The organism is Natronospira elongata, from assembly GCF_034931365.1.
Lineage (GTDB): Bacteria > Pseudomonadota > Gammaproteobacteria > Natronospirales > Natronospiraceae > Natronospira > Natronospira elongata.
The window spans coordinates 1-50,000 of record NZ_JAYGII010000007.1 but is presented as its reverse complement, the minus strand read 5'-3'; the positions used below and the strand labels follow the sequence as shown (position 1 = coordinate 50,000).

Annotated in this window: 56 protein-coding genes, 5 tRNA genes and 2 rRNA genes (1 of these 63 running past the window's edge); 56 read left to right on the top strand and 7 right to left on the bottom strand. The window is 60.2% G+C overall.

Annotation, left to right across the window (positions count from 1 at the left end; translation table 11 throughout):
- The 6 genes from VCB98_RS05250 to VCB98_RS05225 form a co-directional block, all read left to right on the top strand.
- Nucleotides 1-2,540 (top strand): 23S ribosomal RNA (locus VCB98_RS05250) (it extends 344 nt beyond the left edge of the window).
- A gap of 115 nt (nt 2,541-2,655) precedes the next feature.
- Nucleotides 2,656-2,771: ribosomal RNA gene (gene rrf, locus VCB98_RS05245) — 5S ribosomal RNA — on the top strand.
- A gap of 412 nt (nt 2,772-3,183) precedes the next feature.
- Complete coding sequence (gene ctlX, locus VCB98_RS05240; RefSeq protein ID WP_346050851.1) at nt 3,184-4,131, top strand: citrulline utilization hydrolase CtlX; 948 nt, start codon at nt 3,184-3,186, stop codon at nt 4,129-4,131.
- 11 nt (nt 4,132-4,142) lie between these two features.
- A complete protein-coding gene (locus VCB98_RS05235; RefSeq protein ID WP_346050850.1) occupies nt 4,143-4,613 on the top strand; it encodes a PaaI family thioesterase in 471 nt (156 codons plus the stop codon).
- Nucleotides 4,614-4,804: 191 nt separating this feature from the next.
- A complete protein-coding gene (locus tag VCB98_RS05230; protein ID WP_346050849.1) occupies nt 4,805-6,679 on the top strand; it encodes a S8 family serine peptidase in 1,875 nt (624 codons plus the stop codon).
- Nucleotides 6,680-6,869: 190 nt separating this feature from the next.
- Nucleotides 6,870-7,703 carry a dimethylarginine dimethylaminohydrolase family protein gene (locus VCB98_RS05225; protein ID WP_346050848.1) on the top strand — a complete coding sequence of 278 codons (834 nt, stop codon included), beginning with the start codon at nt 6,870-6,872 and terminating at the stop codon, nt 7,701-7,703.
- 55 nt (nt 7,704-7,758) lie between these two features.
- Here VCB98_RS05225 and VCB98_RS05220 read toward each other — a convergent pair whose 3' ends face one another.
- From VCB98_RS05220 to VCB98_RS05190, 7 genes are all read right to left on the bottom strand, one after another.
- On the bottom strand, nt 7,759-8,643 hold the full coding sequence (locus tag VCB98_RS05220; protein WP_346050847.1) for a diacylglycerol/lipid kinase family protein: 885 nt from the start codon (nt 8,641-8,643) through the stop codon (nt 7,759-7,761).
- Between the two features lie 148 nt (nt 8,644-8,791).
- A complete protein-coding gene (gene thpD / locus VCB98_RS05215; protein WP_346050846.1) occupies nt 8,792-9,727 on the bottom strand; it encodes an ectoine hydroxylase in 936 nt (311 codons plus the stop codon).
- 101 nt (nt 9,728-9,828) lie between these two features.
- On the bottom strand, nt 9,829-10,221 hold the full coding sequence (locus VCB98_RS05210; RefSeq protein ID WP_346050845.1) for an ectoine synthase: 393 nt from the start codon (nt 10,219-10,221) through the stop codon (nt 9,829-9,831).
- Nucleotides 10,222-10,465: 244 nt separating this feature from the next.
- Nucleotides 10,466-11,746, bottom strand: a complete 1,281-nt coding sequence (ectB, locus tag VCB98_RS05205) for a diaminobutyrate--2-oxoglutarate transaminase (RefSeq protein WP_346050844.1) — start codon at nt 11,744-11,746, stop codon at nt 10,466-10,468.
- Nucleotides 11,747-11,791: 45 nt separating this feature from the next.
- Nucleotides 11,792-12,340 (bottom strand): diaminobutyrate acetyltransferase, encoded by a 549-nt coding sequence (ectA, locus tag VCB98_RS05200; protein WP_346050843.1) that lies wholly within the window; start codon nt 12,338-12,340, stop codon nt 11,792-11,794.
- Nucleotides 12,337-13,551 (bottom strand): aspartate kinase, encoded by a 1,215-nt coding sequence (locus VCB98_RS05195; protein ID WP_346050842.1) that lies wholly within the window; start codon nt 13,549-13,551, stop codon nt 12,337-12,339. The genes ectA and VCB98_RS05195 overlap by 4 nt, the downstream gene beginning before the upstream one ends.
- 114 nt (nt 13,552-13,665) lie before the next feature.
- On the bottom strand, nt 13,666-14,265 hold the full coding sequence (locus tag VCB98_RS05190) for a MarR family winged helix-turn-helix transcriptional regulator (RefSeq protein ID WP_346050841.1): 600 nt from the start codon (nt 14,263-14,265) through the stop codon (nt 13,666-13,668).
- 151 nt (nt 14,266-14,416) lie between these two features.
- On the opposite strand from VCB98_RS05190, the gene plsY reads away from it, so the two are divergent.
- The 50 genes from plsY to rplQ all read left to right on the top strand — a co-directional run bounded on the left by plsY (nt 14,417) and on the right by rplQ (nt 49,902).
- Complete coding sequence (plsY, locus tag VCB98_RS05185) at nt 14,417-15,076, top strand: glycerol-3-phosphate 1-O-acyltransferase PlsY (protein WP_346050840.1); 660 nt, start codon at nt 14,417-14,419, stop codon at nt 15,074-15,076.
- Nucleotides 15,073-16,083, top strand: coding sequence for a biotin--[acetyl-CoA-carboxylase] ligase (locus VCB98_RS05180; protein WP_346050839.1), 1,011 nt, complete (start codon nt 15,073-15,075; stop codon nt 16,081-16,083). The genes plsY and VCB98_RS05180 overlap by 4 nt, the downstream gene beginning before the upstream one ends.
- Nucleotide 16,084: 1 nt before the next feature.
- Nucleotides 16,085-16,813, top strand: a complete 729-nt coding sequence (locus tag VCB98_RS05175) for a type III pantothenate kinase (protein ID WP_346050838.1) — start codon at nt 16,085-16,087, stop codon at nt 16,811-16,813.
- Nucleotides 16,801-17,481, top strand: a complete 681-nt coding sequence (locus VCB98_RS05170; protein WP_346050837.1) for a hypothetical protein — start codon at nt 16,801-16,803, stop codon at nt 17,479-17,481. The genes VCB98_RS05175 and VCB98_RS05170 overlap by 13 nt, the downstream gene beginning before the upstream one ends.
- A gap of 40 nt (nt 17,482-17,521) precedes the next feature.
- Nucleotides 17,522-17,597, top strand: a tRNA-Thr gene (locus VCB98_RS05165).
- Between the two features lie 55 nt (nt 17,598-17,652).
- A tRNA-Tyr gene (locus VCB98_RS05160) sits at nt 17,653-17,737 on the top strand.
- 89 nt (nt 17,738-17,826) lie between these two features.
- Nucleotides 17,827-17,900: transfer RNA gene (locus VCB98_RS05155), tRNA-Gly, on the top strand.
- A 29-nt stretch (nt 17,901-17,929) separates the two neighbouring features.
- Nucleotides 17,930-18,004: transfer RNA gene (locus tag VCB98_RS05150), tRNA-Thr, on the top strand.
- A gap of 133 nt (nt 18,005-18,137) precedes the next feature.
- The gene (gene tuf, locus VCB98_RS05145; protein WP_346050825.1) at nt 18,138-19,328 is read left to right on the top strand and encodes an elongation factor Tu; all 1,191 of its coding nucleotides are present in this window, start codon (nt 18,138-18,140) and stop codon (nt 19,326-19,328) included.
- Between the two features lie 41 nt (nt 19,329-19,369).
- A tRNA-Trp gene (locus tag VCB98_RS05140) sits at nt 19,370-19,445 on the top strand.
- Nucleotides 19,446-19,514: 69 nt separating this feature from the next.
- The gene (gene secE / locus VCB98_RS05135) at nt 19,515-19,892 is read left to right on the top strand and encodes a preprotein translocase subunit SecE (protein WP_346050836.1); all 378 of its coding nucleotides are present in this window, start codon (nt 19,515-19,517) and stop codon (nt 19,890-19,892) included.
- A gap of 3 nt (nt 19,893-19,895) precedes the next feature.
- Nucleotides 19,896-20,429, top strand: a complete 534-nt coding sequence (gene nusG / locus VCB98_RS05130) for a transcription termination/antitermination protein NusG (RefSeq protein ID WP_346050835.1) — start codon at nt 19,896-19,898, stop codon at nt 20,427-20,429.
- Between the two features lie 124 nt (nt 20,430-20,553).
- The gene (gene rplK / locus VCB98_RS05125; protein ID WP_346050834.1) at nt 20,554-20,985 is read left to right on the top strand and encodes a 50S ribosomal protein L11; all 432 of its coding nucleotides are present in this window, start codon (nt 20,554-20,556) and stop codon (nt 20,983-20,985) included.
- 1 nt (nt 20,986) lies between these two features.
- Entirely contained in the window at nt 20,987-21,676 is a 690-nt protein-coding gene (gene rplA / locus VCB98_RS05120) for a 50S ribosomal protein L1 (RefSeq protein WP_346050833.1), read from the top strand.
- A 245-nt stretch (nt 21,677-21,921) separates the two neighbouring features.
- Entirely contained in the window at nt 21,922-22,455 is a 534-nt protein-coding gene (rplJ, locus tag VCB98_RS05115) for a 50S ribosomal protein L10 (protein ID WP_346050832.1), read from the top strand.
- Between the two features lie 73 nt (nt 22,456-22,528).
- A complete protein-coding gene (rplL, locus tag VCB98_RS05110) occupies nt 22,529-22,909 on the top strand; it encodes a 50S ribosomal protein L7/L12 (protein ID WP_346050831.1) in 381 nt (126 codons plus the stop codon).
- 222 nt (nt 22,910-23,131) lie between these two features.
- Nucleotides 23,132-27,277, top strand: a complete 4,146-nt coding sequence (rpoB, locus tag VCB98_RS05105; protein WP_346050830.1) for a DNA-directed RNA polymerase subunit beta — start codon at nt 23,132-23,134, stop codon at nt 27,275-27,277.
- Between the two features lie 64 nt (nt 27,278-27,341).
- Nucleotides 27,342-31,562 carry a DNA-directed RNA polymerase subunit beta' gene (gene rpoC / locus VCB98_RS05100; RefSeq protein WP_346050829.1) on the top strand — a complete coding sequence of 1,407 codons (4,221 nt, stop codon included), beginning with the start codon at nt 27,342-27,344 and terminating at the stop codon, nt 31,560-31,562.
- 221 nt (nt 31,563-31,783) lie between these two features.
- Complete coding sequence (gene rpsL, locus VCB98_RS05095; protein WP_346050828.1) at nt 31,784-32,158, top strand: 30S ribosomal protein S12; 375 nt, start codon at nt 31,784-31,786, stop codon at nt 32,156-32,158.
- Between the two features lie 34 nt (nt 32,159-32,192).
- Nucleotides 32,193-32,663 carry a 30S ribosomal protein S7 gene (gene rpsG, locus VCB98_RS05090; protein ID WP_346050827.1) on the top strand — a complete coding sequence of 157 codons (471 nt, stop codon included), beginning with the start codon at nt 32,193-32,195 and terminating at the stop codon, nt 32,661-32,663.
- Nucleotides 32,664-32,739: 76 nt separating this feature from the next.
- The gene (fusA, locus tag VCB98_RS05085) at nt 32,740-34,794 is read left to right on the top strand and encodes an elongation factor G (RefSeq protein WP_445353991.1); all 2,055 of its coding nucleotides are present in this window, start codon (nt 32,740-32,742) and stop codon (nt 34,792-34,794) included.
- A gap of 40 nt (nt 34,795-34,834) precedes the next feature.
- Nucleotides 34,835-36,025 carry an elongation factor Tu gene (gene tuf / locus VCB98_RS05080; protein ID WP_346050825.1) on the top strand — a complete coding sequence of 397 codons (1,191 nt, stop codon included), beginning with the start codon at nt 34,835-34,837 and terminating at the stop codon, nt 36,023-36,025.
- A 61-nt stretch (nt 36,026-36,086) separates the two neighbouring features.
- On the top strand, nt 36,087-36,398 hold the full coding sequence (gene rpsJ / locus VCB98_RS05075) for a 30S ribosomal protein S10 (RefSeq protein ID WP_346050824.1): 312 nt from the start codon (nt 36,087-36,089) through the stop codon (nt 36,396-36,398).
- A 204-nt stretch (nt 36,399-36,602) separates the two neighbouring features.
- Nucleotides 36,603-37,247: a 50S ribosomal protein L3 gene (gene rplC / locus VCB98_RS05070; RefSeq protein ID WP_346050823.1), complete on the top strand. Its 645-nt coding sequence runs from the start codon at nt 36,603-36,605 to the stop codon at nt 37,245-37,247.
- 9 nt (nt 37,248-37,256) lie between these two features.
- Entirely contained in the window at nt 37,257-37,868 is a 612-nt protein-coding gene (gene rplD, locus VCB98_RS05065) for a 50S ribosomal protein L4 (protein ID WP_346050822.1), read from the top strand.
- Entirely contained in the window at nt 37,865-38,161 is a 297-nt protein-coding gene (gene rplW, locus VCB98_RS05060) for a 50S ribosomal protein L23 (protein ID WP_346050821.1), read from the top strand. Before rplD ends, rplW begins: the two co-directional genes overlap by 4 nt.
- A 35-nt stretch (nt 38,162-38,196) precedes the next feature.
- Nucleotides 38,197-39,027 (top strand): 50S ribosomal protein L2, encoded by an 831-nt coding sequence (rplB, locus tag VCB98_RS05055; RefSeq protein WP_346050820.1) that lies wholly within the window; start codon nt 38,197-38,199, stop codon nt 39,025-39,027.
- A 21-nt stretch (nt 39,028-39,048) separates the two neighbouring features.
- Nucleotides 39,049-39,321, top strand: a complete 273-nt coding sequence (gene rpsS, locus VCB98_RS05050) for a 30S ribosomal protein S19 (protein WP_346050819.1) — start codon at nt 39,049-39,051, stop codon at nt 39,319-39,321.
- A gap of 14 nt (nt 39,322-39,335) precedes the next feature.
- Entirely contained in the window at nt 39,336-39,668 is a 333-nt protein-coding gene (gene rplV / locus VCB98_RS05045) for a 50S ribosomal protein L22 (protein WP_346050818.1), read from the top strand.
- 12 nt (nt 39,669-39,680) lie between these two features.
- A complete protein-coding gene (rpsC, locus tag VCB98_RS05040) occupies nt 39,681-40,355 on the top strand; it encodes a 30S ribosomal protein S3 (RefSeq protein ID WP_346050817.1) in 675 nt (224 codons plus the stop codon).
- Nucleotides 40,356-40,366: 11 nt separating this feature from the next.
- Complete coding sequence (gene rplP / locus VCB98_RS05035; RefSeq protein ID WP_346050816.1) at nt 40,367-40,780, top strand: 50S ribosomal protein L16; 414 nt, start codon at nt 40,367-40,369, stop codon at nt 40,778-40,780.
- Nucleotides 40,781-40,978, top strand: a complete 198-nt coding sequence (rpmC, locus tag VCB98_RS05030) for a 50S ribosomal protein L29 (RefSeq protein ID WP_346050815.1) — start codon at nt 40,781-40,783, stop codon at nt 40,976-40,978.
- Entirely contained in the window at nt 40,978-41,244 is a 267-nt protein-coding gene (gene rpsQ / locus VCB98_RS05025; protein WP_346050814.1) for a 30S ribosomal protein S17, read from the top strand. The genes rpmC and rpsQ overlap by 1 nt, the downstream gene beginning before the upstream one ends.
- Nucleotides 41,245-41,309: 65 nt before the next feature.
- Nucleotides 41,310-41,678, top strand: coding sequence for a 50S ribosomal protein L14 (gene rplN, locus VCB98_RS05020; RefSeq protein WP_346050813.1), 369 nt, complete (start codon nt 41,310-41,312; stop codon nt 41,676-41,678).
- Between the two features lie 19 nt (nt 41,679-41,697).
- Nucleotides 41,698-42,015 carry a 50S ribosomal protein L24 gene (gene rplX, locus VCB98_RS05015; protein ID WP_346050812.1) on the top strand — a complete coding sequence of 106 codons (318 nt, stop codon included), beginning with the start codon at nt 41,698-41,700 and terminating at the stop codon, nt 42,013-42,015.
- 10 nt (nt 42,016-42,025) lie between these two features.
- Nucleotides 42,026-42,568 carry a 50S ribosomal protein L5 gene (gene rplE, locus VCB98_RS05010; protein WP_346050811.1) on the top strand — a complete coding sequence of 181 codons (543 nt, stop codon included), beginning with the start codon at nt 42,026-42,028 and terminating at the stop codon, nt 42,566-42,568.
- Nucleotides 42,569-42,583: 15 nt separating this feature from the next.
- A complete protein-coding gene (gene rpsN / locus VCB98_RS05005) occupies nt 42,584-42,889 on the top strand; it encodes a 30S ribosomal protein S14 (RefSeq protein WP_346050810.1) in 306 nt (101 codons plus the stop codon).
- Between the two features lie 24 nt (nt 42,890-42,913).
- Complete coding sequence (gene rpsH / locus VCB98_RS05000) at nt 42,914-43,312, top strand: 30S ribosomal protein S8 (RefSeq protein ID WP_346050809.1); 399 nt, start codon at nt 42,914-42,916, stop codon at nt 43,310-43,312.
- Between the two features lie 19 nt (nt 43,313-43,331).
- A complete protein-coding gene (gene rplF, locus VCB98_RS04995; RefSeq protein WP_346050808.1) occupies nt 43,332-43,868 on the top strand; it encodes a 50S ribosomal protein L6 in 537 nt (178 codons plus the stop codon).
- A 13-nt stretch (nt 43,869-43,881) separates the two neighbouring features.
- On the top strand, nt 43,882-44,235 hold the full coding sequence (gene rplR, locus VCB98_RS04990; RefSeq protein ID WP_346050807.1) for a 50S ribosomal protein L18: 354 nt from the start codon (nt 43,882-43,884) through the stop codon (nt 44,233-44,235).
- Between the two features lie 13 nt (nt 44,236-44,248).
- Nucleotides 44,249-44,752, top strand: a complete 504-nt coding sequence (gene rpsE / locus VCB98_RS04985; protein ID WP_346050806.1) for a 30S ribosomal protein S5 — start codon at nt 44,249-44,251, stop codon at nt 44,750-44,752.
- Between the two features lie 5 nt (nt 44,753-44,757).
- Nucleotides 44,758-44,952: a 50S ribosomal protein L30 gene (rpmD, locus tag VCB98_RS04980; RefSeq protein WP_346050805.1), complete on the top strand. Its 195-nt coding sequence runs from the start codon at nt 44,758-44,760 to the stop codon at nt 44,950-44,952.
- Between the two features lie 2 nt (nt 44,953-44,954).
- Entirely contained in the window at nt 44,955-45,392 is a 438-nt protein-coding gene (gene rplO, locus VCB98_RS04975) for a 50S ribosomal protein L15 (RefSeq protein WP_346050804.1), read from the top strand.
- Between the two features lie 3 nt (nt 45,393-45,395).
- Entirely contained in the window at nt 45,396-46,733 is a 1,338-nt protein-coding gene (gene secY, locus VCB98_RS04970; RefSeq protein ID WP_346050803.1) for a preprotein translocase subunit SecY, read from the top strand.
- A gap of 55 nt (nt 46,734-46,788) precedes the next feature.
- Nucleotides 46,789-46,905, top strand: coding sequence for a 50S ribosomal protein L36 (rpmJ, locus tag VCB98_RS04965; protein ID WP_306729018.1), 117 nt, complete (start codon nt 46,789-46,791; stop codon nt 46,903-46,905).
- Between the two features lie 84 nt (nt 46,906-46,989).
- Nucleotides 46,990-47,346 carry a 30S ribosomal protein S13 gene (gene rpsM / locus VCB98_RS04960; protein WP_346050802.1) on the top strand — a complete coding sequence of 119 codons (357 nt, stop codon included), beginning with the start codon at nt 46,990-46,992 and terminating at the stop codon, nt 47,344-47,346.
- 30 nt (nt 47,347-47,376) lie between these two features.
- A complete protein-coding gene (gene rpsK / locus VCB98_RS04955; protein ID WP_346050801.1) occupies nt 47,377-47,766 on the top strand; it encodes a 30S ribosomal protein S11 in 390 nt (129 codons plus the stop codon).
- A gap of 71 nt (nt 47,767-47,837) precedes the next feature.
- Nucleotides 47,838-48,458, top strand: coding sequence for a 30S ribosomal protein S4 (gene rpsD, locus VCB98_RS04950; protein ID WP_346050800.1), 621 nt, complete (start codon nt 47,838-47,840; stop codon nt 48,456-48,458).
- 17 nt (nt 48,459-48,475) lie between these two features.
- Nucleotides 48,476-49,471 carry a DNA-directed RNA polymerase subunit alpha gene (locus tag VCB98_RS04945; RefSeq protein ID WP_346050799.1) on the top strand — a complete coding sequence of 332 codons (996 nt, stop codon included), beginning with the start codon at nt 48,476-48,478 and terminating at the stop codon, nt 49,469-49,471.
- 38 nt (nt 49,472-49,509) lie between these two features.
- Nucleotides 49,510-49,902: a 50S ribosomal protein L17 gene (gene rplQ, locus VCB98_RS04940; protein ID WP_346050798.1), complete on the top strand. Its 393-nt coding sequence runs from the start codon at nt 49,510-49,512 to the stop codon at nt 49,900-49,902.
- The last annotated feature ends 98 nt before the right edge of the window (nt 49,903-50,000 follow it).

The following is a 50,000-nucleotide window of genomic DNA, read 5'->3' as shown; positions in this document are numbered from 1 at the left end:
TTCAACGTGAAATCGAGTAGGGCGGGACACGTGTTATCCTGTCTGAATATGGGGGGCCCACCCTCCAAGGCTAAATACTCCCTACCGACCGATAGTGAACCAGTACCGTGAGGGAAAGGCGAAAAGAACCCCGGAGAGGGGAGTGAAATAGAACCTGAAACCGTATGCGTACAAGCAGTCGGAGCCCGCAAGGGTGACGGCGTACCTTTTGTATAATGGGTCAGCGAGTTACTTTCAGTGGCGAGGTTAACCGTATAGGGAAGCCGAAGGGAAACCGAGTCTTAACTGGGCGTCCAGTCGCTGGGAGTAGACCCGAAACCGAGCGATCTACCCATGGCCAGTGTGAAGGTGGGGTAACACCCACTGGAGGCGCGAACCCACTAACGTTGAAAAGTTAGGGGATGAGCTGTGGGTAGCAGTGAAAAGCTAAACGAGCTCGGAGATAGCTGGTTCTCCCCGAAAACTATTTAGGTAGTGCCTCGTGTCTCACTCTCGGGGGTAGAGCACTGTTTCGGCTAGGGGGCCATCCCGGCTTACCAAACCGATGCAAACTCCGAATACCGAGAAGTGCAATCACGGGAGACAGACTGCGGGTGCTAAGGTCCGTAGTCGAGAGGGAAACAGCCCAGACCATCAGCTAAGGTCCCTAAATCATGGCTCAGTGGGAAACGATGTGGGAAGGCACAGACAGCCAGGAGGTTGGCTTAGAAGCAGCCACCCTTTAAAGAAAGCGTAATAGCTCACTGGTCGAGTCGGCCTGCGCGGAAGATTCAACGGGGCTAAGCCATGTACCGAAGCTATGGGCGCACTTTGTGCGCGGTAGGGGAGCGTTCCGTACGCCGCTGAAGGGAGACCCGCGAGGGCTCCTGGAGGTATCGGAAGAGAGAATGCTGACATGAGTAACGATAAAGCGGGTGAAAAGCCCGCTCGCCGAAAGCCCAAGGTTTCCTGCGCAACGCTAATCGGCGCAGGGTGAGCCGGTCCCTAAGGTGAGGCCGAAAGGCGTAGCCGATGGAAAACAGGTTAATATTCCTGTGCCACATATTACTGCGATGGGGGGACGAAGGAGGCTAAGTCATCCGGGTGTTGGACGTCCCGGTTCAAGCGTGTAGGGAGTGTGAATAGGCAAATCCGTTCACACAATCCTGAGACGTGATGTCGAGGTCCTGAGTGGACCGAAGTGACTGATGCCATGCTTCCAGGAAAAGCCTCTAAGCACCAGGTAATATGTGACCGTACCGTAAACCGACACAGGTAGGCGAGGAGAGAATCCTAAGGCGCTTGAGAGAACTCGGGTGAAGGAACTCGGCAAAATGGTACCGTAACTTCGGGAGAAGGTACGCCTCTAGTAGGTGAAGATCCTCGCGATCGGAGCCGAGGGAGGCCGCAGTGACCAGGGGGCTGCGACTGTTTACTAAAAACACAGTACTCTGCAAACACGCAAGTGGACGTATAGGGTATGACGCCTGCCCGGTGCCGGAAGGTTAATTGATGGGGTTAGGCTTCGGCCGAAGCTCCTGATCGAAGCCCCGGTAAACGGCGGCCGTAACTATAACGGTCCTAAGGTAGCGAAATTCCTTGTCGGGTAAGTTCCGACCTGCACGAATGGCGTAACGATGGCCCCACTGTCTCCACCCGAGACTCAGTGAAATTGAAATCGCAGTGAAGATGCTGCGTTCCCGTGGCAAGACGGAAAGACCCCGTGAACCTTTACTACAGCTTTACACTGAATTTTGAACATGCTTGTGTAGGATAGGTGGGAGGCTTTGAAGCGGCGACGCCAGTTGTCGTGGAGCCAACCTTGAAATACCACCCTGGCATGTTTGAGGTTCTAACCCAGGCCCGTTATCCGGGTCGGGGACAGTGTATGGTGGGTAGTTTGACTGGGGCGGTCTCCTCCCAAAGAGTAACGGAGGAGCACGAAGGTACCCTCAGCGCGGTCGGAAATCGCGCAATGAGTGCAAAGGCATAAGGGTGCTTAACTGCGAGACAGACACGTCGAGCAGGTGCGAAAGCAGGTCTTAGTGATCCGGTGGTTCTAAGTGGAAGGGCCATCGCTCAACGGATAAAAGGTACTCCGGGGATAACAGGCTGATTCCTCCCAAGAGTCCACATCGACGGAGGAGTTTGGCACCTCGATGTCGGCTCATCACATCCTGGGGCTGAAGCAGGTCCCAAGGGTATGGCTGTTCGCCATTTAAAGTGGTACGCGAGCTGGGTTTAGAACGTCGTGAGACAGTTCGGTCCCTATCTGCCATGGGCGTTGGAGATTTGAGGGAAGCTGCTCCTAGTACGAGAGGACCGGAGTGGACGCACCTCTGGTGTTCCGGTTGTCACGCCAGTGGCACTGCCGGGTAGCTATGTGCGGACGGGATAACCGCTGAAAGCATCTAAGCGGGAAGCCCCTCCCAAGATGAGATCTCCCTGGACCCTTGAGGTCCCTGAAGGGCCGTTGGAGACTACAACGTTGATAGGCTGGGTGTGGAAGGTCAGTAATGGCTGAAGCTAACCAGTACTAATTGCCCGTGAGGCTTGACCATATAACACTCAAGCAACTTGAGTGTGCGACTAAGGCTGTATTGCTGCATCGCGCCAAGACGATCTTTCGAATTCCCAAGCCCTGTCCTCAGGACAGGCTTGCCGTGAGCCAGTTCGCCTGGCGGCCATAGCGAGTGTGAACCACCCGATCCCATGCCGAACTCGGAAGTGAAACCGCTCAGCGCCGATGGTAGTGTGGGGTTTCCCCATGCGAGAGTAGGTCACCGCCAGGCTTTATATCCCAACCCCAAGGTCGATTCCGGCCTTGGGGTTTTTTTGTTTCGCATGGGGAAACCCCACGCCTTTTCATGGACGACCCTGAGCTCAGCCGTGCCCGGTAGCCGTCCCTGGCCCGCAGTCCGGCCCGGCCGTCCTGGCCGGGCGCTCACGTCGGCTGCGAAATGCCACCGGCATTTCGGTCCTTGTTCGCCCCCATGCTCGTGTAGGTCACCGCCAGGCTTTATATCCCAACCCCAAGGTCGATTTCGGCCTTGGGCTTTTTTATTTGGCATGGGGAAACCCCACCCCTTATCAACTCACCAAGCATTCCTAGGCGTTTCCCGGACTCAAGACGTTCTGCCCGCTTAGCGTAGGCTTCACTATGGGGTAGAATCTGTGCTGAAATCACAACTTTCGGAAAGGCCCATGTCCATTCAGCAGCAATGCACCGATTCGGTGATCATGATCCGTCCGGTCAGCTTCACTTCCAACCCCGAGACGGCGGTCAGCAATACCTTCCAGGCTAATATCGATGCCTCGGAGGAAGAGGCCGTTCGGAATCAGGCGCAGGTCGAGTTCGACGGGCTCGTTGCCGCGCTGGAAAGAGCCGGTGTCGAGGTTACCGTGTTTGACGACACGCCGGATCCGGTCACACCCGATGCCCTGTTTCCAAACAATTGGCTCAGTACCCATGCCGATGGTGACGTCGTTCTGTATCCCATGGAAGCGCCGAGCAGGCGGGCCGAGCGTCGCGACGACGTCATCGACTCTCTGGAAACTAAGCACGGTCGACAGATCCAGGCACGGCATGACCTTAGCCCCAGTGAAGGGAAGGATCGTTTTCTGGAAGGTACCGGCAGCTTGGTGCTGGATAGGGTAAATCGCATTGCCTATGCCTGCCTGTCCAACCGAACCCACCCCGCCTTGTTTCATGACTGGTGTGAGCGCTTCGATTTCCAGCCGGAAGCCTTTACCGCCATGAGTCACGGCAAGGAGATCTACCACACCAATGTCATGATGTGTGTGGGCCAAAGTTTCGCGGTCGTCTGTGAGGAGTCTATCGTTGACGAACAGGAGCGCTTGCGGGTGCGGGGACGTCTGGAGCGCACCGGCCACGAGGTCGTTGCCATTAGTCTTGCTCAGATGAACGCCTTTGCCGGCAACATGCTTCAGCTGCGCAGCAAGGATGGAAAGGCCCTGCTCGCAATGTCTTCCCAGGCCAAGAACAGCCTGACTGACGACCAATTGGAACGTCTCGAGCAGCACGTCACAATCGTTAGTGCCGATATTTCGACCATCGAGAAATATGCCGGCGGCAGTGTCCGCTGCATGCTCGCGGAGAATTTTCTGCCGCGCAGTTCTGCGGATCAGTAATGAGGTCAACAATGCAAGCAACGGATCTTTGCCTACAGGAACGCTACGCTCCACACAATGCTTGTTATGGCTGCGGACCCGCCAATGACAAGGGCCTCCATGTTCGATCCTTTCCAGACGGGGACCAGGTAGTCGCGGAGTGGACGCCGGAAGCGCACCATGAGGCGTTCCCGGGCGTGCTCAATGGCGGAATCATCGGTTCCATTCTGGATTGCCATTGCAACTGGACGGCCGCCTGGCATCTGATGACCCAACGGGGCGAAGACCATCCGCCCTGTACCGTCACCATGGATTATCAGATCCGCTTAAAGCGCCCGACTCCAACCGACGGGCCCTTGAGGCTGGTCGCGCGCGTTGTCGAGACCGACGGTGATGTGGTCACTGTGGAAGGCCAGCTCTATGCTGGCGACAAGCTTTGCGATACCTGCCACGGCCGGTTCATGGCTGTGAAGCCTGGTCACCCCGCCTATCACCGCTGGTGAGTCGCCTCCCAATTTACGCTGTGTAAGCCGCCAGCCGTTGGTCGGAATCCTTCTGAATTCTCTCCTGCTCAGAGGAAAGTGTGAACTGGTTCACGGTTTTTCACCTAAAAGCCGACTAGATTCTTTCAATCGCCCGTATGTGGCGTACTTATCGGGGGGGTCCGATATACGCTTTGAGCGGGAGGTTTTCCGTGTCTCTTATTCGCAACAGCAGTGCTGGTGCCCTGGCTGCGGCCGTCCTGACGGGTGCCATGAGTGTTTCAGCCGTGGCGGACAGCAAGGAGCGGGTCTGGGTTGTCTTTGATCAAGGCCATAAGGGTAGCGTGCAACGTGCGCTGAATGCCCAGGGCGGTGAAGTCCATTACCAATTTGACGAACTGAATGCCTTCGCCGTCAGTCTGCCCACCCAGGCCATCAACGGCCTGCGCAATAACCCTCACGTGGCCTATGTAGAGAAGGATCCTCGCCGTGAGCTGATGTCCAGTCAGGTCAGCCCCTATGGCATCGGTATGGTCCAGGCCGATCAGGTCTCCGACGGTGCTGCCAGCGAAATGACCGTCTGTGTCATCGACTCCGGCTACGACCTCAATCATGAAGACCTACCTTCGGGTGGCAATGTTACCGGCACAAATGACTCCGGCACCGGTAATTGGTACCAGGACGGATCCGGTCACGGCACCCATGTGGCCGGTACTATTGCCGCCCTGAACAACGATGTGGGCGTGGTGGGCGTCCTGCCTTCCGGCAATCCGAATCTCCATATCGTCAAGGTCTTCAATGACAGCGGTTCCTGGGGTTATTCCTCGGATCTGGTTCACGCCCTGAACGTCTGTGAAGACGCTGGTTCAAATGTTGTAAACATGAGTCTGGGCGGCAGCTTCTCAAGTAACTCCGAGGCTAACGCCTTTGCCGCCGCCCATGATCGTGGTGTGCTGTCCATCGCCGCTGCGGGCAACGATGGCAACACCCGCAAGAGCTATCCGGCTTCCTACGATGCCGTGGTCTCGGTGGCCGCCATCGACGAGAACATGGAGCTCGCCAGCTTCTCCCAGCGCAATGATCAGGTCGAACTGTCCGCGCCGGGTGTGGCAGTCCGTTCCACCGTCCCCATGGGTTCCGGCAATGAGGAAACCTTCACCCTTTCCGGTGATGCTTTTTCCGCTGTCGCGATGGATGGTTCGCCCGACGCCCAGGGCCAGGGTGAATTGATGGATTGTGGCTTGGGCACCTCTACCTGTGATGCCCAGGGCCAGGTCTGTCTCATCGAGCGTGGCCAGATCAGTTTTGCCGACAAGGTCCAGGCTTGCGAGGCTGGCGGTGGCGTCGGCGCGGTGATCTACAACAACGAATCCGGCGCCCTCCAGGGCACCCTGGGTGATGTGGCGACCGGCATACCCTCCGTGGGAATCAGCCAGGCTGATGGTCAGGAAGCACTGACCCGTCTGGGTGAAACCGGATTCGTGGCCACCGGTGTGGGCAACTACGCCAGCTGGAATGGCACCTCCATGGCCAGCCCCCATGTGGCGGGTGTGGCAGCCCTGGTCTGGAGCCATCACCTGAGCTGCAGCAACCAGGAAATCCGTGACGCCCTTGCCGCCACCGCCCTGGACCTGGGCAGCGCCGGCCGTAACAACGAATTCGGTTACGGTCTTGTTCAGGCCCGCGATGCCGTCGATTACCTTTCCAGCAATGGCTGTGCCGGTGGTGGTGATGACGGCGGTGACGATGGCAATGGTGGCGACGACGGCAACGGCGGTGATGACGACGATGGCGATGACGGCGACAATGGTGGTGATGATGGTGACAGTGATGACGGCGATGCCGATTCCATCGAACTGATTGCCGTCGGCTACAAGGTGCAGGGTCGTCACCGTGCCGACCTGAACTGGACCGGCGCCAGCTCCAGCATGGTTGAGGTGCTGCGCAATGCCGGTGTCGAGGCCACCGTCGAGAACACCGGCGAATGGACCTGGACCAGTAATATTCGTGGCGGAGCCTGCCATGATTTCCAGGTCTGCGACACGGATTCAGGCGAATGCTCCCAGGTGGTGACGGTCTGCCCCTAAGCCAGTCCGAGTCTGTGCTGAACCGAAACGGCCCGCATTGCGGGCCGTTTCTTTATCACTTACCGGGTCCGCCACCGTGGTGGTCTTGCAGCCATTCACCTTAAACTACCTCCGCAAATCGGGTAGAATCCCGACTTTGCGCCGGCCTCTGGGCGGTAACCACAGATAACACCAATACGGAATGACCGTCATGTCCACATCCACTCGCATTCTCATGTGTCCGCCTGACCATTTCCACGTCAATTACGCTATCAATCCCTGGATGAAGGGCAACCAGGACCAGGTTTCCCAGGAGAAGGCGATGTCCCAGTGGCAGGCTTTGAGGGCATTGGTGGCGCGTTTTGCCGAAGTGGTCGAGATTGAGCCCCAGGAAGGGGTGCCGGATATGGTGTTCACCGCCAACGCCGGCACGGTTGCCGGGAAGCGGGCCGTGGTTTCCAGCTTCGCCCACAAGGAGCGCCAGCCGGAGGAGCGGCATTTCGCCCAGTTTTTCCGCAAGATTGGCTATGAGGTGGGTGAGCTGCCAGAGGGTGTGCGTTATGAGGGTGCCGGTGATTCCCTGTTTGACCGGGGTGGTGAGTGGCTCTGGGCCGGTTCCGGCTTCCGCACCGATCGCGAGGCACATGAGTTCGTGGCCGATTTTCTGGGGGTCGACGTCCTGAGCCTGACCCTGGTTGATGAGCGCTTCTATCACATCGACACCTGTTTCTGCCCCCTCGCCGGCGGATGGCTGCTTTACTATCCTCAAGCCTATGATGTCGCCTCCAATGAGTTAATCGAATCGCGGGTGCCGGCTGAGCGCCGAATCCGGGTGACCGAGGAAGAAGCGGCGGAATTTTCCTGTAACGCCATCAATATTGGCGAGAATGTAATCATGCATGACTGTTCCGACCGCCTGCGTTCAGAGCTGGAGCGAGCTGGCTTTACGGTGCATACCACCTCCCTGAGCGAGTTCCTCAAGGCGGGGGGGTCGGCCAAGTGTCTGAGCCTGAAGCTGGATGAGCCCGAGGCCATCGCAAAATGAAGCACTGAGTCACTGCATGGCGCAGCGATAAAAGAACCAGGGACGGCTCGGCCGATTAGCTAAAGAACGTCAGCGCCCCCGGAAGCACGCCAATTTCAAGGCGACGGGCCTGACGGTAGATTACCTCACCATCGGCGTGGACGCGGCAGGGCGCATCCAAATGGATGCTTGCCCGCCGGGTCAGGAAGCGTTGGTAGCCTTCGATTTCTTCTACACGGCCTTCAGTGACCAGGGGAGCCAGGGCCATGATCTGGCGCCGACTGAGCGACGGCGTAATGATCAGGTCCAGTTGCCCGTCCTCGATATTTGCATGAGGGGCCAGATTGAATCGTCCGCCCTCGTAGCAGCCATTGGCGATTACCATCAAGGTCACTTCCTGCTCCAGATTGCCCCCGTCATGCCTGACCGAGACTCGAGGGCGCCGTTTCCGCAGCAGCGACTGAGCAAGGGCAGCAACATAGGCCGTGTCACCGGGCAGCCAACGGCGGCGGGATGCAATATCCGCGATATCCGCGTCCAGACCGATTCCCAGGGTATTGGCAAAGAAGATGTCGTTGCACTGGCCCATGTCGACTCGGCGTTTTGTGCCCAGCATCAGCCGGTCGCAGGCGTCCGCCCATTCACGGGGTAGCCCAAGGCTCTTCGCGAAGTCATTACCGCGCCCCACGGGAATCAGTGCCAGGTCCGGCAAAGGGCCCTCGCTTTGTAAGCAACCATTGATGACTTCGAACAGGGTGCCGTCGCCACCCGCTGTCGCCAATAGCCTGCTGCCGGACTCAACCACCTCCCTGGCCAGCTCAATGCCGTGGCCCGGGCTTTCTGTCAGGTGCCAGCGGGGCTCGAAGTCGAGGCTTCGAAGGTGCGTGTCAATGGAATCTCGAAATTTGCCGGCTCTCCCGCCCCCTGCCGCGGGATTAAGAATGATATCAACGAGGCTCACACCGTCCCCCTTTCTTCGCAGCGCCTGATCATTTGTCCCATACAGCGGGCGCAAATGAATTGATCAGAGGTTCCTTAGTCTACCTTGTTTACTGGCGTTTGGCAGGGGCGTGAACCAGGCCTTTCGCCGGTTCACGCCGGTGGCGGGATCACAGGTGGCGCAGGGCCCGGGTGTGGTCACGTTCCGCCAGCCATTGGGGACGATGCCTGGGCGCGGCGTAGGGCGCCTGGAGGCGATTTTCCATGCTATTGAAGACAAAGAAGGCGTTGCTCCGCGGCAGAGGGGTGATGTTGCCGTTGGAGCCGTGCATGGTATTGCATTCAAAGAACAGCACCGAGCCCGCCGGCCCCTCCGGAACATGGATGCCGCCCTGCTGAACCAGCCAGCTCAAGCTCTCCTGGTCCGGTACGCCCACTTCCTGGGCTTTGAGAGAGCTGAGATGATTGTCCTCCGGGGTCTCGCCCACACAGCTGATGAAATGCCGATGGGAGCCGGGGATCAGCATCAGGGCCCCGTTAAAGGCCTTGTTGTCTGTCAGCAGAATCGAGCAGCTGACCGCCCGCATCCGCGGCATACCGTCCTCGGCGTGCCAGGTCTCGAAATCCGAGTGCCAGTAGAACTCCTTGCCGGTGAAGCCCGGCTTGTAGTTGACCCGGCTCTGATGGACATAGACATCCGAGCCCAGCAGTTGTTGGGCCACATCCAGCACGCGCGGGTCCCGGCACAGCCGCCCGAAGAGGTCGTCATTGCGATGGATTGAAAAGATCGAGCGGATGGACTCGCTGCCCGGCTCAGTGATGACCTCGGGACGCTTGCTGTTGTCGGCACGAGCGTCGAGGCGGCGAAGTTCCCGCCGGTACATTTCCACTTCGCTCTCCGAGAACAGCCCGGTGAGAAAGAGGAAGCCGTCCCTTTCGTACCGGCTCAGTTCCTGCTGGCCGAGAGGGCCATCGTCGATGTCGCCGTAAACAATTGGGTCCTTGCGGGGGATGATGCGTGCTTCGTCCTGGACCCGGGTGGGATAGATGTCAGTGTGTGTGCCGGTTTGCCGTGTTTCATGCAATTCCCGCACGGTTACTGCCATAACAGACCTCCTTTATGCTTGTCGTTGGTTGGTTACCTCTCTGTGTTAAGTTCATGGCCCGGGCGGCAAATCGCCCCCCGGGTCCTGGAAATGCCTCGGGATCAGTCTTCGTCTACCGGATAAACCCCGTGCTCGTCATGGACCTCACGTCCGCTGATGGGCGGATTGAAGACACAGACCATGCGCATATGGGTGCCCTTGTTGGCCCGAAGATAGTGCTCATCGTTCTTGTCCAGGATGTAGATCTCGCCCGCCTTGACGGGCCATATCTTGCCGTCCGCGATGGTCTCGACTTCACCCTCGCCCTCGGTCAGATAGACCGATTCCAGATGGTTCTTGTAGTGAATGTGGGTTTCGGTGCCTTCCTTGATGATGGTGTCATGGACGGAATAGCCCATGCCGTCATCCTTCAGGACCAGACGGCGGCTGACCCAGTTGCCGCCATCCACTTCGCGGTCGGTACCGATGATGTCATCCAGTTTTCTCACAATCATTGTCATGGCTCCCAAATATGCCGGTGAGTGGTCGTGTCGGGCGCACAGGGCCCTGCTTGCCTGCCGTTCATGATACGCAGGGCGGCCCTGGAGTCCGTACTAATGGCTGGCCGGTCTTGTTCCTTGCTGTGCCAGCCGGGTGCTGCTTGCGGATGGCTTGTGAGCTATCCAGAGTGCGGGGACGGCTGGGCCGCCCCCGCGACCACGCGCATCGCTTTCAAGCTGGGGATGCGTTGCGGTTATTTCAAGCGGCGTTCTGCTCGGCCAGTTTCTTGCTGACGGTCTCGGCGACCTTGTCGAGGATGTCCAGGCCCTTGACCAGGTCCGCTTCCTCGATGACCAGCGGGGCGAGGAACTTGACCACGTTATCGTCGATCCCGGCACCCTCGATCACCAGTCCGTGCTTGAAGGCCTCTTCCGAGAACATGTCGGCCAGGCCCTTGTGCTCGGAGGCCAGGCCCCAGATGAAGCCGCGACCGCGGACACGGGCCTTGAGGGCCGGATGGCGGTCGGCAATGGCCTGGAAGCGCTCCCTCACGATTTCGCCCTTGCGCCGCACCTCGCGGGTCAGGGCGTCATCCTGCCAGAATTCCTTCAACGCCGCGGTGGCGGTGATGAAGGCCAGGTTGTGACCGCGGAAGGTGCCGTTGTGCTCGCCCGGACCCCAGATGTCATGCTCGGGCTTGAGCAGGATTACTGCGAAGGGCAGGCCGTAGGCGGACAGGGACTTGGACAGGCAGACCATGTCCGGGTCCAGATCCCATTCCTCGAAGCTGAAGAAGGTGCCGGTGCGACCGCAACCCACCTGGATGTCGTCGATGATCAGCAGGATGCCATGCTTCTTGCAGATTCGGCCCAGACGCTCCATCCATTCGCGACTGGCCACGTTGACCCCACCTTCGGCCTGCACGGTCTCGACGATCACGCCGGCCGGCATTTCCACGCCACTGCCCCGGTCTTCCAGCACATGCTCGAAGTAATCCAGGGTGTCGACACCCTCGCCCATGTAGCCGTCAAAGGGCATGGGCGTGGCATTGCTCAACGGCTGGGCGGCGCTGTGGCGCTTGCCCTCGTTGCCGGTCACCGCCAGGGAGCCGACCGTCATGCCGTGAAAGGCATTGGTGAAAAAGGCCATGTTGGTCCGGCCGGTCACCTTGCGGGCCAGTTTCATGGCCGCCTCGGTGGCGTTGGTGCCGGTCGGGCCCGGGAACTGGACCTTGTAGTTCATCTTGCGCGGTTCCAGGATGACCTGATTGAAGGTTTCCAGGAAACGCTCCTTGGGGGCGCTGTACATGTCCAGGCTGTGGGTGATGCCGCCGCGTTCCACATACTCCAGCAGCGGCTTGCGCAGTGCCGGGTGGTTATGTCCGTAGTTGAGCACGCCGGCACCGGCGAAGAAGTCCAGGTACTTCTCGCCCTCGGTGTCGGTCAGCCAGGCGCCCTCGGACGTGTCCCAGGTCTTGGTGAAGGTCCGGCAATAGCCGCGCACTTCGGATTCATATTTGTCGATGGTCTTGTTGCTCATTGGTCCTCCGGTCAAAAGAATCTGGAATTCGTTTCAAAAAACAGTTCAGGCTTCCGGCCATTCGATCGGGCCGACCCGGTACAGGTGTTCGCTCTCGTGAGGCTCCGGGAAGAACTCGCTGGGGAAGAAGGGCATCTTGCGGCATTGGGTGCCGGACCTCTTGGCAAAGCCCCGGAACAGATTCTGTGAGGGTTTGTTGCTCGGCGTCACGCTGGCTTCCAGATAGCGCACATTTCGGCATGCCGGCAGTGCCATCAGATGGCGGAGCAGGCGCATGCCCACCCCTTTGCCACGCACTTTCTTGCTGACACCCACCTGCCAGACGAAGATGGTGTCTTCCTGTCTGGGCGGGATATAAGCCAGTACGAAACCCACCATCTCGCCATCCCGCTCAGCCACCAGGCAGGTATCGCCGAAGTGTTGGCACATCAGGATATAAGCGTAGGAGGGGTTCTGTTCCAGCACCCCGGCTTCCGCCACGAACCTCCACATCACGCCCCCATCGGCGGCGGTGGCGGCGCGGTAAATAATGTCACCAGTCTGCTCAGACACGTTGTTGTCCTTACTGTCTATGGTTGTCGCGGTCTTGCTCATGCCACCTCCCGAGCCTGCTTGGCATCCTCAAGAAAGACTGCATGCAGGGCTCGCATGGCATCGCCCACCTGGGCGGCTTCGACCAGGCAGGTCAGGGAATGCTCGCGGGTGAAACTGATCCGGACACCGACTCCGGCTCGTTCCAGCGCCGCTTCGGCCTTGCGAAGGATGTCCGGGTCCTCCCCGGTGTGCAGGCCGACTGCTGAAACCGAGCCCAGATCCGTGCTGACCGAGATTCGGTCGTCAAACTGGTCGCGTAAGCCATCAGCGAAAATATCCAGATTGGCAATATCTTCAGTCGCGATCAGCATATCGCGGCGCTCACCATCATCGCCGGTGTCGTCCACGAAAATGTCATTCTTCTCAATAGCCTTCAGCACCTTGTCGCCCAGGCCAGCGACCCGGTCCTTGCCCCGCAGGGAGACCCAGATCAACTCCTTGTGGCAAGCAACACCCAGGACCTTGGCCTCGTCGCCGGCCTCCCGCTCGTGGATGATGGTGCCGGGGGCATCGTTGAAGGTGCAGCGAGCACGGACCTCCACGTCACGGCGCCAGGCATATTCCACCGCCCGTGGGTTGAGAACCGAGGCCCCGTGGTGGGCCAGTTCGGTCATCTCGACATAGCTGATTTCGGGCATGGGACGGGCGGTCTCAACAATGCGCGGGTCGGCTGTGTAGACGCCGTCCACATCGGAGTAGATCTCACAGCGATCGGCATTGACGCCTGCGGCCACCGCCACCGCCGTGGTGTCGGAACCGCCACGACCAAGGGTCGTAACCTCGCCACGACTGTTCATGCCCTGATAACCGGCAACGACCACAATCCGGCCACGTTCCAGTTCACGCTCCACCCGTCCAGCCTTGACGTCGGTAATCCGGGCATTGAAGTGGTTGTCGGTGGTACGGATGCCGCTTTGGGGGCCGGTGAGGGAGATGCAGTCCTCGCCCAGCTCCTGGATGGCCATGCTCAGCAGGGACATGGAAATGCGCTCGCCACAGGCAAGCAGCATATCCAGTTCCCTGCGGGACGGATCCTTGGCCAGATCCCGGGCCATGTTGAGGAGGTTGTTGGTGGTCTTGCCCATGGCCGACACGACCGCCACCACCTGATGCCCGGCGCGGCGGGTTTCCACGATACGCTGGGCAACGTGGCGCATCTTGTCCTCGTCGGCAACCGAGGAACCCCCAAATTTTTGAACGATGAGGCTCATCGCAGCTCTCCTGCGTCAAGTGTTATTTCAATCTGGAATGATTTGCTCAAGGCAGCCGCACTCTCCCGCTGACCCCGGCATGCTCTAGCCTGCCGGTTCGGGTGCTGGTCCTGCTTAGCGGCTACCGTTGATTCCTTCATGGCTGCTGTCGTCTTCGATACTGGAAGCTGTGCCGGGCGCCTGATCAAGGCGTCTCGAGGCCGTCTCCGGCGTCTCGTTACCGGTTGGCCAGCTGGCCAGAACGGGTGCGGCATCAATCTCTTCCGCTTCCATCATGGTCACGATGCGCTGCAAGACGCGGTCAATCTCAGCCTGGCGGGCTTCCGGCAGTTCCGCCAGACGTTGAATGAAGCGCTCCTGGAGGGGGAGAGGTGTGCGATCAACCAGCTCCATGCCGGCCTTGGTCAAGGCCACCAGCACCTGGCGCTTGTCCTCCGCGCGGCGCTTGCGGGTCAGATAGCCCCGGCGCTCCAGGCGGTCCAGGATGCCGCTGATCGTCGCCGGGCTCAGTGAGACCGCACGTGCCAATTGGCCCGGCGTCAGCTCACCGTGCTGCTTGAGCTGTCGCAAGCAAATCAGTTGGGGGCCGGTGAGACTGTGGCGCATCGATAGCTGGCGGCTATAGAAATCCACCGCCCGTATGATCCGCCGCAGGGCGCGGAGGATGCGCTCGTCGTAACGGGAAGTGCTGTCAAAATCTGGCGTCGCTTGCAAGATGGTTTGCCTGCTAAAAATTTTGTGTGCGAAATATTATAGACCGAAATATTTCGGCTGTAAAATATTGCCCTGGTCGGCGCCGTGGCGGAGGCGGCCCCCGGGGCGGTAAACTGCAGCTTCCCTCATTTGGTGATCGCAGGAGATATTGATGCTGGAACTGGGGCTTATTGTATTGGCCGCCTACCTTGTGGGCTCGGTGATGGGGGGCTTGATCCTGCGCCCGCTGATTGGTGGGGCGGATATCCGTCGCGAGGGCAGCGGCAATGCCGGTGCCACCAATGCCCTGCGGACGCGGGGCAAGGGTTTTGCCGCGGCGGTAGCCGTGATCGATGTTCTCAAGGGTGTGGCCGCGGTGGCCTTGATTCCCCAGCTCAGCCTGCTCACGGAAACTGCCCAGGCCCTGGATCCGGAATGGCTCATGGCGCTGTGCGGGGTGGCAGTGGTTTTCGGTCACGTCTGGCCGCTCTGGCATGGCTTTCGTGGTGGAAAGGGCGCCGCCACCCTGGTCGGTGTGATGATCGTGATTGCGCCGATGGCGCTGTTGCCCATTCTGGCGGTTTGGCTGCTGGTTCTGGTGTTTTCCGGCTATGTGGGTCTTGCCACGGTTCTTGCCGCTGCCGTGGGCCCGGTTTACATGCTCGCCATCGGGGAGCCCCTGACCGGCATGCTGGTGACCTTCACCGGGGTGATGTTCATCACCATTGTTTACACCCATCGCAGCAATCTGAAACGTCTGGCAAGGGGCGAAGAGGCGCGCTTCGAGAAGGCTATGCTATTCCGCCGCCGGCACGGGAGCGGTGAGGGATGAGTGAGGCGGCCGATCCAAGCGCCTCCCGAGTCCGACCCGGCGATGAGCTGCGCCATCGGATTCTGGTTGCCCTGGCGGACGGCGAATTCCATTCCGGTGAAGCCCTGGCCGGTGCGCTGGGCGTTTCGCGGGCGGCCGTTTGGAAGCACCTGGAGGCACTTGCTGAAGCCGGGCTCGGTCTGGACCGTCAGCGGGGGCGGGGTTATCGCCTCACCCATCCGGTAGAATTGTTTGACGCCGACGCCATTCGTGCGGCCATGGGTTCGCCGTGGAATAGGCAATTGCAGCTTCACCTGCCTGCCGCCGTCGCCTCTACCAACCAGTTTCTGGCCGATCTGCCCGCAGATGCCAGGCCCCAGGCCTGTCTGGCCGAAGGCCAGGCGGCCGGGCGTGGTCGGCGTGGGCGCCAGTGGCTGAGTGCCTATGGCGCCGGTATTCCCCTCTCACTTGCCTGGCATTTTCACGTGCTAAGCGCCGGCGTTTCGGCTCTTGCCCCTGCCATCGCCGTGTCCCTGGCAGGGGCCCTTGAGGCGTTGGGGGCCAGGGGGCTGCGTTTGAAGTGGCCCAATGATCTGCTCTGCGAGCAGGGCAAGTTGGCCGGCATCCTGATTGAGTTGCGCGGCGCGCCCGAGGGGCCCTGTGATGTGATCATTGGAGTCGGTATCAATTGGGCCCTGCCAAACGAGCCGGTGGACCAGGCGGCCGCCGACCTGTCGGCGGTGATGGCGCGCCCCTCCCGCAACCATCTTGCTGGCATGGTACTCGGAAGGCTCTGTGATGATCTGGGCCGCTACGCTGAGCAGGGATTTGCCCCGTTCGCCGATGCCTGGGCCGAGCGCGATGCGCTGGCCGGTCGTTCGGTGACTCTCGATCTGGGCACGCGACAGGTGGCGGGTTGTGCCCAGGGGCTGGATGAGGCCGCGGCGCTGTGTTTGCGGGAAGCCGATGGTTCCCTCAGCCGCTGGCAGGTGGGGGAAGTCAGTCTGCGGCCGGCCAGATCGAACTGACATGATTCTCTTGTTGGACAGTGGCAATAGTCGGCTCAAGTGGGCGCTTGCCGACTCCGACGGGCGGCTTCGCGAGCACGGGGTTCATGAGGGTGGTTCTCTGCCCGCAGTTCTGGAGCGCGACGACATCAAGGCAGTGCGCCTGGCTTCGGTCCGGGAGGCAGACTACACGGCCCGCCTTGAGCGGGCAGTTCGGGCGCGGGGCTGGCCCGTGACCCGTCTGCGAACTCCGGTTGGTCAGGAAGGCCTGGTCAACGCCTACCCTGAGCCCGATCGCTTGGGCGTGGATCGCTGGTTGGCGATGCTGGCTGCCTGGCGGCGAGAGCGGGCGGGCTTCGTGGTGGTGGATGTGGGTACTGCGGTGACCATCGACCTGGTGGCAGACGACGGACACCACCTTGGCGGTGCCATTCTCGCCGGCGAGGCCTTAAGCCTTGAAGCCTTGGTAGGCCGTGCCAGTGGCATTCGCCCGCGGCCAGGCGACGGCGGGCCGGGTTTCCCTGCCGCGGATACCGGTGCAGCCGTAGCTGCCGGTGTGCGCCTGGCCGTCTGTGGCGGGGTCGAGCGAGCCCTGCGGCTAGCCCGGCAAGCCGATGTTGCGGGGCCCCTCTATCTGACCGGCGGTGGTGCCGAGCCTGTTTGCGAGGCGCTATCGGACGAGCGTCCCCGATTGGTGCCCGATCTGGTTTTGGAAGGCATGCTGGAGGAGGCGCCTAGATGCTTCGGCTGATTTTTCTGCTGCTGCTGGCGCTCAACCTGGTCGTTCTGGCCTGGCAGGCCTGGCATGCCCCCGACCCAGCGGAAGAGCTGGTACGAATTGAGCCCAATGAGCGTTATCAGCTGGCTGTGGCCGAGCCCGATCTACCGGAGTCTGACCTGCAGCCGAGGGAGCCGGCCGAGCCCCAGTGGCGACCAGGCGGTTGCGTGCAATTGGGTGGCGTGGATGGCGAGGAAGCCTTGCGGGCATTCAAGCGGCTCCGCCCCGAGCTTTCCGCGCATTTGCTCGAGATTCCCGAGTCAGTGGTCTTCGCCTGGTGGGTGATTATTCCGCCTGACGGGATCACAGATGCCGATGAAACCCTGGCGGCCCTGGAGGCGGCGGGCGCTGGCGATTATTTCCTGATTCGCAGCGGTGAAGGTGAGGGCGGTATATCCCTGGGGCTGTTCAGCACCCCCGAGCGCGCCGAGCTTCGTCGGGACCGACTTCAGGAGCGCGGATTCAGTCCGGATATCCGTGAGCGCGAACGCCAGGAGCCCCGTTACTGGTTGTTGATGCCTGAGGGGCGGCTCGCCCCCGAGGTCTGGCAGGCGGACCATCCGGAATGGCGCCTGCGCCCTGCGCTGTGCCCCGGCGCCGAGGGGGAGCTTGTGGATATCCGCCGCAACCCGCTAGAATAGCGCCCCTTTCCTCGACGGCTCTGGTGGTCGAGGGAACCAGGCTGGCGTAGCTCAGTTGGTAGAGCAGCTGATTTGTAATCAGCAGGTCGCGGGTTCGACTCCTGTCGCCAGCTCCAGCTTTCTCTTGACAGTGTGCGAGGGGATGGGCGAAAATCCCCGGCTTACGCTTGCGGAGGGGTACCCAAGCGGCCAACGGGGGCAGACTGTAAATCTGCTGGCTTTGCCTTCGGAGGTTCGAATCCTCCCCCCTCCACCAGATACAGCAACGCCACCGGCGGGCATACGCCCTTCGGTGGCGTCTGCCGCTCAGGGATAAGGTCCCGGCGGCGCGATCTGAAGATCGCAGCGGGTGTAGTTCAATGGTAGAACCTCAGCCTTCCAAGCTGATGATGTGGGTTCGATTCCCATCACCCGCTCCAGGTACGACGCCCCGAGGGGCAGTGAGTGCGCCCATATAGCTCAGTGGTAGAGCACTCCCTTGGTAAGGGAGAGGTCGGCGGTTCAAATCCGCCTATGGGCTCCATAGTCTGATTCGCGCATGGTTTTGCGGATCATTGGTGGGCGCCGCTTTGGCGGTGTCTTGGCAGGGTCGCTCCGGTAATGGTCGGTAGTGACCGGGGTTTTGGTTAACAGCTTCGTTTCCGGGAGTCGCCAGAATGTCCAAGGAAAAGTTTGAAAGAACAAAGCCGCACGTGAACGTAGGAACGATTGGTCACGTTGACCACGGCAAGACGACGCTGACGGCTGCGCTGACGAAGGTTGCGGGCGAGGCCAGCGGTGGCGAGTTCCGTGATTACGGCGATATTGACAACGCCCCGGAAGAGCGTGAGCGTGGCATCACCATTGCGACTGCTCACGTTGAGTACGAGTCCGCCAATCGTCACTACGCCCACGTTGACTGCCCGGGTCACGCTGACTACGTGAAGAACATGATCACGGGTGCGGCGCAGATGGACGGTGCGATCCTGGTGGTGAGCGCGGCCGACGGTCCCATGCCCCAGACCCGTGAGCACATTCTGCTGAGCCGCCAGGTTGGCGTGCCGGCGATTCTGGTGTTCCTGAACAAGGCGGACATGGTTGATGACGCCGAGCTTCTGGAGCTGGTTGAGATGGAAGTTCGCGAGCTTCTGAGCGAGTACGACTTCCCTGGCGACGATACCCCGATTGTCACCGGTTCCGCGCTCAAGGCGCTGGAAGGCGACAGCTCCGACATCGGTGTGCCGGCGATCAACAAGCTGCTGGAAGCCCTGGACGAGTTCATTCCGGAGCCGGAGCGTGCCGTTGACGGTACCTTCCTGATGCCGGTTGAAGACGTGTTCTCCATCTCCGGTCGCGGTACGGTTGTGACCGGTCGTGTTGAACGTGGTGTTGTGAACGTGGGCGACGAAGTGGAGATCGTGGGTATTCGCGAGACCACCAAGACCACGGTGACCGGCGTGGAAATGTTCCGCAAGCTGCTGGATCAGGGGCAGGCGGGTGACAACGTTGGCGTTCTGCTGCGTGGTACCAAGCGTGATGACGTGGAGCGTGGTCAGGTTCTGGCCGCCCCCGGTTCCATCACCCCGCACACCAAGTTTGAGTGTGAGGTTTATGTGCTGAGCAAGGAAGAGGGTGGTCGTCATACCCCCTTCTTCAACGGCTATCGCCCGCAGTTCTACTTCCGTACCACGGACGTGACGGGTGCGTGTGAGCTGCCGGAAGGCACCGAGATGGTGATGCCTGGTGACAACGTGAAGATGACGGTGTCGCTGATTGCGCCGATCGCCATGGAAGACGGCCTGCGCTTCGCCATTCGCGAAGGCGGTCGCACCGTGGGCGCCGGCGTGGTGTCCAAGATTATCGAGTAAGCAGGAAGGGTCGGGTGGCTGTGCCGCCCGGTCTGAGTATTAGGCCAGTAGCTCAATTGGCAGAGCAGCGGTCTCCAAAACCGCAGGTTGGGGGTTCGAGTCCCTCCTGGCCTGCCAGATTTTTACCCGGGTCCGGCTGGCGATGATCGTCAGTCGGCTCGTGTTTTTCTAAGGATCTGTTCTCGAATGAGCGGGAAACCAGAAGTTCAGACAAGTAGTGTCGACACCATGAAGCTGCTCCTCGGGGCGGCCGTCGGGGTGTCCGGCATCGTGGCGTTTTATTATTTCACCGACCAGCCAGCTGTAGTCCGTTGGCTGGGGCTGATCGCGGCCTTCGTCGTGGGTGCCTTGATTGCGGTGCAGTCCACTCAGGGGCATGCCCTCTGGGATTTTGCCCGCACTTCCTGGGTGGAGGTGCGCAAGGTGGTCTGGCCCAACCGTCAGGAAACTACCCAGACCACGATTGCCGTGCTGGTGATGGTGATTCTGCTGGCCATCTTCCTGTGGTTGATCGATATGCTCCTCGCCTGGGGCGCCGGTTACGTCACCAACCCGGGGGGCTGATCCATGGCCAAGCGCTGGTATGTATTGCAGGCCTACTCGGGGTTCGAGCACCAGGTGAAGCGCTCCCTGGAAGACCGTGTCCGACACAGTGGCATGGCCGACAAGTTCGGCGAAATCCTTGTGCCCACCGAGGAAGTGGTGGAGATGCGTGGCGGCCAGAAGCGCCGTAGCGAGCGCAAGTTCTTTCCGGGCTACGTTCTGGTGCAGATGGAGCTCGACGACGACACCTGGCACCTGGTCAAGAGTGTGCCCAAGATCATGGGCTTTATCGGTGGTTCCAGCGATCGGCCATCGCCCATTTCCGATCGGGAGGCCGAACAGATTCTGAATCGGGTCGAAGAGGGGGCCGAGAAGCCCAAGCCGAAGGTCCTCTTCGAGCCCGGTGAAATGATCCGCGTAATTGACGGTCCTTTTACCGATTTCAACGGTGTGGTGGAAGAGGTCAATTACGAGAAGAGTCGCCTGCGTGTGGCGGTGTTGATCTTTGGTCGTTCCACGCCGGTGGAGCTGGAGTTCGGCCAGGTCGAGAAAACCTGAATGATCATGGCGGGCAGGAAGCCCGTGCGCGCCGCCTGCCAGGCGGCATTTAATCAAACCGGGGAGCCGAGAGGCGCTAGTCCGAACGAGGAAAAGTTCGGCGGTACCCAACCAGGAGACTATCATGGCCAAGAAAGTTGAAGGCTATATCAAGCTTCAGATTCCGGCCGGTCAGGCCAATCCCAGTCCGCCCGTGGGCCCTGCCCTGGGTCAGCATGGTGTCAACATCATGGAGTTCTGCAAGGCGTTCAATGCCGCCACCCAGAACATCGAGTCGGGCTTGCCCACGCCGGTAGTGATTACGGTCTATTCCGATCGTAGTTTTACTTTCATTACCAAGACCCCTCCTGCCGCCATTCTTTTGAAGAAGGCCGCGGGCATCAAGTCTGGTAGCGCACGCCCCAACACCGACAAGGTGGGTAAGGTCACCCGTGAGCAGGTGGAAGAGATCGCCAAGACCAAGATGCCTGATCTGAATGCCTTTGATATGGACCAGGCAGTGAAGATCATCGCCGGCAGTGCCCGCAGCATGGGCCTTGAAGTGGAGGGTCTCTGACATGGCCAAGCTCACCAAGCGAATGAAACAGATTCAGGAAAAGGTCGAACCCGGTAAGCTCTATCCGGTTGACGACGCCTTTGGCCTTATCAAAGAACTGAGTGCGGTCAAGTTTGCCGAGTCAGTGGACGTGGCCGTCAATCTGGGCGTGGACCCCCGTAAGTCCGATCAGGTCGTGCGCGGCTCCACCGTGTTGCCTCACGGTACCGGTCAGGATGTGCGCGTCGCCGTCTTCACCCAGGGTCCCAATGCCGATGCTGCCAAGGAAGCTGGTGCCGATATCGTCGGCATGGACGATCTGGCCGAAGAAGTGAAGAAGGGCAATATGGATTTTGATGTGGTCATCGCCAGCCCCGACGCCATGCGCGTGGTGGGTCAGCTTGGCCAGATCCTGGGTCCCCGCGGCCTCATGCCCAACCCCAAGGTGGGTACCGTGACCCCGGATGTGGCTACGGCGGTCAAGAATGCCAAGGCAGGTCAGGTCCGCTATCGGACCGACAAGTCCGGCATCATCCACTGCACCATCGGCAAGGTGGATTTTGACGCCAACGCGCTCAAGGATAATCTCAATGCCCTGCTGGCGGATCTGCAGAAGGCCAAGCCTTCCGCCGCCAAGGGTGTTTACATGAAGAAGGTCACCGTCTCCAGCACCATGGGGCCGGGCCTTGCAGTGGATCAGGGCAGTCTCTGATCTGCGACCCTTTTGAGGTACTCGCTCCATCTCGGTGGTGCGATGCGTCAAAGACCGTGAGTGCCTGCTCTGTTGGGTAGGCTTAATGGCGAAAGCCGGCTCACGCAGACGGTGTTACCCGAGTCAGGACAGCCTGGTGACGGACACCGTTGTAACGGCGGATGGTGAGGGACCATCGTCCGATTTGTGAACGGTAACGTGGGAAGGTTCCAAGGAGCCTGAACACACAGCCAGGAGGTGAAACCGTGGCCCTTAGTTTTGAAGCAAAAAAGGCTATGGTCGCCGAGGTTAGCGTGGTTGCCGCCGAGGCCCATTCGGCCGTTGCAGCGGAATACCGCGGTCTGACCGTTGAGCAGATGAATGCCTTGCGCACAAAGGCGCGTGAAAATGGCGTCTATCTGCGAGTGGTCAAGAATAATCTCGCGCGTCGAGCCCTTGAGGGTACCGATTTCGAGTGCATGAGCGACTCCCTGGTGGGTCCTCTGCTGCTGGCGTTCTCCCAGGAAGATCCTGGTGCGGCTGGCCGTGTAGTCAAGGATTTTGCCAAGGAGCATGATGCGCTCCAGGCCAAGATCGTGGCTATCGGCGGACAGGCCCTGCCGGGTTCGGAACTGGATCGTCTTGCTTCGCTGCCGACTCGCGACGAGGCACTGGCCCAGCTGATGAGCGTCATGAAGGCGCCCGTCGAGAAGTTCGTGCGCACGCTCAACGAGCCGCACGCCAAGCTGGTCCGTACCTTCGCCGCGTATCGCGACAAGAAGCAGGCCGAAGCTGCCTAAGAAATCGGTGGATGAATCAATTGCGGGTGAGCAATCACTCGGGTAACTCAACAGAACGAATTGGAGTGTGACAATGGCTGTTTCGAAGGAAGATATTCTCGAGACCATTTCCAACATGACCGTCATGGAGGTCGTTGACCTGATCTCCGAGATGGAAGAGAAGTTCGGTGTTTCCGCTGCCGCTGCCGTGGCCGCTGCTCCGGCTGCCGCTGGTGGTGCCGACGCCGGTGCCGCTGAAGAGCAGACCGAGTTTGACGTTGTCCTGAAGAGCTTCGGCTCCAACAAGGTCGCCGTCATTAAGGCTGTTCGTGGCGTGACCGGTCTGGGTCTGAAGGAAGCCAAGGAAGCCGTGGAAGGCGCTCCCACCCCGCTGAAGGAAGGTGTGGAGAAGGAAGAAGCCGAGAAGATCAAGAAGGATCTGGAAGAAGCTGGCGCCGAGGTCGAGCTCAAGTAAGTTGCCGACCAACGCAGCAAGCTGCGTAATGCAGGGTACGGGCTGGTGGCCGGGAGCCGCCGGCCTGTCCCTGCTTTTGTCGTCCCTGCCGTTGCGGCAGCTGGACTGACAAAAAGAATCTGATAACGAATTCAGGAGGCTGCCTTATGGCTTGGCGGTCTCCGGCGTGACCAGGTCACGCACTGAATCAATGGAAGTCCGAACGCGCTGAGGATACCCCCGATGGCCTATTCTTTCACCGAGAAAAAGCGCATCCGCAAGGATTTCGCAAAGAGTCCCGCCGTTCTGGAGCCGCCGTTTCTGCTCCAGACGCAGCTGGATTCCTTTCATCAATTTCTCCAGCTGGAAAAAAAGAGTGACAAGCGCGAGGAGTATGGTCTCCAGGGCGCGTTCAACTCGGTATTCCCCATTACCAGCTACTCCGGGAATGCTGCGCTGGAGTATGTAAGCTACCGGCTGGGTGATCCCGTCTTCGATGTCAACGAGTGCAAGCTGCGCGGTATGACCTATGCGGCACCGCTGCGCGTGCTCGTGCGGCTGGTGATCTACGACAAGGACGCTCCTGCCAGCAAGCCGCGGGTCAAGGACGTGCGGGAGCAGGAAGTCTACATGGGCGAGATGCCGCTCATGACCGAGACCGGCACCTTCGTCATCAACGGTACCGAGCGGGTGATCGTCAACCAGCTCCACCGTTCCCCCGGTGTGTTCTTTGATCACGACAAGGGCAAGACCCACTCCTCGGGCAAGGTGCTCTACTCCGCCCGGGTAATTCCCTATCGTGGTTCCTGGCTGGACTTTGAATTCGATCCCAAGGATTCGATCTTCGTGCGCATCGATCGCCGCCGCAAGCTGCCGGCGACTATCCTTCTGCGCGCCCTGGGGTACACCGATCAGGAAATCCTGGATACCTTCTTCGAGAAGAATGTGTTCCGCTTCACCAAGAGTGAGGTGAAGCTGGACCTGGTCCCCGATCGTCTCCGTGGCGAGACGGCGGCATTCGATATCAAGGCCAAAGGCAAGGTCGTGGTGGAGCAGGGGCGTCGGGTTACCGCGCGCCACATCCGCGAGCTGGAAAAAGCCGGCGTCAAGTCCCTGGTCGTTCCGACTTCCTATCTGGAAGGCAAGATCCTGGCTACGGATATCGCCGATCCCAATACCGGTGAATTGATCGCCAAGGCCAATGACGAGCTCACGGAGGAATTGGTCGAAAAGATCACTGACGCCGGGGTCGAAGAATTGCAGACCCTGTATGTCAATGATCTGGACCACGGTCCCTATGTGTCCAATACCCTGCGTATCGATCCTGCCCGCACCCAGCTCGAGGCGTTGGTCGAAATCTATCGCATGATGCGTCCGGGCGAACCGCCCACCAAGGACGCGGCGGAAAACCTGTTCCATAACCTCTTCTTCACCGATGACCGCTATGATCTTTCTCCGGTGGGACGGATGAAGTTCAATCGCCGGATCATGCGGGACGATGTCAAGGGCCCGGGCGTGCTTTATGACAAGCGCTACTTCGAGAGTCTGAAGTCGGATGAGGCCGCCAAGCTCGTCGAGGAGCAAGGTGAGCAGTCGGACATTCTGGATGTTCTCAAGGTCCTGATCGATATCCGCAACGGTAACGGCTCAACCGATGACATCGATCATCTGGGTAACCGCCGGGTGCGTAGCGTCGGTGAAATGGCTGAGAACGCCTTCCGCATCGGCCTGGTGCGGGTCGAGCGGGCCGTGCGTGAGCGTCTGGCCCTGGCCGACTCCGAAGGCCTGATGCCGCAGGAGCTGATCAACGCGAAGCCGGTGGCGGCTGCGGTGAAGGAGTTCTTCGGTTCTTCCCAGCTGTCCCAGTTCATGGACCAGAACAATCCGCTGTCCGAGGTGACCCATAAGCGCCGTGTCTCCGCACTCGGCCCGGGTGGCCTGACCCGTGAGCGGGCCGGCTTCGAGGTTCGTGACGTTCATCCGACCCATTACGGTCGTGTCTGTCCCATTGAGACGCCGGAAGGCCCGAACATCGGTCTGATCAACTCCCTGTCGGTGTACGCGCGTACCAATGAGTATGGCTTCCTGGAAACGCCTTACCGCAAGGTCGAGAACGGCAAGGTGACCGACAAGGTGGAGTACCTGTCAGCGATTGAGGAAGGTCGCTATGTGATTGCCCAGGCCAACGCTCGTCTGGACAAGGGCAACAAGTTCGTTGATGACCTGATTTCCTGTCGTCACCAGGGTGAGTTCAGCATGTCCACCCCTGACCGGGTGGAATACATGGACGTCTCACCCAAGCAGACCGTCTCGGTGGCCGCGGCCCTGCTGCCCTTCCTGGAGCATGACGATGCCAACCGTGCGCTCATGGGTTCCAACATGCAGCGCCAGGCCGTGCCCAATCTCAAGACCCAGAAGCCTCTGGTGGGTACCGGCATGGAGCGACTGGTTGCGCGGGACTCCGGTGTCTGCGTCGTTGCCCGTCGTGGCGGTTCCGTGGATTATGTGGATGCCAGTCGTGTCGTGGTTCGGGTTAATGACGATGAAGCCGGTGACGATGAAGCCGGTGTGGATATCTACAACCTGATCAAATACACCCGCTCCAACCAGAACACCTGTTACAACCAGCGCGCTCTGGTGAAGCAGGGTGATCAGATCGCCCGTGGCGATATTCTGGCTGACGGTGCTTCCACCGACATGGGTGAGCTGGCCCTGGGTCAGAATTTCCGGGTCGCCTTCATGCCCTGGCATGGCTACAACTTCGAGGATTCCATCCTCATCTCCGAGCGCGTGGTGCAGGAAGATCGTTTCACCACCGTGCACATTGAGGAGCTGACCTGTGTGGCCCGGGATACCAAGCTGGGCTCGGAAGAGATCACAAGTGATATCCCCAATGTGAGCGAATCCGCCCTGTCCAAGCTGGACGAGTCCGGGATTGCCTATATCGGTGCCGAGGTTCGTGCCGGTGACATCCTGGTGGGCAAGGTCACGCCCAAGGGCGAGACCCAGTTGACGCCGGAGGAAAAGCTCCTGCGGGCCATCTTTGGCGAGAAGGCCTCGGATGTGAAGGACACGTCCCTCCGTGTGCCCCAGGGCATGGATGGCACGGTCATTGACGTCCGGGTGTTTACCCGTGACGGCGTCGAAAAAGACGACCGAGCCCTGTCCATCGAGCAAGCCGAGCTGGAAGCGGTCCGCAAGGACATCCGTGACCGTCGCCGTATCCTGGAGAATGACATCTTCTCCCGCGTGGAGAAGCTGCTCGCCGGGAAAGTGGCTGAGGGTGGGCCCAAGGGCCTCAAGGCCGGCGCCAAGATCACGGCCGGTTACCTCGAGGATCTTCCCCGGGAGAAGTGGTTCGAGATTCGACTGCGCAATGACGACGCCAATGCCCAATTGGAGCGCATGGCCAAGCGCCTGGAAGAGCAGAACGAAGAATTCGACCGCTACTTCGAAGACAAGAAGCGGAAGATCACCGCGGGCGATGATCTGGCTCCGGGCGTGCTCAAGATGGCCAAGATTTACCTGGCCGTGAAACGCCGCTTCCAGCCGGGTGACAAGCTGGCCGGTCGACACGGTAACAAGGGTGTGGTCTCCATGATCGTGCCCGTCGAGGATATGCCCTACGACGAGAACGGCGAACCCATTGATGTGGTCCTCTCGCCGCTGGGTGTGCCCTCCCGTATGAACATTGGGCAGATCCTTGAGACTCACCTGGGCTGGGCAGCCAAGGGCCTGGGCGAGCGCATCGGTGAAATGCTGGAGCGCCAGGCCAAGGTCAAGGAGTTGAGGGATTTTCTTGACAAGATCTACAACAAGTCGGGCGGCCAGCAGGTGGATGTCGCCAGCCTCAGCGATCAGGAAGTGATTGAGCTTTGCCAGAATCTCCGTGAAGGGGTGCCCATGGGTACGCCGGTCTTTGACGGCGCCGATGAGAAGGAGATCAAGAGTCTGCTCAAGCTCGCCGGTCTGCCGGAGAGTGGTCAGGCCACGCTTTATGATGGCCGGACGGGTCAGGCTTTCGATCGACCGATCACCGTGGGCTATATGTACATGCTCAAGCTGAATCACCTGGCCGACGACAAGATGCATGCCCGCTCCACCGGGCCTTACAGCCTGGTGACCCAGCAACCCCTGGGCGGCAAGGCGCAGTTTGGTGGTCAGCGATTCGGTGAGATGGAGGTCTGGGCGCTCGAGGCCTATGGTGCCGCTTACACCCTCCAGGAGATGCTCACCGTCAAATCGGATGACGTTAACGGTCGGACCAAGATGTACAAGAACATCGTGGACGGCGATCACCGCATGGAGGCCGGGATGCCCGAGTCCTTCAACGTGTTGGTCAAGGAAATCCGGTCGCTGGGCATCAACATCGAACTGGAACAGGACTGAGGGGTTTGCCCTGCAAACCCCTTGACGATATTGGGCTCAAGCCTGCAAAGAGGCGGGAGACAGCATGAAAGATCTACTGAGACTGCTTAAGCAACAGGGACAGGTCGAGGATTTCGACGCCATTCGTATCGCCTTGGCGTCCCCCGATATGATCCGGTCCTGGTCCTTCGGCGAAGTCAAGAAGCCGGAAACCATCAACTATCGGACCTTCAAGCCGGAGCGGGATGGCCTGTTCTGCGCCAAGATCTTTGGGCCGGTGAAAGACTACGAATGCCTCTGCGGCAAATACAAGCGCCTCAAGCATCGTGGTGTGGTCTGTGAAAAATGCGGCGTGGAAGTGACCCAGTCCAAGGTCCGCCGTGAGCGCATGGGCCATATCGAGCTGGCCAGCCCGGTGGCGCACATCTGGTTCCTCAAGTCGCTGCCCTCCCGCATCGGCCTGATGCTGGACATGACGCTGCGTGAGATCGAGCGGGTTCTCTACTTTGAGGCCTTTGTGGTCATTGACCCCGGCATGACGCCGCTGGAGCGGGGTCAGCTGCTGTCCGACGAGGCCTATCTGGAAGCCATTGAAGAGCATGGTGATGACTTTGACGCCCGCATGGGTGCCGAGGCCGTGGCCGAGATGCTCAAGTCCATCGACCTGGAAGCGGAAATCCGCTCCTTGCGCGAGGACATTGAGAGCACCAACTCCGAGTCCAAGATCAAGCGCCTCTCCAAGCGTCTGAAGATCATGGAATCCTTCCACGAATCCGGTAACAAGCCGGAGTGGATGGTGATGGAAGTGCTGCCGGTGCTGCCGCCGGACCTGCGTCCTCTGGTGCCCCTGGACGGTGGTCGGTTCGCCACCTCGGATCTGAACGATCTCTATCGCCGGGTCATCAACCGAAACAACCGCCTCAAGCGCCTGCTGGAGCTCAACGCCCCTGACATCATCGTGCGCAACGAGAAGCGTATGCTGCAGGAGTCCGTGGACGCCCTGTTGGATAACGGCCGTCGTGGCCGGGCCATCACCGGCTCCAACAAGCGCCCGCTGAAATCCCTGGCCGACATGATCAAGGGCAAGCAGGGCCGCTTCCGCCAGAACCTGCTGGGTAAGCGGGTGGACTACTCCGGTCGTTCCGTGATCGTGGTGGGCCCGACCCTGAAGCTGCACCAGTGCGGTATTCCGAAGAAAATGGCCTTGGAGCTGTTCAAGCCCTTCATCTTCTCCAAGCTCCAGCTTCGGGGCATGGCCACCACTATCAAGGCGGCCAAGAAGATGGTGGAAAAGGAAGGCCCCGAGGTCTGGGATATCCTGGAAGAAGTGATCCGTGAGCATCCGGTCATGCTGAACCGGGCGCCCACCCTTCACCGCCTGGGTATCCAGGCTTTCGAGCCGGTGCTGATTGAAGGCAAGGCCATCCAGCTCCACCCGCTGGTCTGTACGGCCTACAACGCTGACTTCGATGGTGACCAGATGGCCGTGCACGTGCCGCTGTCCCTGGAAGCCCAGCTCGAAGCCCGTGCCCTGATGATGGCCTCCAACAACATTCTGTCACCGGCCTCCGGCGAGCCCATCATCAACCCGTCCCAGGACGTGGTGCTGGGTTTGTATTACATGACCCGGGAGCGCGTTAACGCCCGCGGCGAAGGCATGGTCTTCACCGATGTGGCCGAGGTGCACCGCGCCTATCACAGCGGTCAGGTGGATCTGCAGGCCAAGGTCAAGGTCCGTGTGCCCGACTATGAGCGTGCCGAGGACGGCAGTCTGTCCAAGCGTCTGCGTCTGTTGGAGACCACCGTGGGTCGGGCGCTCCTGTCCGAGATCCTGCCCGAAGGCCTGCCCTTTGAGCTGCTCAACAAGCCGCTGGACAAGAAGTCCATCGGTGCGGTCATCAACGCCTGTTATCGCGAGGTTGGCCTCAAGGAAACCGTGGTCTTCGCTGACCAGGTGATGTACATCGGTTTCAGCTACGCCACCCGCGCCGGCGTCTCCATTGGTGCCGACGACATGGTGGTGCCGCCCGAGAAGGAAGAGATTCTGGCCCGGGCCGAGGCCGAGGTGAAGGAGATCGAGGACCAGTATGCCTCCGGTCTGGTCACCCAGGGTGAGCGCTACAACAAGGTCGTGGATATCTGGTCCCGCACCAACGAGCAGGTCGCCAAGGTGATGATGGACCAGCTCGGCAAGGACGACGTCACTGATGCCGAGGGCAACACCGTCAAGCAGGAGTCCTTTAACTCCATCTACATGATGGCCGACTCCGGCGCCCGTGGTTCCGCTGCCCAGATCCGTCAGCTGGCCGGCATGCGTGGCCTGATGGCCAAGCCGGACGGCAGCATCATCGAGACCCCCATCACGGCGAACTTCCGTGAAGGTCTGAACGTGCTGCAGTACTTCATCTCCACGCACGGTGCCCGTAAGGGCCTGGCCGATACGGCGCTGAAGACCGCCAACTCCGGTTACCTCACCCGTCGCCTGGTGGATGTCTCCCAGGATCTGGTGGTGATTGATACCGACTGCGGCACCGAGGACGGTCTGGAGATGCGCCCCATCGTCGAAGGTGGCGATGTGGTGGAATCCCTCAAGGAGCGGGTCCTGGGCCGTAATCTGGCCGAGCCGGTCTACAAGCCCGGTACGGACGAGGTGCTCTTCGACCGGAACGAGATGCTCGACGAGAAGAAAGTCGAGCTCCTGGAGAGCCTGGGTGTCGATACGGTGCTGGTGCGCTCGCCCATTTCCTGCGAGACCCGCTACGGTGTCTGTGCCAAGTGCTATGGCCGTGACCTGGCCCGTGGCCACGAGGTCAATGAGGGCGAGGCCGTGGGCGTGATCGCTGCCCAGTCCATTGGTGAGCCGGGCACCCAGCTCACCATGCGGACCTTCCACATCGGTGGCGCCGCCTCCCGTGCGGTGGCCGTGAGTAATGTGGAGGTCAAGGGCGACGGCAAGGTTCGCCTGGAGAACATGAAGACGGTCAAGCACCGGGATGGTCACCTGGTGGCCATTTCCCGGTCCGGTGAGATCGCGGTGCAGGATGATTACGGCCGTGAGCGGGAGCGCTATAAGCTGCCTTACGGCGCCGCCCTGAAGGTTGAAGACGGTGCCGAGGTCAAATCCGGCCAGATCGTCGCCGAATGGGATCCCCATACCCATCCCATCGTCACCGAGGTGAAGGGTAAGCTGGTCTTCAAGGACTTCATCGAGGGCATGACCGTGAATCGGGAGACCGATGAAATCACCGGCCTGACCAGCACGGTGGTGATGGATCCCAAGCAGCGCAGTCAGCAGGCCAAGGATCTGCGTCCGATGATTCGCCTGGTGGACGAGAAGGGCAAGGATATTCATATCCCCGGTACCGAGATTCCCACGGCTTATGCCCTGCCCGGTGGGGCCATTGTCAGCGTGGAGGACGGTGCCGAGGTGGATGTGGGTGACATTCTCGCCCGTATTCCGCAGGAGTCCGGCAAGACCCGTGACATTACCGGTGGTCTGCCCCGTGTGGCCGACCTCTTTGAGGCCCGCCGGCCCAAGGAAGCCGCCATCCTCGCCGAATACACCGGCACGGTGTCCTTCGGTAAGGAAACCAAGGGCAAGAACCGTCTGGTGATTACCGATGAGGACGGGGAAAGCCATGAGGTGCTGATTCCGAAATGGCGCCAGATCAATGTCTTCGAGGGTGAGCACGTGGTTCGGGGCGAGGTGGTCTCGGACGGTGAGTCCAACCCCCACGACATCCTGCGCCTGCTGGGTACCAAGGAGCTGACCAATTATCTGGTTCAGGAAATCCAGGACGTCTATCGCCTCCAGGGTGTGAAGATCAACGACAAGCACATCGAGGTGATCGTTCGCCAGATGCTGCGCAAGGTCGAGATCACCGAGTCCGGCGACAGTCGCTACCTCAAGGGCGAGCAGGCCGAAGAGGCACGCGTTCTGGAGGTCAACGAGGAGCTCGAGAAGGAAGGCAAGGTCCCGGCCAAGTTCGAGCGGGTCCTGCTGGGGATTACCAAGGCCTCCCTGGCCACGGAATCCTTCATTTCCGCGGCCTCCTTCCAGGAGACCACCCGGGTTCTGACCGAGGCCGCCGTGCGCGGTGCTCGCGACGATCTCCGCGGACTCAAGGAGAACGTCATCGTGGGTCGCCTGATCCCGGCGGGTTCGGGTCTGGCGTACCACAAGGACCGGCGCCGTCAGCGCCACGAGGCCGAGGACGCCATGGTGGCGGAGCTGGCCGAGGCCATGGGCGGCAGCGAGCAGGCCGAGAGTGGCGAAGGAGAGTCCGGAGAGCAGGGGGACGCTTGACAGGCGGCTTCCACCTCCTTAAACTCCCCGCTCTTAACTCGGGATTCCATGACCCCCGCCACAATGGCGGGGGTCTTTGACTCCAAGGGGACGGGCCCGTCGACACGGGCCCGTTTCGCCTGTCCGGTTGTTAAAACCCGGGTCACGCGCCCGGGGTTCAACGGAAAAGATGCCAGGAGCTGCCTGTGTGCGGCTTCCGCTTCATCAGAGAGAGAGAAAGTATGACGACCATCAATCAGCTCGTTCGCAAGCCGCGCAAGCGGCCGGTCGAGAAGAGCGACGTGCCGGCGCTGCAGGCTTCTCCCCAGAAGCGTGGCGTGTGCACCCGTGTTTATACCACCACGCCGAAGAAGCCGAACTCGGCGCTGCGGAAGGTGGCTCGTGTAAAGCTGACCAACGGTTACGAGGTCAGTAGTTACATTGGTGGTGAAGGCCACAACCTGCAGGAGCACTCCGTGGTCCTTATTCGCGGCGGTCGTGTGAAGGACTTGCCGGGTGTGCGCTATCACACTGTTCGCGGCGCGCTGGACTGTGCCGGCGTCAATGATCGCCGCCAGGGCCGTTCCAAGTACGGCGCCAAGAAGCCGAAGTCCTGATCCCGCACCTAAATTCAGAATCGGGTAACGAGTCATGCCGAGAAGAAGAGAAGTACCGAAGCGCCACGTTCTGCCGGACCCCAAGTTCAGCAGTGAACTGCTGGCCAAGTTCGTCAACATGGTCATGGTGGACGGCAAGAAGTCCGTCGCCGAACGGGTGGTCTATGGCGCCCTGGACCGTGTCCAGGAGAAGAAGTCCGGAGATCCCCTGGAGATGCTGGAGACGGCGCTGGAAAACGTCCGTCCCATGGTTGAGGTGAAGTCCCGCCGTGTTGGCGGTGCCACCTACCAGGTGCCGGTGGAAGTGCGTCCGGTTCGTCAAATGGCCTTGGCCATGCGCTGGACCATTGATGCATCCCGTGCCCGGAGCGAGAAGTCCATGGCCGAGCGCCTGGCCGGTGAGCTGATGGAAGCCGCCGAGAACCGCGGGTCTGCGGTTCGCAAGCGGGAAGACGTGCACCGCATGGCTGAGGCCAACAAGGCCTTCTCCCATTTCCGCTGGTAAATTCATTATTTGAAACGCAGAGGTTCTACCCGTGCCACGCAAGACTCCAATTGAGCGCTATCGGAATATCGGCATCATGGCGCATATCGATGCCGGTAAGACCACCACTACTGAGCGCATCCTGTTCTACACCGGCATTTCCCACAAAATCGGGGAAGTTCACGAAGGTGCTGCAGTGATGGACTGGATGGAGCAGGAGCAGGAGCGTGGTATTACCATCACCTCTGCTGCTACCACCACCTTCTGGCAGGGGATGGACCAGCAATACGATCAGCACCGGGTGAACATCATTGATACCCCCGGTCACGTGGATTTCACCATTGAGGTGGAGCGCTCCCTGCGTGTGCTGGATGGTGCCGTGGCCGTGTTCTGCGCCGTTGGCGGTGTGGAACCCCAGTCCGAGACCGTGTGGCGGCAGGCGAACAAGTACGAAGTGCCCCGCATGGCCTTCGTCAACAAGATGGACCGTGCTGGCGCCGACTTCCTGCGGGTGGTGGGTCAGATCAAGTCCCGTCTTGGTGCCTTCCCGGTGCCGATTCAGCTGCCCATTGGTGCGGAAGACGAGTTCGAAGGCGTTATCGATCTCATCCGCATGAAGGCGATCTATTGGGACGCCGACAACATGGGCACCACCTACAAGCTGGAGGATGTCCCCGATAATCTGAAGGCCCAGGCCGACGAGTATCGGGAGCAGATGGTCGAAGCCGCTGCCGAGTCTTCCGAAGAGCTGATGGAGAAGTATCTGGAAGAGGGCGATCTCAGCGAGGAAGAAATCCGCGCCGGCCTGCGTACGCGTACGATCAATAATGAGATCATTCCTGCGCTCTGTGGTACCGCCTTCAAGAATAAGGGTGTTCAGGCGCTGCTGGATGCGGTGATCGAGTTCATGCCGTCGCCGGTTGACGTGCCGCCTGTTGAGGGCGTCCTCGATGATGGCAAGGACACCCCGGCCAAGCGCCTGTCGAAGGACGATGAGCCCTTCTCCGCGCTGGCGTTCAAGATTGCCACCGATCCCTTCGTGGGTAACCTGACCTTCTTCCGCGTCTATTCCGGCGTGCTGAGCTCAGGTGACCAGGTCTACAACCCAGTCAAGAGCAAGCGCGAGCGCATCGGCCGTCTGTTGCAGATGCACTCCAATAACCGGGAGGAGATCAAGGAAGTGCGTGCTGGCGACATCGCCGCCGCCGTGGGCCTCAAGGAGGTCACCACCGGTGACACCCTTTGCTCCAAGGACGATGTCATTACCCTGGAGCGCATGGAGTTCCCGGATCCGGTGATCGCCGTGGCCGTGGAGCCCAAGTCCAAGGCCGACCAGGAGAAGATGGGGACCGCGCTGGGCAAGCTGGCCCAGGAGGATCCTTCCTTCCAGGTTCGCACCGACGAAGAGTCCGGGCAGACCATCATCTCGGGCATGGGTGAGCTGCACCTCGACATTATCGTCGACCGTCTGCTGCGCGAGTTCAAGGTCGAGGCCAATGTGGGTAACCCCCAGGTGGCCTACCGCGAAACCATCAAGCAGACCGTCGAGCAGGAAGGCAAGTTCGTGCGCCAGTCCGGTGGTCGTGGTCAGTACGGTCACGTGCACCTACGGATCGAGCCTCAGGAGCCGGGCGCCGGTTACGAATTCGTCAACCAGATCGTTGGCGGTGTGGTTCCCAAGGAATACATCCCCTCCGTGGATAAAGGTATCCAGGAGCAGATGGAAAATGGGGTCATCGCCGGTTACCCGGTGGTCGATGTCAAGGTCACCCTCTATGACGGGTCCTATCACGATGTGGACTCCAATGAGATGGCCTTCAAGATTGCCGGCTCCATGGGTTTCAAGGAAGGTGCGCGCAAAGCGGAGCCTGTCCTGCTCGAGCCCATGATGAAAGTGGAAGTCGTTACGCCCGAGGATTACATGGGTGACGTGATGGGTGATATGAGCCGCCGTCGTGGCACGGTCAAGGCCATGGAAGATGTGCCCGCGGGCAAGTTGCTGCGCGCTGAGTGTCCCCTGGCTGAAATGTTCGGCTACGCCACTGACCTGCGTTCTGCGACCCAGGGTCGCGCCAGCTACACCATGGAGTTCTCCCATTACGCGGAAGCGCCTTCCAGTATCGCCGACGAGCTGGTCAAGAAGGCTTCCTGATCCGTTTTTGTTAAAAACCATTCAGAGTTGAGGTGTAATCGTGTCCAAGGAAAAGTTTGAAAGAACAAAGCCGCACGTGAACGTAGGAACGATTGGTCACGTTGACCACGGCAAGACGACGCTGACGGCTGCGCTGACGAAGGTTGCGGGCGAGGCCAGCGGTGGCGAGTTCCGTGATTACGGCGATATTGACAACGCCCCGGAAGAGCGTGAGCGTGGCATCACCATTGCGACTGCTCACGTTGAGTACGAGTCCGCCAATCGTCACTACGCCCACGTTGACTGCCCGGGTCACGCTGACTACGTGAAGAACATGATCACGGGTGCGGCGCAGATGGACGGTGCGATCCTGGTGGTGAGCGCGGCCGACGGTCCCATGCCCCAGACCCGTGAGCACATTCTGCTGAGCCGCCAGGTTGGCGTGCCGGCGATTCTGGTGTTCCTGAACAAGGCGGACATGGTTGATGACGCCGAGCTTCTGGAGCTGGTTGAGATGGAAGTTCGCGAGCTTCTGAGCGAGTACGACTTCCCTGGCGACGATACCCCGATTGTCACCGGTTCCGCGCTCAAGGCGCTGGAAGGCGACAGCTCCGACATCGGTGTGCCGGCGATCAACAAGCTGCTGGAAGCCCTGGACGAGTTCATTCCGGAGCCGGAGCGTGCCGTTGACGGTACCTTCCTGATGCCGGTTGAAGACGTGTTCTCCATCTCCGGTCGCGGTACGGTTGTGACCGGTCGTGTTGAACGTGGTGTTGTGAACGTGGGCGACGAAGTGGAGATCGTGGGTATTCGCGAGACCACCAAGACCACGGTGACCGGCGTGGAAATGTTCCGCAAGCTGCTGGATCAGGGGCAGGCGGGTGACAACGTTGGCGTTCTGCTGCGTGGTACCAAGCGTGATGACGTGGAGCGTGGTCAGGTTCTGGCCGCCCCCGGTTCCATCACCCCGCACACCAAGTTTGAGTGTGAGGTTTATGTGCTGAGCAAGGAAGAGGGTGGTCGTCATACCCCCTTCTTCAACGGCTATCGCCCGCAGTTCTACTTCCGTACCACGGACGTGACGGGTGCGTGTGAGCTGCCGGAAGGCACCGAGATGGTGATGCCTGGTGACAACGTGAAGATGACGGTGTCGCTGATTGCGCCGATCGCCATGGAAGACGGCCTGCGCTTCGCCATTCGCGAAGGCGGTCGCACCGTGGGCGCCGGCGTGGTGTCCAAGATTATCGAGTAAGTCCGGAATCGGGGCCGGCCCTGCCGGCCCCGGATCTGACATCCCGAAGGGATTAGAGAACATGGCGAATCAGAATATCCGAATCCGGCTGAAGGGCTTCGATCATCGTTTGATCGACCGTTCCGCTCAGGAGATTGTCGAGACGGCGAAGCGCACCGGTGCCCAGGTCAAGGGGCCCATCCCGCTGCCGACTCGCAAGGAAAAGCACACCATCCTGATCTCCCCCCACGTCAACAAGGACGCGCGGGACCAGTATGAGATCCGGACTCACAAGCGGCTGATGGACATCGTGGACCCCACGGACAAGACCGTGGACGCCCTGATGCGCCTGGACCTGGCCGCAGGCGTGGACGTGCAGATCCAGCTCAACTGATTTAGCCGCTCATCGGCAAAATCAGGGCTTTTACTCTGGGCCCGCTTGGTGGTAAGATAGCGGGCTCTTTTGGCCCGGTGCAGGGGCAAGCCTGTGCCGGGTCTGCGTTTCCGGGAGCCTGAAACGCCCCCGGGGCCTGTTTCAGGCCAGGTTTCGAGCAGCGCCGGTCAATCGAAATCGGCGTGGTGAACGAGGATAGGAAAGATGGCTATTGGTGTAGTAGGGCGGAAACGCGGCATGACCCGTGTTTTCACCGAAGACGGTGCCTCCAAGCCCGTCACGGTGATCGAGGTCGAGCCGAACCGTATTACGCAGCTCAAGTCCCTTGAGTCGGACGGCTATCGCGGTCTGCAAGTGACCGCCGGCAGCCGCCGTCCAAATCGCGTGACCAAGGCCCAGGCCGGTCATTTTGCCAAGGCCGGTGTGGAAGCAGGTCGCGGTGTCTGGGAATTCCGCCTCGAAGACGGCGAGGGCGAAGAGCTGGAAGTCGGTGGTGAGATCGGCGTTGACCTCTTTGAGGCCGGTCAGGCCGTGGATGTGAGTGGCACCTCCATCGGTAAGGGTTATGCCGGCACGATCAAGCGGCACAACTTCCGCGGTCAGCGCCAGACCCACGGTAACTCCCTGTCCCATCGAGTGCCCGGCTCCATCGGTCAGAACCAGACCCCCGGCCGCGTGTTCAAGGGCAAGAAAATGTCCGGCCATATGGGGAATGTGCGCCGCACCACCCAGAACCTGGAAGTGGTTCGTGTGGATGCCGAGCGCAACCTGTTGCTGGTCAAGGGTGCGGTGCCCGGTCCCAAGGGTTCCGACGTGCTTATCCGTCCCGCCATCAAGTCGGCCAGCTAAGGAGGTCACATGGAACTGCAAGTACAAAAAGCCTCCGGCCAGGACAAGCTGACGGTTTCCGAAGAAACCTTCGGCCGGGATTTCAATGAGAGTCTGGTGCACCAGGTGGTAGTGGCCCATCTCGCCGCTGCCCGCGCTGGCACTCGTGGACAGAAGACCCGCGCCGAAGTGCGTGGTGGTGGCCGCAAGCCGTGGCGGCAGAAGGGCACTGGCCGTGCCCGCGCTGGCTCCATTCGCAGCCCCATCTGGCGTGGGGGTGGCAAGATTTTCGCCGCGCGGCCCCAGGATTACACCCAGAAGGTCAACAAGAAAATGTACCGGGCGGCCATCCGGTCCATTCTCTCCGAGCTGGTTCGCCAGGGCCGCCTGGTTGTGATGGAAGATTTTCAGATCGACGAGCCCAAGACCCGTGCGCTCGTCGGGCGGCTGAAGGAGTTGGACCTGGAGAACGTCCTGATCGTGACCGAGGACGTGACCGAGGCGCTCTATCTGGCCGCTCGCAATCTGCCCGCGGTGGATGTGCGTGATACCGCCGCCATCGACCCCGTGTCCCTGGTGGGCTTCGACAAGGTGCTGGTTACCGTGCCGGCCCTTCGTCAGATCGAGGAGTGGCTGTCATGAATGAAGAGCGTCTTATGACTGTCTTGCTCGGGCCTCATGTGTCCGAGAAGAGCACAAACGTCGCCGATGCCCACAACCAGGTCGTGTTCAAGGTCCGTCGGGACGCCAACAAGACCGAGGTTCGGCGGGCCGTTGAGAAACTGTTCGATGTGGAAGTGGACAAGGTTCGCATGATTCGCCAAAAGGGCAAGATCAAGCGCTTTGGTCTCACTTACGGGAAGCGTCAGGACTGGAAAAAGGCCTACGTCTCCCTCAAGCCCGGGCAGGATATTGATTTCATGGGTGGCGACTGAACGGTCGTTCCCGTATCGGATAGGGATCTGAAGTCATGGCACTGAAGAAAGCAAAACCGACTTCTCCCGGCCGTCGTTTCGTCGTCCAGGTGAGCAATGATCAATTGCACCGCGGCGAGCCCTACGGCCCACTGGTTGAGAAGAAGCACAGCACCGGTGGTCGCAACAGCGCCGGCCGAACCACCATGCGTCATCGTGGTGGCGGTCATAAGCGTCGCTACCGGGTGGTGGACTTCCGTCGCAACAAGGACGACATTGTCGGCCGGGTTGAGCGGCTGGAGTATGACCCGAACCGCAGCGCCCATCTGGCCCTGGTTCTGTATGCGGATGGCGAGCGTCGCTACATCATCGCTCCGCGCGGCCTGAAGGCCGGCGATCAGGTGGTGTCCGGTGATCGGGCCCCAATCAAGACCGGTAACGCCTTGCCGCTGCGTAACATTCCGGTGGGTAGCACGGTGCATTGCATCGAGCTCCGCCCTGGCAAGGGTGCCCAGCTGGGCCGTTCCGCGGGCGCTGCCTGTCAGCTGCTCGCCCGGGAAGGTGCCTATGCCACCATTCGCCTGCGCTCAGGTGAAATGCGTAAGGTCCATATTGAGTGCCGCGCCACTATCGGCGAGGTGGGCAATAGCGAACACAGCCTCCGGCAATTGGGCAAGGCCGGCGCCAAGCGCTGGCGCGGTTTCCGCCCCAAGACCCGTGGTGTGGCCATGAACCCGGTGGATCACCCCCATGGTGGTGGTGAAGGCCGGACGTCCGGCGGTCGCCATCCGGTATCTCCGTGGGGTCAGCCCACCAAGGGATACAAGACGCGGCACAATAAGCGCACTGACAACATGATTGTGCGTCGCCGTCGAGTTAAGAAGTAACGGAATCGAGAGGGTAGCAACGTGCCACGGTCAATTAGTAAGGGTCCGTTTATCGATCCGCACCTCGCCAAGAAGGTGCGTGACGCTGCGGCCAACAACGATCGCCGACCGATCAAGACCTGGTCCCGTCGGTCCATGGTGACGCCGGATATGGTGGGCCTGACCATCGCAGTCCATAACGGGCGGCAACACATGCCCGTGCTGGTCTCCGAGAATATGGTCGGTCACAAGCTTGGCGAATTTGCCCTGACCCGTACTTACAAGGGTCACGCGGCTAACAAGAAGTCGAAGTAAAGAGGTAGCGAGCCATGCAGGTAAATGCAAAACTCCGGTTCGCCAGAATCTCGCCACAAAAGTGTCGGCTGGTTGCGGACCAGGTGCGGGGTAAGCCCGTCGCCCAGGCCCTCCAGATTCTGGAGTTCAGCCCCAAGAAGGCTTCGCATATCGTACGCAAGCTTCTGGAATCGGCGATTGCCAATGCCGAGAACAATGAAGGCGCGGACGTGGACGAGCTCAAGGTCGAGCGTATCTTCGTGGACGAAGGTCCGATGATGAAGCGCTTCCGTCCCAGGGCCAAGGGCCGTGCGGACCAGATTCTCAAGCGGACCAGCCACATCACGATTTCCGTGGCTGACGACTGAAGGTGATTTGAAATGGGTCATAAAGTTCATCCAACCGGCTTTCGCCTTGGCGTCGCCACGGACTGGACGGCAAAGTGGTATGCCGAGGGCGGTGAGTTTGCCGATACCCTACTGGACGATCTGAAGCTGCGCGACTACATCAAGAAGAAGCTGTCTCATGCTTCTGTCAGTCGCATCCAGATCGAGCGTCCGGCCAAGAGTGCGCGCATCACCATTCATACTGCCCGTCCAGGGATTGTGATTGGCAAGAAGGGCGAGGATATCGAGTCCCTGCGCAAGGAACTCTCCGAAATGCTCGGCATGGACGTGAAGGTGAGCATCGCGGAGATCCGCAAGCCGGAGCTGGATGCCAACCTGGTGGCCGAGAGTATTGCTCAGCAGCTGGAGCGTCGGATCATGTTCCGCCGCGCCATGAAGCGAGCAGTGGGCAACGCCATGCGTCTTGGCGCCGAAGGGATCAAGGTCCGCGTGGCCGGCCGCCTGAACGGTGCCGAGATTGCCCGAAGCGAGTGGTATCGGGAGGGTCGCGTGCCCCTTCATACCATGCGCGCCGATATCGACTACGGTTTCGCCGAAGCCATGACCACCTACGGCATCATTGGTGTCAAGGTCTGGATCTTCAAGGGCGAAATCCTGGATCCCAGCACCATCGGCCAGACTGAGGCCGATGAGAAAGCTCGGAAGTAGGAGACGCTGTCATGCTGCAGCCCAAGCGGACAAAATTCAGGAAGCAACATAAAGGCCGCAACCGTGGTGTTGCCCAGGCGGGGAACACGGTGGACTTCGGGGAGTTCGGTCTCAAGGCCACCACCCGAGGTCGGATCACCGCGCGTCAGATTGAGGCCGCCCGGCGAGCCATCACCCGGCACGTAAAGCGTGGCGGTAAGATCTGGATTCGGATTTTTCCGGACAAGCCCATTACCGCGAAGCCTCTCGAGGTTCGTATGGGTAAGGGTAAAGGTAACGTGGAATACTGGGTGGCTCAGATCCAGCCCGGCCGCGTCCTGTATGAAATGGAAGGTGTCAGCGAGGAGCTGGCGCGGGAGGCATTCCGCCTTGCCGCTGCCAAGCTGCCTGTGCAGACCACCTTTGTGACCCGGCAGGTGATGTAAATGAACGTGTCAGATCTGCGAAATAAGAATGCTGACGAGCTCCAGAAGGAGCTGCTGGAACTGCGCCGAGAGCAGTTCAACCTGCGCATGCAGCAGGCCACTGGGCAGCTCAGCCGACCGGACCAGGTCGGCAAGGTCCGCCGGAACATCGCGCGGATCAAGACTGTGCTTAATGAACAGAAGGCGGGTGAACAGTAATGGCTGAGAACACTGACAAGACCGCGCGTACTGTGCAGGGCCGTGTGGTCAGCGCCAAGGCGGACAAGACTATTACGGTCTATATCGAGCGTCGCGTGGCCCATCCGCTGTACGGCAAGTACATCCGTCGCAGTACCCGGCTGCTGGCGCACGACGAAGAGAACACGTGCCGTGAAGGCGACGTGGTATCCATCGCCGAGTGTCGGCCGCTTTCCAAGCGCAAGAGCTGGAAGCTGCACGAGATCTTGGAACGCGCCTCGGATTGAACCGAGGTATTGAGGGCTTGGCCGGCCGGTCCGGCCACCGGGCCGACTGAGTAGAGGAAAGAACGATGATCCAGATGCAGACATTGCTGGATGCCGCGGACAACAGCGGGGCGCGAAGCCTGCGCTGCATCAAGGTCCTTGGCGGGTCCAAGCGCCGTTACGCGCGGATCGGCGACGTGATCAAGGTCAGCGTCAAGGAAGCAATTCCCCGCGGCCGCGTGAAGAAGGGCGAAGTTTACGACGCCGTGGTGGTGCGTACCCGTAAGGGCGTTCGTCGTCCGGACGGATCCCTGATCCGTTTCGACAGTAACGCTGCGGTGTTGCTGAACCCCCGGCTAGAGCCCATCGGCACCCGTATTTTTGGGCCGGTGACCCGCGAGCTGCGCACTGACAAGTTCATGCGTATTGTCTCGCTCGCCCCCGAGGTGCTGTAAGCGAACGGAGAGATTGAAGATGAACCGGATCAGAAAAGGCGACGACGTGATCATCATCGCGGGCAAGGATAAGGGCCGTCAGGGTACCGTTATCCGCCTGGTGGATGATGAGCGTCTGCTCGTCGAAGGCGTGAATGTCGCTAAGAAGCACCAGAAGCCCGATCCCAATCGAGGCCAGGGTGGCGGCATCATCGACAAGGAGATGCCCATCCATATCTCCAATGTCATGGTGTACAACCCGGTGACCAAGAAAGGTGATCGCATCGGCTTCAAGACCCTGGAAGACGGGCGCAAGGTGCGGATCTTCAAGTCCACGCAAGAAGTGGTCGACGTTTAAGGTGATCCCGATGTCAGCAAGACTGAAAGAAATTTACAACGAGAAGCTTCGGGGGCAGATCCAGAAGGATCTCGGCCTGGACAACCCCATGGAAGTGCCCCGGATCACCAAGATCACGATCAATATGGGTCTTGGCGAAGCTGTGGGTGATCGCAAGGTGCTGGAATACGCCGTGGATGATCTCGCGAAGATCACCGGCCAGAAGGCATTGATCACCAAGTCACGCAAATCCGTGGCGGGTTTCAAGATTCGTGACGGCTGGCCCATTGGCGCCAAGGTAACCCTGCGCCGGGAGCGGATGTACGAATTCCTGGATCGCCTGATCAATGTCGCGATTCCGCGTATCCGTGATTTCCGTGGCTTGAACGCGAAGGCGTTCGATGGTCGGGGCAATTACAGCCTTGGCGTCCGGGAACAGATTATTTTTCCGGAAGTTGAGTACGACAAGGTCGACGCTGTTCGTGGCATGGATATCACAATCACCACGACGGCGAAGAACGACGAGCAGGGCAAGGCACTGCTGTCGGCTTTCAACTTCCCGTTTAAGAACTGAGGCAGAGGCTGAACTATGGCCAAGAAATCGATGGTAGAGCGTGAGCGCAAGCGGGCTCGCATGGTGGCGAAGTACAACGCCAAGCGTGCGGAACTGAAGCGTGTCATTAAGGACCCCAGCACCAGTGACGAAGATCGCGAAAAGGCGGTCGAGAAACTGGCCAGTCTGCCGCGGAATGGCAGCCCCGTGCGCATCCGTAATCGTTGCCGCGTTACCGGGCGTCCAAATGGCTACTACCGTAAATTCGGTCTCGGCCGTAACAAGCTGCGGGAGGCCGCCATGCGTGGTGATATCCCGGGGCTCGTCAAGTCCAGCTGGTAAGGCGCCTGGAGCGAGGAACAAGCAATGAGTATGACCGATCCCATCGCCGATATGCTGACTCGCATCCGGAACGCCCAGCGTGCCGGAAAGGCGAATGTCAACATGCCATCGTCCAAGCTGAAGTCGGCCATTGCCGACGTGCTGAAGGACGAAGGCTATATCGCCGATTACAAGATTCATGAAGAAGCGGGCAACAAGAAGACCATGGAGGTCTCCCTTCGGTATTTCGAAGGTGAGCCGGTGATTGCCCGTCTAGAACGGGTGTCTCGGCCGGGTCTGCGTGTCTTTCGCGGCCGCGATGAGTTGCCCCAGGTCGATGGCGGCCTCGGCGTAGCCATTGTCTCCACTTCCAAGGGTGTGGTCAGTGACCGCACGGCCCGGGAAGCTGGCGACGGCGGCGAAGTCATCTGTTTCGTCTCGTAACTGACGCAGGGTTTTAGCGATGTCCAGGATTGCAAATGCTCCGGTAGCCCTGCCGGATGGTGTGGAAGTCAAGCTTGACGGTAACCACATTGGATTCAAGGGGCCGAAAGGCGAGCTGGGTATGTCACTCCATCCGGATGTGAATGTTGCCCAGGAAGACAAGAGTCTGAAGGTTTTCGTGCGAACCGAGGGCGACCGTCGCCAGGTGGCCATGGCAGGAACGACGCGTGCGCTGCTGAATAATCTGGTGACTGGAGTCTCCAAAGGCTTTGAGCGGAAGCTCGAGCTGGTGGGCGTGGGCTATCGTGCCCAGTCCAAGGGCAAGACCCTGAGTCTGACCCTTGGTCTGTCTCACCCGGTGGATTACCCGGTACCGGAAGGCATTACCATTGAAACACCCTCCAACACCGAAGTGGTTGTGAAGGGTGTGGACAAGCAACGGGTTGGCCAGGTAGCTGCGGAGATCCGCGCCTTCCGCCCGCCGGAGCCTTATAAAGGCAAGGGCGTCCGTTACTCGGATGAACGCGTGGTCCGTAAAGAGGCCAAGAAGAAATAACGGTAGGTGAGCAATGGATAAGAAGACGGCTCGCATTCGTCGTGCCCGCAAGGCACGCGCCAATATCCGGGGACACAAGGCTCATCGCCTGACTGTCCATCGGACGCCCCGGCATATTTATGCCCAGCTGATTGCTCCCGAGGGAGACAAAGTGCTGGCATCCGCCTCCACGGTGGAAGCGGACCTCCGCAAGTCCCTGAAATCGACCGGGAATGTGGAAGCCGCCACCGCGGTAGGCAAGGCCATTGCCGAAAAGGCGAAGGCCGCCGGGATCAGTGAAGTGGCTTTCGACCGCTCCGGTTTCCGGTATCACGGTCGGGTCAAGGCGCTTGCCGATGCGGCTCGCGAGAGCGGATTGAATTTCTGAACAGGTATCTATCATGGCAGCACCCGCACAAAACCAGACGGACGATCTTCAGGAAAAACTGGTTGCCATCAACCGCGTCGCCAAGGTTGTGAAGGGCGGCCGGAAGTTCGGCTTCACCGCCTTGGCGGTGGTCGGCGACGGCAACGGCAAAGTGGGCTTCGGATATGGCAAGGCCCGGGAAGTGCCCCTGGCCATTCAGAAGGCCATGGAAAAAGCCCGCAAGGATATGAAGAAGGTGCACCTGAAGGAAGGCACCCTGCAATATCCCCTGCGTGCCAACCACGGCGCGACTCGGGTGCTCATGCAGCCGGCCTCCGACGGTACCGGCGTGATTGCCGGTGGCGCCATGCGTGCCGTATGTGAAGTGGCGGGCGTCAAGAACGTGCTGGCCAAGAGTTACGGTTCCCGCAATCCCATTAACGTGGTGCGGGCAACCATGAACGCGCTCACGCAGGCCGAGTCCCCCGAGCGGGTGGCAGCCAAGCGTGGCAAGTCCGTCGAAGAAATCACGGGTTGAGACCGATGGCTGATAAGGGCAACAACACACTGAAGGTTACGCTGGTGCGTAGCATCCACGGCCGGCTGAAGAACCACCAGGCCTGCGTGCGCGGACTGGGTCTGCGCCGCATGCATCACACGGTGACGGTAGCGGATACGCCTGAGAATCGCGGGATGATTAACCGCGTAGCTTATCTGCTCCAGGTAGAGGAAGCCTGATTATGCGACTCAACGAACTGAAACCTGTCAGCGGCAGCCGGCCAGAAGGCAAACGCCTCGGCCGTGGCGCCGGCTCTGGTCTGGGCAAGACCAGTGGCAAGGGTCACAAGGGCCAATTGGCCCGCTCCGGTGGTGGCGTGAAGCCCGGTTTCGAGGGTGGTCAGATGCCCTTGCAGCGGCGTCTGCCCAAGACCGGCTTCCGCTCCCGGCTGGCTCAAGTGACTGACGAAGTGCGGCTGGACGATCTGGCGCGCCTGGACGCTGAGACTATCGACCTGAAGGCCCTGCGGGATGCCGGCTTGATTCATTCGCGCATCGAACGCGTGAAGATCATTGCAAGCGGCGACCTGGGCGGGAAGAAGCTCAACGTCAAGGGCCTGAAGGCCACCAAGGGGGCCCGTAAGGCCATCGAAGAAGCCGGCGGAAAGATCGAGGAGTAAGTCATGGCGGCTGGCGGCGGCGCGGTTCCAGGTAATCTCGGCAGCATCGGTCGCGCGACCGAGATCAAGCAGCGTCTGCTGTTTGTGCTGGGTATGATGGTGGTTTTCCGGATTGGGGCACATATCCCCGTTCCCGGTATCGATCCTGTTGAGATGTCCCGGCTGTTTGAAGCCCAGCGCGGCACCATCCTGGAAATGTTCAATATGTTTTCCGGGGGGGCGCTTGAGCGCTTCAGCCTCTTCGCCCTCGGCATCATGCCGTACATCTCCGCTGCCATTATCATGCAGCTGATGACCGCGGTGATTCCCAAGCTCAATGAGCTGAAGAAGGAAGGCGAGTCCGGTCGCAGGAAAATCACCCAGTACACGCGCTACGGCACGGTCGTACTGGCGACTTTCCAGTCCATCGGTGCGTCGATTGCCCTGGCCAACCAGGGTGTATCGATCATCCCCGCGGCCCAGTTCACCTTTGTCTGTGCGGTGACTCTGGTGACCGGGACGATCTTCCTGATGTGGCTGGGTGAGCAGACCACCGAGCGCGGTATCGGCAACGGGATCTCGCTGATCATCTTCGCAGGGATTGTCGCAGGCCTGCCGTCCGCACTGGGTGGCACACTGGAATTGGTAAGAACCGGTGAGCTGGCAACCATGTTCGCCATCATCCTGTTCTTCCTCGCCCTCGGTGTGACGGCTTTCGTGGTCTTCATCGAGCGTGGTCAGCGTCGGATTACGGTGAACTATGCCAAGCGACAGCAGGGCCGGCGCATGTATGGCGGTCAGACCAGTCATCTGCCGCTGAAGTTGAACATGGCCGGGGTGATTCCGCCGATTTTCGCCTCGTCAATCATCCTGTTCCCGTCCACCCTGATTGGCTGGACCCAGGATCAGGGTCCGGGCTGGGTGCAGCAGTTGGTGCAGTCGCTTCAGCCTGGCGAGCCGGTTTATACGCTGTTTTATGCCGGCATGATCATCTTTTTCTGCTTTTTCTACACCGCGTTGGTATTTAACAGCCGGGATACGGCGGACAACCTGAAGCGTTCCGGCGCCTTCATTCCGGGGATTCGCCCAGGCCGCCAGACTGCGGATTATGTGGATTCGGTTCTCTCGCGACTGACATTCTGGGGTGCGATGTACATCACTGCCGTCTGTCTGCTGCCGGAGTTCCTGATCATGAACTGGAACGTGCCCTTCTATTTCGGCGGTACGTCCCTGCTGATCATCGTGATCGTGTCCATGGACTTCATGTCCCAATTGCAGGCGCACATGATGTCGCACCAGTACGACGGCCTGCTCAAGAAGGCCAATTTGAAGGGTTACGGCCGGGCCGGGCGGCCCCGCTGATCGAAAGTAACGCGTGTTGTCCGCCGGGATTCCGGCAGCGCAGGAGACTGAAGAAATGAAAGTACGAGCTTCTGTCAAGAAGATCTGCCGAAACTGCAAAATCATCCGCCGGAACGGTACCGTCCGGGTGATTTGCACCACCGACCCGCGCCATAAGCAGCGCCAGGGCTGAGGCAGGCCGAATAATTGATCGCCGAGGCGATCTGAGGTATATTGTCGCGTTTCCGTGCGCGAGGCGAGTCAGGAGTTAAGCTGAATGGCCCGTATAGCAGGTATCAACATCCCGACCCACAAGCATGTGGTGATTGCACTCACCAGCATCTATGGGATTGGGCGTACCCGTTCGCAGCAGATCTGCGAAGCGGCGAAGGTCAAGCCCGACACCAAGGTGCGGGATCTCACCGAGGGTGAGATCGACACTATCCGTGGTCTGGTTGGCAAATTCGTCGTTGAAGGCGATCTCCGCCGCGAAACGGCAATGAACATCAAGCGTTTGATGGACCTGGGCTGCAACCGTGGCATCCGCCATCGCCGGGGCCTCCCCGTGCGCGGGCAGCAGACCCAGACCAATGCGCGTACCCGTAAGGGTAAGCGCCGTCCCATCACTCGCTGATCGTAAAGAGCAAACATAGGGTAGAACGAGATGGCCAAAGCCGGCACCCGTACCAGAAAGAAGGTCAAAAAGACCGTTGTTGACGGTATCGCCCATATTCAGGCGTCCTTCAACAACACCATCGTGATGATCACGGACCGCCAGGGTAACGCCCTGTCCTGGGCCACCGCTGGTGGTTCCGGTTTCCGCGGCTCCCGTAAGAGCACGCCTTTTGCTGCCCAGGTGGCGGCGGATCGTGCCGGCGAAGCCGCTCAGGACTATGGTGTCAAGAATCTGGAAGTTCGGGTCAAGGGCCCAGGCCCGGGTCGTGAATCCGCCGTGCGCTCCCTGAATAACGCCGGTTTCCGGATCACCAATATCACGGATGTGACCCCCATTCCCCATAATGGGTGTCGTCCGCCCAAGAAGCGCCGGGTCTAACCCGCGCGGAATACCAGTAATTGGCGGCCGGGTGATAGCCCGGAGAAAGCAGCCTCGGAGAGTTAGAGCAAATGGCGAGATATATCGGACCAACCTGTAAGCTGGCGCGCCGGGAAGGCACTGACCTTTTCCTGAAGAGTGGCGTGCGTCCCCTGGAGTCCAAGTGCAAGATCGACTCCGTTCCGGGGCAGCACGGCAACCGTCGTGGACGCCTGTCCGACTTCGGTGTGCAGCTGCGTGAAAAGCAGAAGCTGCGCCGGATGTACGGCGTCCTCGAGCGCCAGTTCCGCAAGTACTACAAGGAAGCCGCCCGTCGCAAGGGTTCCACCGGTGAGAACCTGCTCACTATTCTGGAAACCCGCCTGGACAATGTTGTCTATCGCATGGGCTTTGCTTCCACCCGCGCTGAAGCGCGTCAGCTGGTGTCCCACAAGGGCATCCAGGTGAATGGCGGAATCGTGAACGTGCCGTCCTATCAGGTCAAAGCTGACGACGAAATCAGCGTCCGCGAGAAGGCCCGCAAGCAGCTGCGCATTCAGGCCGCCCTGGAAGCGGCCAAGGAAGCCGGTCTGCCGCAGTGGGTCGAAGTGGACGAAAAGAAGATGACCGGCATCTTCAAATCCGCGCCCGATCGCAGCGATATCCTGCCGGATATCAATGAGAACCTGGTGGTCGAGCTTTACTCCAAGTAATTGCGGGGTCTGACAAGATGTCATCCTTGGGTGAATTCCTGAAGCCACGTCATATCGACGTGAAAGAAATCAGTGCCACACGGGCTCGTGTGGTGCTCGAACCCCTGGAGCGGGGTTTTGGCCATACGCTGGGTAATGCCCTGCGTCGTGTGCTGCTGTCCTCCATGCCGGGTGCCGCCGTGACCGAGGCGGAGATCGACGGTGTGGTTCATGAGTACAGCTCCGTGGAAGGTGTGCAAGAAGATGTGCTGGAGATTCTTCTGAACCTCAAGCAGGTCGCAATGCGCATGCATTCCCGCGAAGAAGCGACACTCACCATCAGCCAGAAGGGTGAGGGTGTTGTGACTGCCGGTGATCTGCAGACGGATCACGAGCTGGAAATCATGAATCCGGACCTGGTCATTGCCCATGTCAATGCCAGTGGTGAGCTGAACATGAAGATCAAGGCGCGTCGGGGCCGGGGCTACGAGCCGGCCACCCAGCGTGCTGAAGCCGAGGACGATAGTCGCCCGGTTGGGCGCCTGCTCGTGGACGCCACTTACAGTCCTGTTCGCCGGGTCAGTTACAGCGTCGAAGCGGCCCGTGTGGATCAGCGCACCGACCTGGACAAACTGATCATCGATCTGGAAACCAACGGCGGTATTGATCCCGAAGAGGCGATCCGTCGGGCGGCCACTATCCTGAGCGACCAGCTGTCCGTGTTTGTGGACCTGGAAGACAGTGTGGATTCGGCTGCCGAGGAAGACAGCCAGATTGATCCGGTGCTTTTGCGGCCGGTTGATGAGCTGGAACTGACGGTTCGTTCCGCCAACTGCCTCAAGGCCGAAAGCATTCACTACATCGGTGATCTCGTTCAGCGCACCGAGGTAGAGCTGCTGAAGACGCCCAATCTGGGCAAGAAATCGCTGACCGAGATCAAGGACGTGCTGGCTCAGCACGGTTTGTCCCTCGGCATGAAGCTGGAAGGTTGGCCCCCGGCCAGTCTCCAGGAAAAGAAACAGGCCTCCGCGTGATCGCGGCCTCATTACAGTAACAGGTCAGGAAAGCAGTCATGCGTCATCGCAAGGCAGGAAGAAAACTCAATCGTAACAGCAGCCACCGCAAGGCCATGTTCCGTAACATGGCGGCGTCCCTGCTGCGTCATGAACAGATTCGGACCACTGTGCCCAAGGCCAAGGAATTGCGCCGGGTGGTGGAGCCGCTGATCACTCTCGCCAAGAACGACAGCGTCGCCAGCCGTCGCCGCGCCTTCGACAAGCTGCGTGATCGTGAGCTGGTGACCAAGCTGTTCAATGATATCGGCCCCGAGTACAAGGAACGGGCCGGTGGTTATACCCGCATCCTCAAGTGCGGTTTCCGCGACGGTGACAATGCGCCCATGGCCATTGTCCAGCTCGTGGGCCGCGCCGAACCCCAGGATGATGAGGTGGAAGCCACCGAGTAATCGGCAGGCTCAAGCCAACGCGAAAAAGCCGGGCCCAGTGCCCGGCTTTTTCGTGTCTGCCAAAACATCTGTAGCCCTCTGCGGATTCTCTGTGTTAG

Excerpts from the sequence above, each read along its gene's own strand:
- VCB98_RS05195 (WP_346050842.1), bottom strand. The coding sequence starts at position 13,551 with ATGAGCCTCATCGTTCAAAAATTTGGGGGTTCCTCGGTTGCCGACGAG.
- rpsL (WP_346050828.1), top strand. The coding sequence starts at position 31,784 with ATGACGACCATCAATCAGCTCGTTCGCAAGCCGCGCAAGCGGCCGGTC.
- ectA (WP_346050843.1), bottom strand. The coding sequence starts at position 12,340 with ATGAGCAAGACCGCGACAACCATAGACAGTAAGGACAACAACGTGTCT.
- rplR (WP_346050807.1), top strand. The coding sequence starts at position 43,882 with ATGGATAAGAAGACGGCTCGCATTCGTCGTGCCCGCAAGGCACGCGCC.
- rpsE (WP_346050806.1), top strand. The coding sequence starts at position 44,249 with ATGGCAGCACCCGCACAAAACCAGACGGACGATCTTCAGGAAAAACTG.
- rplK (WP_346050834.1), top strand. The coding sequence starts at position 20,554 with ATGGCCAAGAAAGTTGAAGGCTATATCAAGCTTCAGATTCCGGCCGGT.
- rpoC (WP_346050829.1), top strand. The coding sequence starts at position 27,342 with ATGAAAGATCTACTGAGACTGCTTAAGCAACAGGGACAGGTCGAGGAT.
- rplD (WP_346050822.1), top strand. The coding sequence starts at position 37,257 with ATGGAACTGCAAGTACAAAAAGCCTCCGGCCAGGACAAGCTGACGGTT.
- rpmJ (WP_306729018.1), top strand. The coding sequence starts at position 46,789 with ATGAAAGTACGAGCTTCTGTCAAGAAGATCTGCCGAAACTGCAAAATC.
- rpoB (WP_346050830.1), top strand. The coding sequence starts at position 23,132 with ATGGCCTATTCTTTCACCGAGAAAAAGCGCATCCGCAAGGATTTCGCA.
- rplP (WP_346050816.1), top strand. The coding sequence starts at position 40,367 with ATGCTGCAGCCCAAGCGGACAAAATTCAGGAAGCAACATAAAGGCCGC.
- rpsK (WP_346050801.1), top strand. The coding sequence starts at position 47,377 with ATGGCCAAAGCCGGCACCCGTACCAGAAAGAAGGTCAAAAAGACCGTT.
- VCB98_RS05175 (WP_346050838.1), top strand. The coding sequence starts at position 16,085 with ATGATTCTCTTGTTGGACAGTGGCAATAGTCGGCTCAAGTGGGCGCTT.
- rpsH (WP_346050809.1), top strand. The coding sequence starts at position 42,914 with ATGAGTATGACCGATCCCATCGCCGATATGCTGACTCGCATCCGGAAC.
- secE (WP_346050836.1), top strand. The coding sequence starts at position 19,515 with ATGAGCGGGAAACCAGAAGTTCAGACAAGTAGTGTCGACACCATGAAG.
- rplA (WP_346050833.1), top strand. The coding sequence starts at position 20,987 with ATGGCCAAGCTCACCAAGCGAATGAAACAGATTCAGGAAAAGGTCGAA.
- thpD (WP_346050846.1), bottom strand. The coding sequence starts at position 9,727 with ATGGCAGTAACCGTGCGGGAATTGCATGAAACACGGCAAACCGGCACA.
- secY (WP_346050803.1), top strand. The coding sequence starts at position 45,396 with ATGGCGGCTGGCGGCGGCGCGGTTCCAGGTAATCTCGGCAGCATCGGT.
- rpsQ (WP_346050814.1), top strand. The coding sequence starts at position 40,978 with ATGGCTGAGAACACTGACAAGACCGCGCGTACTGTGCAGGGCCGTGTG.
- rpsN (WP_346050810.1), top strand. The coding sequence starts at position 42,584 with ATGGCCAAGAAATCGATGGTAGAGCGTGAGCGCAAGCGGGCTCGCATG.
- VCB98_RS05235 (WP_346050850.1), top strand. The coding sequence starts at position 4,143 with ATGCAAGCAACGGATCTTTGCCTACAGGAACGCTACGCTCCACACAAT.
- rplN (WP_346050813.1), top strand. The coding sequence starts at position 41,310 with ATGATCCAGATGCAGACATTGCTGGATGCCGCGGACAACAGCGGGGCG.
- rplW (WP_346050821.1), top strand. The coding sequence starts at position 37,865 with ATGAATGAAGAGCGTCTTATGACTGTCTTGCTCGGGCCTCATGTGTCC.
- rplF (WP_346050808.1), top strand. The coding sequence starts at position 43,332 with ATGTCCAGGATTGCAAATGCTCCGGTAGCCCTGCCGGATGGTGTGGAA.
- VCB98_RS05210 (WP_346050845.1), bottom strand. The coding sequence starts at position 10,221 with ATGATTGTGAGAAAACTGGATGACATCATCGGTACCGACCGCGAAGTG.
- fusA (WP_445353991.1), top strand. The coding sequence starts at position 32,740 with ATGGCGCATATCGATGCCGGTAAGACCACCACTACTGAGCGCATCCTG.
- rpsM (WP_346050802.1), top strand. The coding sequence starts at position 46,990 with ATGGCCCGTATAGCAGGTATCAACATCCCGACCCACAAGCATGTGGTG.
- rplO (WP_346050804.1), top strand. The coding sequence starts at position 44,955 with ATGCGACTCAACGAACTGAAACCTGTCAGCGGCAGCCGGCCAGAAGGC.
- rplV (WP_346050818.1), top strand. The coding sequence starts at position 39,336 with ATGCAGGTAAATGCAAAACTCCGGTTCGCCAGAATCTCGCCACAAAAG.
- plsY (WP_346050840.1), top strand. The coding sequence starts at position 14,417 with ATGCTGGAACTGGGGCTTATTGTATTGGCCGCCTACCTTGTGGGCTCG.
- rplC (WP_346050823.1), top strand. The coding sequence starts at position 36,603 with ATGGCTATTGGTGTAGTAGGGCGGAAACGCGGCATGACCCGTGTTTTC.
- nusG (WP_346050835.1), top strand. The coding sequence starts at position 19,896 with ATGGCCAAGCGCTGGTATGTATTGCAGGCCTACTCGGGGTTCGAGCAC.
- rpmD (WP_346050805.1), top strand. The coding sequence starts at position 44,758 with ATGGCTGATAAGGGCAACAACACACTGAAGGTTACGCTGGTGCGTAGC.
- VCB98_RS05180 (WP_346050839.1), top strand. The coding sequence starts at position 15,073 with ATGAGTGAGGCGGCCGATCCAAGCGCCTCCCGAGTCCGACCCGGCGAT.
- rplL (WP_346050831.1), top strand. The coding sequence starts at position 22,529 with ATGGCTGTTTCGAAGGAAGATATTCTCGAGACCATTTCCAACATGACC.
- rpmC (WP_346050815.1), top strand. The coding sequence starts at position 40,781 with ATGAACGTGTCAGATCTGCGAAATAAGAATGCTGACGAGCTCCAGAAG.
- ctlX (WP_346050851.1), top strand. The coding sequence starts at position 3,184 with ATGTCCATTCAGCAGCAATGCACCGATTCGGTGATCATGATCCGTCCG.
- rpsD (WP_346050800.1), top strand. The coding sequence starts at position 47,838 with ATGGCGAGATATATCGGACCAACCTGTAAGCTGGCGCGCCGGGAAGGC.
- rplX (WP_346050812.1), top strand. The coding sequence starts at position 41,698 with ATGAACCGGATCAGAAAAGGCGACGACGTGATCATCATCGCGGGCAAG.
- rplQ (WP_346050798.1), top strand. The coding sequence starts at position 49,510 with ATGCGTCATCGCAAGGCAGGAAGAAAACTCAATCGTAACAGCAGCCAC.
- ectB (WP_346050844.1), bottom strand. The coding sequence starts at position 11,746 with ATGAGCAACAAGACCATCGACAAATATGAATCCGAAGTGCGCGGCTAT.
- rplB (WP_346050820.1), top strand. The coding sequence starts at position 38,197 with ATGGCACTGAAGAAAGCAAAACCGACTTCTCCCGGCCGTCGTTTCGTC.
- rpsG (WP_346050827.1), top strand. The coding sequence starts at position 32,193 with ATGCCGAGAAGAAGAGAAGTACCGAAGCGCCACGTTCTGCCGGACCCC.
- tuf (WP_346050825.1), top strand. The coding sequence starts at position 18,138 with ATGTCCAAGGAAAAGTTTGAAAGAACAAAGCCGCACGTGAACGTAGGA.
- VCB98_RS05225 (WP_346050848.1), top strand. The coding sequence starts at position 6,870 with ATGTCCACATCCACTCGCATTCTCATGTGTCCGCCTGACCATTTCCAC.
- VCB98_RS04945 (WP_346050799.1), top strand. The coding sequence starts at position 48,476 with ATGTCATCCTTGGGTGAATTCCTGAAGCCACGTCATATCGACGTGAAA.
- rpsJ (WP_346050824.1), top strand. The coding sequence starts at position 36,087 with ATGGCGAATCAGAATATCCGAATCCGGCTGAAGGGCTTCGATCATCGT.
- VCB98_RS05170 (WP_346050837.1), top strand. The coding sequence starts at position 16,801 with ATGCTTCGGCTGATTTTTCTGCTGCTGCTGGCGCTCAACCTGGTCGTT.
- rpsC (WP_346050817.1), top strand. The coding sequence starts at position 39,681 with ATGGGTCATAAAGTTCATCCAACCGGCTTTCGCCTTGGCGTCGCCACG.
- rplE (WP_346050811.1), top strand. The coding sequence starts at position 42,026 with ATGTCAGCAAGACTGAAAGAAATTTACAACGAGAAGCTTCGGGGGCAG.